The organism is Pseudomonas sp. NPDC089752, from assembly GCF_044748725.1.
In the GTDB taxonomy this organism is placed as follows: domain Bacteria; phylum Pseudomonadota; class Gammaproteobacteria; order Pseudomonadales; family Pseudomonadaceae; genus Aquipseudomonas.
Map to the genome: position 1 here is coordinate 1 of NZ_JBIVGP010000025.1, position 41,177 is coordinate 41,177.

35 protein-coding genes are annotated in these 41,177 nt (G+C 63.6%); 13 read left to right on the top strand and 22 right to left on the bottom strand.

The window, feature by feature from the left end; genetic code table 11:
* Positions 1–199: 199 nt before the first annotated feature.
* From ACIPZF_RS25320 to ACIPZF_RS25335, 4 genes are all read right to left on the bottom strand, one after another.
* Complete coding sequence (locus ACIPZF_RS25320) at positions 200–2,275, bottom strand: PAS domain-containing protein (protein ID WP_400804583.1); 2,076 nt, start codon at positions 2,273–2,275, stop codon at positions 200–202.
* A gap of 55 nt (positions 2,276–2,330) precedes the next feature.
* Positions 2,331–3,740 (bottom strand): GntR family transcriptional regulator MpaR, encoded by a 1,410-nt coding sequence (mapR, locus tag ACIPZF_RS25325; protein WP_400804586.1) that lies wholly within the window; start codon positions 3,738–3,740, stop codon positions 2,331–2,333.
* 39 nt (positions 3,741–3,779) lie between these two features.
* A complete protein-coding gene (gene ccoG / locus ACIPZF_RS25330) occupies positions 3,780–5,168 on the bottom strand; it encodes a cytochrome c oxidase accessory protein CcoG (RefSeq protein ID WP_400804666.1) in 1,389 nt (462 codons plus the stop codon).
* Between the two features lie 122 nt (positions 5,169–5,290).
* Positions 5,291–5,530, bottom strand: a complete 240-nt coding sequence (locus ACIPZF_RS25335; protein ID WP_400804589.1) for a DUF3203 family protein — start codon at positions 5,528–5,530, stop codon at positions 5,291–5,293.
* Positions 5,531–5,775: 245 nt separating this feature from the next.
* Here ACIPZF_RS25335 and ACIPZF_RS25340 point away from each other — a divergent pair, with 245 nt between their 5' ends.
* Positions 5,776–6,294, top strand: coding sequence for an MgtC/SapB family protein (locus tag ACIPZF_RS25340; protein ID WP_400804591.1), 519 nt, complete (start codon positions 5,776–5,778; stop codon positions 6,292–6,294).
* 534 nt (positions 6,295–6,828) lie between these two features.
* Here the strand turns inward: ACIPZF_RS25340 and ACIPZF_RS25345 are convergent.
* The 3 genes from ACIPZF_RS25345 to ACIPZF_RS25355 form a co-directional block, all read right to left on the bottom strand.
* Complete coding sequence (locus tag ACIPZF_RS25345) at positions 6,829–7,728, bottom strand: hydroxymethylglutaryl-CoA lyase (RefSeq protein ID WP_400804593.1); 900 nt, start codon at positions 7,726–7,728, stop codon at positions 6,829–6,831.
* A gap of 20 nt (positions 7,729–7,748) precedes the next feature.
* Positions 7,749–8,147 carry a MerR family DNA-binding transcriptional regulator gene (locus tag ACIPZF_RS25350; RefSeq protein WP_400804595.1) on the bottom strand — a complete coding sequence of 133 codons (399 nt, stop codon included), beginning with the start codon at positions 8,145–8,147 and terminating at the stop codon, positions 7,749–7,751.
* 80 nt (positions 8,148–8,227) lie between these two features.
* Positions 8,228–9,106, bottom strand: a complete 879-nt coding sequence (locus ACIPZF_RS25355; RefSeq protein WP_400804597.1) for a helix-turn-helix domain-containing protein — start codon at positions 9,104–9,106, stop codon at positions 8,228–8,230.
* A gap of 130 nt (positions 9,107–9,236) precedes the next feature.
* On the opposite strand from ACIPZF_RS25355, the gene pobA reads away from it, so the two are divergent.
* The 3 genes from pobA to ACIPZF_RS25370 all read left to right on the top strand — a co-directional run bounded on the left by pobA (position 9,237) and on the right by ACIPZF_RS25370 (position 13,392).
* Complete coding sequence (pobA, locus tag ACIPZF_RS25360; RefSeq protein WP_400804599.1) at positions 9,237–10,424, top strand: 4-hydroxybenzoate 3-monooxygenase; 1,188 nt, start codon at positions 9,237–9,239, stop codon at positions 10,422–10,424.
* A 253-nt stretch (positions 10,425–10,677) separates the two neighbouring features.
* Positions 10,678–12,465 (top strand): gamma-glutamyltransferase, encoded by a 1,788-nt coding sequence (gene ggt, locus ACIPZF_RS25365; RefSeq protein ID WP_400804601.1) that lies wholly within the window; start codon positions 10,678–10,680, stop codon positions 12,463–12,465.
* Between the two features lie 45 nt (positions 12,466–12,510).
* Positions 12,511–13,392, top strand: a complete 882-nt coding sequence (locus ACIPZF_RS25370; RefSeq protein WP_400804603.1) for a LysR substrate-binding domain-containing protein — start codon at positions 12,511–12,513, stop codon at positions 13,390–13,392.
* A gap of 104 nt (positions 13,393–13,496) precedes the next feature.
* Here ACIPZF_RS25370 and dctM read toward each other — a convergent pair whose 3' ends face one another.
* From dctM to ACIPZF_RS25410, 8 genes are all read right to left on the bottom strand, one after another.
* Entirely contained in the window at positions 13,497–14,780 is a 1,284-nt protein-coding gene (gene dctM / locus ACIPZF_RS25375) for a C4-dicarboxylate TRAP transporter large permease protein DctM (protein ID WP_400804606.1), read from the bottom strand.
* Complete coding sequence (locus ACIPZF_RS25380; protein WP_400804609.1) at positions 14,780–15,412, bottom strand: TRAP transporter small permease; 633 nt, start codon at positions 15,410–15,412, stop codon at positions 14,780–14,782. The genes dctM and ACIPZF_RS25380 overlap by 1 nt, the downstream gene beginning before the upstream one ends.
* Before the next feature lie 70 nt (positions 15,413–15,482).
* On the bottom strand, positions 15,483–16,481 hold the full coding sequence (locus ACIPZF_RS25385; RefSeq protein ID WP_400804612.1) for a DctP family TRAP transporter solute-binding subunit: 999 nt from the start codon (positions 16,479–16,481) through the stop codon (positions 15,483–15,485).
* 245 nt (positions 16,482–16,726) lie between these two features.
* Entirely contained in the window at positions 16,727–17,545 is an 819-nt protein-coding gene (locus ACIPZF_RS25390; protein ID WP_400804614.1) for an HpcH/HpaI aldolase/citrate lyase family protein, read from the bottom strand.
* Entirely contained in the window at positions 17,542–18,741 is a 1,200-nt protein-coding gene (locus tag ACIPZF_RS25395; RefSeq protein ID WP_400804617.1) for a CaiB/BaiF CoA transferase family protein, read from the bottom strand. The genes ACIPZF_RS25390 and ACIPZF_RS25395 overlap by 4 nt, the downstream gene beginning before the upstream one ends.
* Before the next feature lie 18 nt (positions 18,742–18,759).
* Positions 18,760–20,109: an MmgE/PrpD family protein gene (locus ACIPZF_RS25400; protein ID WP_400804620.1), complete on the bottom strand. Its 1,350-nt coding sequence runs from the start codon at positions 20,107–20,109 to the stop codon at positions 18,760–18,762.
* A gap of 10 nt (positions 20,110–20,119) precedes the next feature.
* Positions 20,120–21,283 (bottom strand): acyl-CoA dehydrogenase family protein, encoded by a 1,164-nt coding sequence (locus ACIPZF_RS25405; RefSeq protein ID WP_400804622.1) that lies wholly within the window; start codon positions 21,281–21,283, stop codon positions 20,120–20,122.
* A 21-nt stretch (positions 21,284–21,304) separates the two neighbouring features.
* Positions 21,305–22,132 carry a MaoC family dehydratase N-terminal domain-containing protein gene (locus tag ACIPZF_RS25410; RefSeq protein WP_400804624.1) on the bottom strand — a complete coding sequence of 276 codons (828 nt, stop codon included), beginning with the start codon at positions 22,130–22,132 and terminating at the stop codon, positions 21,305–21,307.
* A gap of 126 nt (positions 22,133–22,258) precedes the next feature.
* Between ACIPZF_RS25410 and ACIPZF_RS25415 the strand changes: the two genes are divergently transcribed.
* A complete protein-coding gene (locus ACIPZF_RS25415; RefSeq protein ID WP_400804626.1) occupies positions 22,259–23,146 on the top strand; it encodes a LysR family transcriptional regulator in 888 nt (295 codons plus the stop codon).
* On the opposite strand, the gene ACIPZF_RS25420 is transcribed toward ACIPZF_RS25415, so the two are convergent.
* Together ACIPZF_RS25420 and ACIPZF_RS25425 are read right to left on the bottom strand one after the other, a co-directional pair.
* The gene (locus ACIPZF_RS25420) at positions 23,143–23,862 is read right to left on the bottom strand and encodes a TorF family putative porin (protein WP_400804628.1); all 720 of its coding nucleotides are present in this window, start codon (positions 23,860–23,862) and stop codon (positions 23,143–23,145) included. The genes ACIPZF_RS25415 and ACIPZF_RS25420 overlap by 4 nt on opposite strands.
* 72 nt (positions 23,863–23,934) lie before the next feature.
* Complete coding sequence (locus tag ACIPZF_RS25425) at positions 23,935–24,186, bottom strand: hypothetical protein (protein WP_400804630.1); 252 nt, start codon at positions 24,184–24,186, stop codon at positions 23,935–23,937.
* A 180-nt stretch (positions 24,187–24,366) separates the two neighbouring features.
* Between ACIPZF_RS25425 and ACIPZF_RS25430 the strand changes: the two genes are divergently transcribed.
* Complete coding sequence (locus ACIPZF_RS25430; RefSeq protein WP_400804633.1) at positions 24,367–25,725, top strand: DUF3300 domain-containing protein; 1,359 nt, start codon at positions 24,367–24,369, stop codon at positions 25,723–25,725.
* Positions 25,722–26,609: a DUF2950 domain-containing protein gene (locus ACIPZF_RS25435; RefSeq protein ID WP_400804635.1), complete on the top strand. Its 888-nt coding sequence runs from the start codon at positions 25,722–25,724 to the stop codon at positions 26,607–26,609. Before ACIPZF_RS25430 ends, ACIPZF_RS25435 begins: the two co-directional genes overlap by 4 nt.
* Before the next feature lie 5 nt (positions 26,610–26,614).
* Here the strand turns inward: ACIPZF_RS25435 and ACIPZF_RS25440 are convergent, their stop codons facing one another.
* On the bottom strand, positions 26,615–27,469 hold the full coding sequence (locus ACIPZF_RS25440; RefSeq protein WP_400804638.1) for a LysR family transcriptional regulator: 855 nt from the start codon (positions 27,467–27,469) through the stop codon (positions 26,615–26,617).
* Between the two features lie 93 nt (positions 27,470–27,562).
* Here ACIPZF_RS25440 and ACIPZF_RS25445 point away from each other — a divergent pair, with 93 nt between their 5' ends.
* From ACIPZF_RS25445 to hemB, 3 genes are all read left to right on the top strand, one after another.
* Entirely contained in the window at positions 27,563–27,994 is a 432-nt protein-coding gene (locus ACIPZF_RS25445; protein WP_400804641.1) for a multidrug/biocide efflux PACE transporter, read from the top strand.
* Positions 27,995–28,081: 87 nt separating this feature from the next.
* Positions 28,082–28,975 carry a PA4780 family RIO1-like protein kinase gene (locus tag ACIPZF_RS25450; protein ID WP_400804644.1) on the top strand — a complete coding sequence of 298 codons (894 nt, stop codon included), beginning with the start codon at positions 28,082–28,084 and terminating at the stop codon, positions 28,973–28,975.
* A 221-nt stretch (positions 28,976–29,196) separates the two neighbouring features.
* Positions 29,197–30,171 (top strand): porphobilinogen synthase, encoded by a 975-nt coding sequence (gene hemB, locus ACIPZF_RS25455; RefSeq protein ID WP_400804646.1) that lies wholly within the window; start codon positions 29,197–29,199, stop codon positions 30,169–30,171.
* Between the two features lie 61 nt (positions 30,172–30,232).
* Here the strand turns inward: hemB and ACIPZF_RS25460 are convergent, their stop codons facing one another.
* Complete coding sequence (locus ACIPZF_RS25460; protein WP_400804648.1) at positions 30,233–31,567, bottom strand: MFS transporter; 1,335 nt, start codon at positions 31,565–31,567, stop codon at positions 30,233–30,235.
* A 251-nt stretch (positions 31,568–31,818) separates the two neighbouring features.
* Here ACIPZF_RS25460 and proP point away from each other — a divergent pair, with 251 nt between their 5' ends.
* From proP to ACIPZF_RS25475, 3 genes are all read left to right on the top strand, one after another.
* On the top strand, positions 31,819–33,321 hold the full coding sequence (gene proP, locus ACIPZF_RS25465; RefSeq protein WP_400804650.1) for a glycine betaine/L-proline transporter ProP: 1,503 nt from the start codon (positions 31,819–31,821) through the stop codon (positions 33,319–33,321).
* Between the two features lie 34 nt (positions 33,322–33,355).
* Positions 33,356–34,249: a transcriptional regulator GcvA gene (gene gcvA / locus ACIPZF_RS25470; RefSeq protein WP_400804653.1), complete on the top strand. Its 894-nt coding sequence runs from the start codon at positions 33,356–33,358 to the stop codon at positions 34,247–34,249.
* Between the two features lie 98 nt (positions 34,250–34,347).
* On the top strand, positions 34,348–35,052 hold the full coding sequence (locus tag ACIPZF_RS25475; RefSeq protein ID WP_400804656.1) for an SDR family oxidoreductase: 705 nt from the start codon (positions 34,348–34,350) through the stop codon (positions 35,050–35,052).
* Here ACIPZF_RS25475 and ACIPZF_RS25480 read toward each other — a convergent pair whose 3' ends face one another.
* The 3 genes from ACIPZF_RS25480 to treS form a co-directional block, all read right to left on the bottom strand.
* The gene (locus ACIPZF_RS25480) at positions 35,053–35,670 is read right to left on the bottom strand and encodes a riboflavin synthase subunit alpha (protein ID WP_400804659.1); all 618 of its coding nucleotides are present in this window, start codon (positions 35,668–35,670) and stop codon (positions 35,053–35,055) included.
* Between the two features lie 177 nt (positions 35,671–35,847).
* Positions 35,848–38,832 carry an autotransporter domain-containing protein gene (locus ACIPZF_RS25485; protein WP_400804662.1) on the bottom strand — a complete coding sequence of 995 codons (2,985 nt, stop codon included), beginning with the start codon at positions 38,830–38,832 and terminating at the stop codon, positions 35,848–35,850.
* Between the two features lie 99 nt (positions 38,833–38,931).
* Positions 38,932–40,998 carry a maltose alpha-D-glucosyltransferase gene (treS, locus tag ACIPZF_RS25490; RefSeq protein ID WP_400804664.1) on the bottom strand — a complete coding sequence of 689 codons (2,067 nt, stop codon included), beginning with the start codon at positions 40,996–40,998 and terminating at the stop codon, positions 38,932–38,934.
* Positions 40,999–41,177: the final 179 nt, after the last annotated feature.

Sequence of the window (41,177 nt, forward strand, 5' to 3'; positions counted from 1 at the left end):
CGCCCACGGCCCATCCATGGGCCGAGGCGCTTGACGGGCTCCTGCCCGTCACCTCCCTCCGCAAGACCTGCGCTCGGCCTCCTGAAGTCGCAATCTGCGTCGCCTGCACTACCGCGCACTTAGAAGCAAAGGCAAAAGCAAAGGCAAAAGCAAAAGCAAAAAGCAAAGGCGGAACGCTCGCGGGCCTGGATCGCTGCCCTCAGGGCAGCTCATCGGCAAGCAGTTGGCGTACGCGCTCGGCCAATGTGTCCAGATCGAACGGCTTGGTCAGTACGCTCGTCCCTTGTAGCAGCAGGCCGTCGCTCAACGCCGCGCTCTCGTCGTACCCTGTGATGAACAGCACCTTCAATTCGCAATAGACAAGCCTGCATAGCTCGGCCAGCTGGCGACCGTTGGGGCCATCGGGCAGGCCAATATCGGTGAGCAGCAGATCCGGACGCTCGCCTTGATGAAGATGAGCCAGGGCGGACGGGGCACTCTCGAACGCCTCGACCTGATAGCCCAGCTCGTCCAAAACTTCGCCGATGACCAGGCGCAGGGCTGCCTGATCCTCGACCAATAGAATGCGTTGGCCGCTTGTGCAGCAGCTGTCCATGAATGTCCGCTTGGGCTCGCGGACTGGCTCCCTGGGCTGTTGGTCATGACGCGGAAGGTAGAGTTGGACCCGCGTGCCCGCGCCGGGAGCGGAGAGCAAACGCAGTTGCCCGCCCGATTGGCGCACGAAGCCATACGTCATCGAAAGGCCGAGGCCGGTGCCTTGACCCAAGGGTTTGGTCGTGAAAAATGGATCGAACGCCCGCGCCGCCACCTCGGCGGTCATACCGCAGCCGTTATCGATCACGCTCAGGCTTACATAGTCCCCGGCGGGAAGCTCCAGAGGCTGCGCGAGCTCACTGTCGAGCACGATGTTCTCGCCCTGGATATCGATTTTGCCGCCGCCCGGCAGCGCATCGCGGGCATTGATGCACAGGTTGAGCAGGGCGCTTTCCAGTTGCGAAGGATCGATGAAGGTTGGCCATAGTTCGCTGCCGAAGTGGCTACGCAGCGTGATCGACGGGCCTATGCTACGGCGGATGAGGTCTTCCATGTCACTGACCAGCGTCGTGACCTGGGTGGCGAGCGGTTGCAAGGTTTGTTGGCGCGAAAAGGCCAGCAATCTGTGCACCAGCGATGACGCCCGCTTTGCAGAAGTGCTGGACAGCTCCAGCAATGGGTTCAGCTCCGCGTAACGCGCCTGGCCCAGGCGTTGGCGCATCAGTTCCTGAGCATTGAGGATGCTAGCCAGCAGGTTGTTGAAATCGTGGGCGATCCCGCCGCTGAGCTGGCCCACGGCTTCCATCTTCTGAGCCTGGCGCAGCGCTTGCTCGGCAAGGGCCAGGCGCTGCTGCTCGCGCACGCGGCCAGTGACGTCATAGGCGAACAGATAGGCGCCCTGGACGACTCCCTGCGGGTCACGCAGGGCGTTGAAGCGTAACTCGAAGTGTCGCCGATCAGCTGCCTGGCCGAACGCCTCGGTCGTGGTGAACTGTTCACCTGACAGTGCGCGTTGCCACATGGGCAGGATCTGGTGGTAGTCCTGGATGCTGGCGCCCATCAATGCGGGCATGTGATCGCCGACTTGCGGCGTGCACCCGTACAAGCTGTTGAAGTCCTGTTGTGCCTGGCGATTGATCGCCAACCAGCGCATGCCGAAATCGACTACATGTACGTTGGCCACGCTGTGGTCGATGAGTTCGGCAAACAGACGACGCTCGGCCAGCACTTCGTTGACGTGTCGTTCCAATTCTTCATTGAGTAGCTGCAGGGCACGCTCGGCGTTGCGTCGTTCAGTCACATCCTTGAACAACACCGCAACCTGGCGCCGCTGCGCTGGCTCCACACGAAACGTGGTAACCGACAGCACGTGGCCAGTAGCGACCAGTTCCTGCTCGAAGTGCAGCGGCTCGCCGGTGCGCAGCACCTCGCCGTAGCGCGCCACCCAGTCGTCGGCCTCGTCGGGGACCATTTCACGCAGCTTCTGCCCGACCACGTTGGGAATCCCGGCATGCTTGGCGTAGGCCGCGTTGGCGATGATGTGCACATAATCACTGAGCGGGCCGTGCGGGCCATCGAAGAACTCGATGACACAGAAGCCTTCGTCCATGGTGTCGAACAGAAAGCGGAACAACTTGTCATCCACCGCATGCTGATTCGCCAGCGTCGATTCAAGTTCAGCATTGCGCCGTTGCAGGACGTCGATCTGCTGGCGTAATTGATGCAATTCGCGGTGGGGCATGGGCGCGTCCGGCATGGCTCGGTAGCCAACTTTAGCCTGCGCGCCCCGCCGGCGGCTAGAACGATCGCACGATGCGCCCCAGCGTCTCCATGGCCCGCTCGGCATCAGCGTGCCAAGGGCTGCCGTAATTCAGGCGGATGCAGTTACCGAAGCGCCTGGTCGGTGAGAAGATCGGCCCCGGCGCGATGCTGATGCCCTGGGCCAAGGCCATGTGAAACAGCTTCAGCGCATCCATCTGCTCGGGCAGCTCCAGCCACAGGAAGTAGCCACCGGACGGCTGGCTGACCCGCGTCTGTGCCGGGAAATGCCTGGCGATTGCGGCGAGCATATTGGCCTGCTGGCCTTCCAGAGCGTAACGCAGCTTGCGCAGATGGCGGTCATAGCCGCCGTGCTGCAGGTAGTCGGCGATGGCAGCCTGGGCCGGCATCGATGCGCACAGCGAGGTCATCAGCTTGAGCCGTTCGATCTTCTGCGCAAAGCGCCCGGCCGCCACCCAGCCGATGCGATAGCCGGGTGCCAGGCTCTTGGCGAACGAGCCGCAGTGCATGACCAGGCCCTGGGTATCGAAGGCCTTGGCCGGCTTGGGCGCCTGCTGCGAGTAATACAGCTCGGCGTAGACATCATCCTCGATCAGCGGCACCTGGTGGCGCCGCAGCAGTTCCACCAGCGCCTGCTTCTTGGCCTCGGGCATGCTTGCGCCCACTGGGTTCTGGAAATTGGTCATGCACCACACGGCCTTGATCGGGTGCTTGTCCAGATTCTGCGCGAGCGCGGCCAAATCCATGCCTTCGCGCGGGTGCACGGGGATCTCCACGGCTTTGAGCTTGAGCCGCTCCAGCACTTGCAGGCAGGCGTAAAAGGCGGGCGCTTCGATCGCCACCAGGTCACCGGGTTCGGTGACCGCCTGCAGGCAGAGGTTCAGCGCCTCCAATGCGCCATTGGTGATCAGCAGTTCTTCCATGGGCAGCATCAGCCCGCCGACCATGTACCGCAGGGCGATCTGCCGACGCAGCTGCGGGTTGCCTGGCGACAGGTCGGTGACCACCATGCGTGGGTCCATCGCGCGGCTGGCGCTGGCCAGTGAGCGTGACAGGCGCTGCAGCGGGAACAGTTCGGGGCTGGGGAAGGCCGAGCCGAACGGTACGGTAGTCGGGTCCTTGATCGATTCGAGGATGGAGAACACCAGGGCGCTGACATCCACGTCAGTCGACTCGCTCAGCGGTTCCAGCGGTTGCGGTTCACTGAACTGACGCGGTGCATGGGCATTGACGAAGTAGCCTGAACGCGGCCGTGCGCGGATCAGCCCGCGGCGTTCGAGCAGGTAGTAGGCCTGGAACACTGTCGACGGGCTGACTCCGTGGGTCTGGCTCGCATAGCGTACCGAGGGCACGCGCTGGCCGGGGCCGAGCACCCCGGAGCGGATCAGTTCGGCAATGTCGTCGGCAAAGCGTTCGTAACGTTTCATGATGGCTCGGCAAGCAAGGTGAACGGTGAGTGTAAGGGATCAGCGGTTGACCGGCGCCACGAAGCGGCTGCGGGCCACACTGCGGATGGCCGGCTGATCGCTGTCCTGGATTTCGAAGGCCAGTTCCTGCGAGCTGCTGGTCGGGCGTTCGGCGAGCAGGGCGACCGACACCGGCAGCTCGCTCATCTCACCGGCGGGGATGATGAAATCGGCCTTGCCGTGCAGTGCGAAACCCTCGGCATCCAGTAGACGCAAATGGTAACGCTGGCTGTGCTCGGTCTTGTTGATGACTTTGAGCAGGTAGATGTTCTCGACCTGGCCCAGGGCGTTCTCGCGGAACAGGCCACGGTCCTTGATCACGTCCAGCGACACCATGGGGCGCAACTGCAGGGCGGCGACCAGGGCGCCGATCATCACCAGCAAGGCGACGGCATAGCCCAGCAGGCGCGGGCGCAGCCAGTGGGTGGTACCGCCTTGCAGGCTGTGTTCGGACTTGTAACCGATCAGCCCGCGCGGGTAGCCCATCTTGTCCATGACGTTGTCGCAGGCATCGATGCAGGCGGCGCAGCCGATGCAGGCCATCTGCAGGCCTTGGCGAATGTCGATGCCGGTCGGGCAGACCTGCACGCACAGGGTGCAGTCGATGCAGTCACCCAAACCCTGTGCGTGGGCGTCGCTGCCTTTCTTGCGCGGGCCGCGTGCTTCGCCGCGGCGCGGGTCGTAGGCCACGGCCAGGGTGTCCTTGTCGAACATCACGCTCTGGAAGCGCGCATATGGGCACATGTGCAGGCACACCGCTTCGCGCAGAAAGCCGGCGTTGATGTAGGTGGCGGCGGTGAAGAACACCACCCAGAACAGCGCCACGCCGCCCAGTTGCAGGCTTAACAGCTCCACGGCCAGCGGGCGGATGGGCGTGAAGTAGCCGACGAAGGTCAGCCCAGTGATAACGCCGATCGACAGCCAGAGGCTGTGCTTGAGCGAGCGACGCGCCAGCTTGCGCAGGCTCCAGGGCGCGGCGGCGAGTTTGATGCGTTGGTTGCGGTCGCCTTCGGTGACTTTCTCGCACCACATGAACAGCCAGGTCCACACGCTCTGTGGGCAACTGTAGCCACACCAGACACGGCCGGCGTACACGGTAATGGCGAACAGGCCGAAGGCGCAGATGATCAGCAGCGCAGACAGCAGGATGAAGTCCTGCGGCCAAAAGGTGGCGCCGAAGATATGGAATTTGCTGCTGGACAGGTCCCAAAGCACCGCCTGGCGTCCGTTCCAGTTCAGCCAGGCGGTGCCGAAGAACAGCACGAACAGCAGGCCGGCAAAGCCAATGCGCAGATTGCGGTAGAGGCCGGAGAAACTGCGGGTTTGAATACCGCTGGCGGCGGGCCGCCGTGGGGAGGCCAGTTCGATAAGGTCGATTCTGTCGGTCATGGCAACGGTGCTCATCAGGCCTTCGATCAGGCATGAGCACTATGGCCCTCAAGCTGTTTTCAGCACAGGCTCAGATTTGACGTGAAAAACCGTATCAGATAGCCGCCATTGTCCGCTGAGCCTCAAATTACCGAGCCTGGGACGCTTGCCTTCAGGTGCCTGCGGCTATCCACCGCACCTGCCACCGTCAAGGCGTCTGCTTCGGTTTCGGTGATTGGCACGCGCTGGCCGGCCAGCAGTGCCACGGACATGTGCAGCTGCTCATCGGTGATGATCTCGATGTCCGGGCCTTCGCCTTCAATGCGCAGGTCTTCACCGATGAGGGTGCAGCGGCGGGTGCTTTCTTCGATTTCGACGGGCATGGGGTGATCCTCCAAAGTGCGGTTACAGGTGTGACCGCTGGCGGTCCAACGTGATTCCATGATTCCGCTGGGCGGGCACTTTGCCTGATGTGCAAGGGTCAACCCTTAAAGGAGCCTCTGCCGGCCTCTTGGCGGGTCAAGCCCGCTCCCACAATGACAGCAGCAGTGCCGGAATCTGTGGGAGCGGGCTTGCCCCGCGAAGAGGCCAGCACAGACAACACACAACTGGCATTCGAGACCATCCGATGGACCTCATCTGGCAAACGCTTCAAGCAGAATTTGCCGACATCACCGACGCTCAGGAAGTCGTGCGCATCGTTCTGCGACTGTTGATGGCAGCGGTACTGGGCGCAGTGCTGGGTTTCGAGCGCGAGCACAAGGGCAAGTCCGCCGGTGTGCGCACGCACATGCTGGTTTCGATGGGCGCTGCGTTGTTCGTTCTGGCGCCAAGCATGGCGGGCGCCGATGAGCAGGCGTTGAGCCGGGTGATTCAGGGTATTGTAGCCGGCATCGGATTTCTCGGCGCTGGCACGATCCTCAAAGGTAACGGCCAGGACACCAGCCATGTCAAAGGGCTGACCACCGCCGCCGGCTTGTGGATGACGGCCGCAATTGGTACCGCTGCAGGCATGGGGCGCGAGGCCACGGCACTGATCAGCACGCTGCTGGCGTTGCTGGTGCTGGCGACGATGCCGTTGGTGGTGGATAAGGTCGAGGGGGAGAACGAGGAGAAACAGCAGGAGGAGGAGGGCAGGAAGCACTGAGGGGAGCCGAAGCTCCCCTCAAAGCGTTGTTGCCTGCTCTTTTCTTATTATTGAGACGGGCCTTTTGTTGTTTTTGTAGGCCTGCCTTGGTGTTGCGAGCGACCCCCATCCGGGGTCAAGGGCAAACGTATTTTTTTGAGCGCTGACGCTGCTTTCATCCAGAGGATCCGATGCTGACGGCCGCTACCTTGAGGTAGTTTTATTGTTCTGTGCCAGATCGCGGGGCGCACCCCTGAAAAGCCTGTCTACTCCAAAAAAATCTGCTTGCTGCGCCTCTGCCGTGTTGTTCTTGTTATGTCAGAGCCGTTATCTGTTGTTTTTATTGAGTGTCACGATTTTTGTTGTTCTTGTACCAAAGATATAGCAGGTGCCGTGCCAACTTTTACAAACCCTTTGAAATCAATGGTTTAGATAAATTGGCGAGAATCGGCACGCCGGATTTTCTGCCGATTTGTTTCCCTGTTACCCGATTTTTTGCTGAAAACTGTGGGGCGGTAACACACCACCCACACTCCTGTGACAACCGTGTGAACCTCAGTGCGCGCTGCGCGCTCGTGCCACACGCGAGCCGTTGGCCCTGCCGAGTACGTTGCTGATGCGCTGCCCTGCAGCGATCAGGCGGTCGAGGTCGATGCCGGTTTCAATCCCCAGCCCTTGCAGCAGGTACACCACATCCTCGCTGGCGATGTTGCCCGTGGCGCCTTTGGCATAGGGACAACCGCCCAGGCCGGCCACCGAGCTGTCGAACACACTGATGCCCTCGAGCAGGCTGGCGTACACATTGGCCAGCGCCTGTCCGTAGGTGTCGTGGAAGTGGCCGGCCAATTGCTGGCGAGGTACCACGGCCGAGACCACGTCGAACAACCGACGGGTATCCCCGGCCGTGCCGGTGCCGATGGTGTCGCCCAGCGAAACTTCGTAGCAGCCCATCTCATGCAGGGCCTTGGCCACCGGGGCGACCTGTTCGGCACTGACCTTGCCCTCGTAGGGGCAGCCCAGCACGCAGGAAACGTACCCGCGCACCCGCACACCGTGGCTGCGCGCCGCCTGCATGATCGGCTCGAAGCGCATGAGGCTGTCACTGATCGAGCAATTGATGTTGCGCTGGGAGAATGCCTCGGAGGCGGCGGCGAACACGGCCACTTCCTTTACCCCAGCGGCCAGGGCGTCCTCGAAGCCACGCAGGTTGGGTGCCAGGGCCGCGTAGGTCACGCCTGGGCGCTGCTGAATGCCGGCGAACACCTCGGCGGAGCCGGCCATCTGCGGCACCCACTTGGGCGAAACGAAACTGCCGACTTCGATGTAGGCCAGGCCGGCGTCGGTCAGGTCGTCGACCAGCCGCACCTTGTCGGCGACGCTGATGGGTTGCGCTTCGTTCTGCAGGCCGTCGCGGGGGCCGACTTCGACCAGGCGGACTTTTTCGGGCAATGGCATGGCGGGGTTCCTGTGGCGGGTCAACGGTTGTCGTTATGGTTCAAGGTCGCGGCCAGGGCTTGTTCGCAGCGTTCCTGGGCGGTGTCCAGTTCCAGTTGCATCTGGTGGATGTCGAGCATCTGCTGTTCGAGCTGGGCGCGACGCTCGGCGATCTTCGCCAGCATGCTGTTGAGCTGCTTGAGGTTGCCGCTGGTGGGGTCGTACAGCTCGATCAGTTCGCGGCATTCGGCCAGCGAGAAACCAATGCGCTTGCCACGCAGGATCAGCTTCAGGCTGACCTTGTCGCGTGCTGAATAGATACGTTCCAGGCCGCGGCGTTCGGGGCTGAGCAGGCCCTGTTCTTCGTAGAAGCGGATGGCGCGGGTGGTGATGTCCAGCTCGCGGGACAGGTCGGAAATGCTGTAGGTCTGGCTGCTCATGCTTGGGCTCGGCGTGGGGTATGGCGGTATCCTGAATGCAGGTTTACGTATACGTCAAGCAGGGCGGCGAAACCCGCGCATCAGTCAGGTTGTACCGAGCGCCGATAGCCATTGGCTGTCTGCCCGCTCAAGCGCTTGAAGAACCGCGCAAAATAAGTGGGGTCACTGAACCCCAGGCTATCGGACAATTGCCCGATGCTCATGCGCGTGTAGATCAGATTTCGCCTCGCCTCCAGCAACAATCGCTGATGCACCACCTGCAGCGCGGTCTGCCCGCTCAACGCCCGGCACAGTTGATTGAGTTGCAGGCTCGAAATGTTCAGTCGCGCGGCAAAATCTTCCACGGACAGGTGCTCACGGAAATGCGCTTCGACCAGGCGCAGGTATTGCCCGAGCAACTGGCGGTCACGTTCGTCGCGGTTGCGCGGCGCCTGGCCCAGTTGCTGGCGACGGCTGATCCACACCATCAGCGCGGTCACCAGGGCTTCGAGCAGGGTCGACCTTGCAGGCGCATGGCCCTGGTATTCCTGTTGCAGGGTCTCGATCAGCTGGCGCAGGCGCAGGCGGTCCTTGCCCAGCGAGTAGCACGCAGGGCGGGTCAATACACTCAGCGGTGCGCCCAGGCGCTGTTCCAGGCCAGCCACCAGCGCCGTGCCGAAGGTCAGCACATGGCCCTGGATATCGGCGCTGAAGCGAAAACCGTGCACGGTCAGCGGCGGCACTACCTGGATAGCTGCTTCGCTGATGGTGCTGTGTGCCCCCTCTATCTCTACCTCGGCCTGGCCACGTTGCACATACAGCAACTGAAACAGCTCGGCGTGCTGGTGCGGCTTGATCTCCCAATGGTGCAGGCGACTGCGCGTCGGAATCGACTCGCAGTGCAGCAGGTCGGTGCCGGGCCAGGCCTGGTTTTCGCCGTACAGCTGGAACAATGGGACGCCCGCAAGGGTGGATTTCATGCTGTCACGCCTGTTCGTTAATCGAACGATTTTTGTAAAAGTGCAGGTTTTGCATCGGATAGCACACCTATTTGGCCGCTGCAGCCCGTAAAAATGCAAGTGCAAACCCCATAAGCACGAGACAACAACAATGAAGACTCAGGTTGCAATCATCGGCGCAGGCCCGTCTGGCCTGCTGCTCGGTCAATTGCTGTACAAGGCTGGCATCGATACCGTCATTCTCGAACGCCAGACCCCGGAATACGTGCTCGGTCGCATCCGTGCCGGCGTGCTTGAGCAGGGTACCGTCGACCTGCTGCGCGAGGCCGGTGTCGCCGAACGCATGGACCGCGAAGGGCTGGTTCACGAAGGCGTCGAGCTGCTGGTCGGTGGCCGCCGCCAGCGCCTGGACCTCAAGGGCCTGACCGGCGGCAAGACCGTGATGGTCTACGGCCAGACCGAAGTCACCCGTGACCTGATGCAGGCGCGCGAGGCCAGCGGGGCACCGATCATCTACGCCGCCAGCCATGTTCAGCCTCACGAACTCAAGGGTGAACGGCCGTACGTCACGTTCGAGAAAGATGGGCAGAGCCACCGCCTGGACTGCGACTACATCGCCGGTTGCGACGGTTTTCACGGCGTCTCCCGGCAGAGCATTCCCGAAGGCGTGCTCAAGCATTACGAGCGCGTCTATCCCTTTGGCTGGCTTGGGCTGTTGTCCGACACCCCGCCGGTCAATCATGAACTGATCTATGCGCACCATGAACGGGGCTTCGTGCTGTGCAGCCAGCGGTCGCAGACGCGCAGCCGGTACTACCTGCAAGTGCCGCTGACGGAGCGGGTTGAGGACTGGTCCGACGCGCGTTTCTGGGACGAGCTCAAAGCCCGTCTGCCTGAGGACGTGGCGGCGCGGCTGATCACCGGCCCGGCGCTGGAGAAGAGCATCGCGCCCCTGCGCAGCCAGGTGGTCGAGCCAATGCAGTATGGCAACCTGTTCCTGGTCGGCGATGCCGCGCATATCGTTCCGCCCACGGGGGCCAAGGGCCTCAATCTGGCGGCTTCGGACGTCAATTACCTGTACCGGATTCTGCTCAAGGTCTATCGCGAAGGGCGTACCGATCTGCTGCAGCAGTATTCACCGCTGGCACTGCGCCGGGTCTGGAAAGGCGAGCGGTTCAGCTGGTTCATGACCCAATTGCTGCATGATTTTGGTGAGCATAAGGATGGGTGGGATCAGAAGATGCAGGAGGCGGATCGGGAGTATTTCCTGTCGTCCGAGGCGGGGTTGGTGAACATTGCCGAGAATTATGTGGGGTTGCCGTTTGAGGAGGTGGCTTAGGCTGCCAACGCGCTCGCCGATCGGTTTGTAGTGTTCTTGAGATCGAGCGCCGCCCGCGCGGCGCATCGCGGATGAATCCGCTCCTACGGTTTACCTTTGGCCAGTTTTGTCAGTGACATCTTCACTGCCAGCCTTGATGCTTGGCCGGAGGTAAACCGTAGGAGCGGATTCATCCGCGATGCGCCGCGCGGGCGGCGCTCGATCTTGAAAGCGCCGAAAACCTCACGGCATGCACTTCGAAAGGACCCAACCCATGCATTTCCCAACACACCTGATTGGCGCCCTGTGCCTTGCCGCCGCTCAATGCGCCCATGCAGACCTAATCCTGCCAGCCCCACCCGAACTCCAATCCGGCTACCGCACCGCCCTGCAACCGGTGCACGCCACCCAGCACATGGCCGCCGCCGCCAACCCCCTGGCCAGCGAGGCCGGCCGAGCAATGCTGCGCGCCGGCGGCAGTGCCATCGACGCGGCCATCGCCATGCAGATGGTCCTCACCCTGGTCGAACCGCAATCCAGCGGCATCGGTGGCGGGGCATTCATCCTCTACTGGGACGGTAAGCGCGTGCAGGCATTCGACGGCCGCGAAACCGCACCGGCAACCGTCACTCAAACGCTGTTCCTGCGAGCGGACGGCACCCCGATGCCGTTCCGGGACGCGCAGATCGGCGGCCGTTCGGTAGGCGTGCCCGGCGTGCTGCGGGCGCTGAAGCTGGCACACGACCAGCATGGCAAGCTGCCCTGGCGCGACCTGTTCACTCCCGCCATCACCTTGGCACGCAATGGCTTCCCGGTTTCCCAACGCCTCAATACCCTGGTGGCGGGCGATCCTTTCATTGCACGTTCACCGGCCATGGCCCGCTATTTTCTGGATCAACAGGGCCGGCCCCTGGCAGTAGGAACGCTGCTGCGCAACCCCGACCTCGCGCAGACCTTCGAGCGGATTGCCGGTGAAGGCGTCGATGCGTTCTACACCGGCGAGATCGCCGAAGCGATCGTTGCCAACGTGCGCACCCATGCCAATCCCGGCCACCTTTCCCTGAACGACATGCGCCAGTACCAGGCCAAGGAACGCACGCCCGTGTGCGGTCCCTACAAAGCCTGGCAGATCTGCGGCATGCCGCCGCCGTCCTCGGGCGGGGTGGCCGTGCTGCAGACGCTGGGCATCCTCGACGCACTGCACCGCGCCAACCCGCAACGCGATCTGGCAAGCCTGCCCCCTCGCGCCACGTCGTCGGTGGCAGGCCTTGAACCTGCCCCACTGGCCGTCCACCTGATCGCCGAGGCTGAGCGGCTGGCCTACGCCGACCGTGCCCAGTACCTGGCCGACAGTGATTATGTGCCGGTCCCGCTCAAGGCCTTGACCAGCCCTGCGTACCTTGCTGGGCGCGCCGCACAGATCGGTGACTTCAGCATGAAATATGCGCGCCCAGGTAAACCCGAAGGCGCGGACCTGGCCATGGCGCCGGACCGCTCGCCGTTGCGTATTTCCACCTCGCACCTCAGCGCCGTCGACGACAGCGGCCAGGCGCTAGCCATGACCACGTCGGTGGAGGCCGCGTTCGGCTCGCACCTGATGGTCAAAGGCTTTCTGTTGAACAACCACCTGACCGACTTCTCCTTCATCCCGCAGGAAAACGGCAAGCCAGTGGCCAACCGTGTCGAGCCCGGCAAGCGTCCACTGTCCGCCATGGCGCCGACCTTGGTGTTTGCCCGCGACTCCGGCGAGCTGGTGGCCAGTCTCGGATCACCCGGCGGCTCGCAGATCATCGGCTACGTGAACAAGGCATTGATCGGCCTGCTGGACTGGCATCTCGACCCGCAGCAGGCCAGCAACCTGCCGAATTTCGGCAGCCGCAATGCTGGCACCGAAGTGGAGGCCGGCCTGACCAGCCCCGCGCTGATCCGCCAACTGGCAACTTGGGGCCACGAGGTCACGCCCATGGTCATGACCAGCGGCATGCAGATCATCCAACGCACCGCCGAAGGTTGGTCGGGTGGCGCCGATCCGCGTCGTGAAGGCGTGGCGCTCGGCGATTAGCCGTGGTAGAAGTCAGGGCTTGCCATTCAGAAGTCGAATACAGAGATGTCCATCAGCGTTAAATCGAATAGAGCCCTGTTCGACCTCGACCTGCTGCGCGCGATTGTCGTCGTGGCCGATTGCGGCAGCTTCACCACCGCCGCCGCACGCTTGCACTCGACCCAGTCGACCATCAGCCAGAAAGTCCGCCGCCTCGAAGACATGGTCGGCCACCGCCTGCTGGTGCGCGGCAACCGTGACGTGCTGCCGACCGATGCCGGGCAGACGTTGCTTGGCTATGCCCGGCACATGCTGGCGTTGAACGACCAGATGCTCGAAGCGCTGGCAGGCGCCATGGTCGGTGTCACCGTGCGCCTGGGTGTGCCCGAGGACTTCGTCGGTGGGCGCACCACCAACGCGCTGTCGGCGTTCAGCCGGCTGCATCCTCAGGTCAAGCTGGAAGTCACCAGCGGCCTGTGCCGCGACCTCAGCCAGGCCTACGACAATGGTGAACTCGACCTAGTGCTGCTCAAGCAGCGGCGCAACAGCCGCGAGGGGGTGGCCTGCTGGCCCGAACGCCTGCAATGGATCGACAGCGCGCGCATGCCGTCCTTCGAGCTCGACCCAATCCCGCTGGTAACCTTCCCGCCGCGTGGTCTGTACCGCGAAGACATGATCAGCGCCATCGAAGGCATGGGCCGGCGCTGGCGGATCAGCTTCACCAGCTCCAGCCTCAGCGGCATTCAGGCGGCAGTGGCCGACGGCATGGGCATCAGCCTGTTGCCGCCACGGGCGGCAACCGCTGAGCATCGGGTGATGGGGGAGACGCAGGGGTTGCCGGAGGTGGACAGCTACGAGATCGTCATCGTCCATCGGCCTACGGCGGATGTGATGGTCAAGGCGTTGGCCGAGGTGATGACCGAACTGCTCGCCGGTGGCGGAATATGAGCGTGCAAAATGATACCTGTGGGAGCGGCTTCAGCCGCGAACGCCGGCGAAGCCGGTGCCATCCACCGCGTCGCTTGCTTCGCGGCTAAAGCCGCTCCCACGGCCTATGGCATCCCCAACCACGCCGGCAGCGCCAGCGAAATGAACGGCACATAGGTCACCAGCACCAGGAACAGCAGCAGGATCGACAGCCACGGCAGCGCCGCGCGGATCGTCTGCCCCAGGGTCAAGCCAGTCACCGCCGAGGTCACGAACAGGTTCAGCCCCACCGGTGGGTGGACCAGGCCGATCTCCATGTTTACCACCATCACGATCCCCAGGTGAATCGGGTCGATGCCCAGCTTCATCGCGATCGGGAAGAAGATCGGCGCCAGGATCAGGATGATCGCCGACGGCTCCATGAAGCTGCCGGCCACCAGCAGCACCACGTTGACCATGATCAGGAAACCGATCGGCGTCAGCCCCTCGGACAACACCCATTGGGTGATCTGCTGAGGGATCTGTTCGGTGGTCAGCACATGGGCGAAGAGCATGGCGTTGGCGATGATGAACAGCAGCATGATGGTCAGCCGGCCCGACTCCAGCAGCACTTTCGGGCAATCGCGCAGGCGCATGTCCTTGTACACGAACAGCGCGATGAAGGCCGAGTACACCGCGGCAACCGCTGCCGCTTCGGTCGGGGTGAACATGCCGCTGTAGATGCCGCCGAGGATGATCACCAGCAGCAACAGCCCCCAGAACGCGCGCCGGGCGGTGCTCAGCCATTCGCTGAAGCTGGCGCGGGGTTGCGCTGGCAGTTTCTTGATCCTGGCGACGATGTAGATCGTCACCATCAGGCTGACGCCAAGCAGGATGCCGGGTATCACGCCGGCCATGAACAGCTTGCCCACCGAGGTTTCGGTGGCCGCCGAATACACCACCATGACGATCGACGGCGGGATCAGGATGCCGAGGGTGCCGGCGTTGCAGATGATCCCGGCGCCGAACTCGCGTGGGTAGCCGGAGCGCACCATGCCGGCGACGGCAATCGAACCCACCGCCGCGACCGTGGCCGGTGACGAGCCCGACAGCGCGGCGAACAGCATGCACGCCAGCACGGCGGCAATCGCCAGGCCGCCGCGGATATGCCCGACGCAGGCGTTGGCGAAGTCGATCAGCCGCTGGGCCACGCCACCGGTGGTCATGAACGCGCCCGACAGCAGGAAGAACGGGATGGCCAGGAAGGTATAGCTGTCGGAGGTCTCGAACAGCTTGATCGCGAGCGAGCTCAGTGAGTCCTGGCTGAACATCAGGATCGACAGCGCCCCCGACAGCCCCAGGGCAATGGCGATTGGCACGCCGAGGAACATCAACACGAACAGCAACAAGAACAGGCAGATAACCGTCATCAGTGATGCTCCTCGCCAGGGTTGGCCAGCTTGCTGGCTTCGCCGGCCTCGTCGGCCAGGCCCAGGCCGTATTGGCGATGGGCGAACAGGCGATAGAGGATTTCCAGGTAGCGGACGATGACCAGGGCGAAACCGAACGGCACGATCAGCGCGATATGGCCGACCTTGATGCCATAGCGGTCGAGGTCTTCGGCACCGATACCGGCGACCAACACCGCGCTCACCCATTTGATGCTGGCGACCAGGAACAGCCCGGCATAGGCCAGGCAGCAAGCGCAGGCGATCATCGCCAGCACCCGCTGCACCGGCTTGCGGGTACGCCGCACCAGCACGTCGACCCCCAGGTGGCCTGCGGTGCGCACGCCGTAGGCGATACCGAAGAATATCAGCCAGCCGAACATGGCCTTGGTCAGGGCGATGCTCCAGGTCATGTCCTGGGCGTAGCCCATCAGGTGGTCGCCGACAGCGAGCAGCAGGTCGCTGGCGAAGGCCCAGTGGTCACTGAGGGTGTAGAACAGCGTGTAGAGGTTGTTCAGTGCCACGTAGAGGAAAGTCACCAGGGTCATGGCCGCCAGGAGAAAGGCGATCATGCCTTCCTCGAAGTGCTCCCAGACACGCCTGAGCGATTGCATAGGGTTTCTCCAGACAAACAGAGGGCGGGCCACCCAGGCAATGGGTGGCCAGGGCAGGGCGCAACGGCGGTCAGGAAGCCTTGTTGGCGGCGTCGGCGGCGTCGATCAGGTCGGCGCCGATCTGATCGGAGAACTTTTCCCACACCGGCCGCATCGCCTCACGCCACTGTTGGCGTTGCTCGGCGGTCAGCGGGTCGATCTCGCTGGTCTTGGCCTCGAGAATCTTCTGCCGCGAGGTCTGGTTGAGTGCCTCTGCCTGCTTGTTCACCTCGACGGTGACCTGGTCGATCAGCGTCTGCAGTTCGCCACGGACGTCCTCAGGCAGGCCGTTCCAGAACTTGGCGTTGGTGATCACCATGTAGTCGATCAGGCCATGGTTGGTCTCGGTGAAGAACGGCTGCACTTCGTTTACCTTCTGGCTTTCGTAGTTCGACCAGGTGTTCTCGGTGCCGTTGACCGTGCCGGTCTGCAGGCCCTGGTAAACCTCGGCGAAGCTCATCTTGCGCGGGTTGGCGCGGATCGCCTTGAACTGTTCTTCGAGCACGCTTGAGGCCTGCACGCGGAACTTCAGGCCACGGGCATCCTTGGGCAGGATCACCTTCTTGTTCGCCGAAAGCTGTTTGAGGCCGTTGTGCCAATAGGCCAGGCCACGGATGCCTTTGTCCTCCATCGAAGTCAACAGCGCCTTGCCTTGCGGGCCTTGCTGGAAGCGGTCGACAGCGGCCAGGTCATCGAACAGGAACGGTAGGTCGAAGATCTGCACCTGCTTGTTGTAGTGCTCGAACTTGGCCAGCGACGGCGCCAGCATCTGCACGTCGCCGAGCAGCAAGGCTTCCATCTCCTTGCCATCGCCGAACAGCGACGAGTTGGGGTAGACCTCGACTTTGACCTTGTCCTTGAGCTGCGGGTCGGCGGCGACGAGCTTCTGCAGCATCAGCGCACCCTGGCCTTTGGGGGTGCTGTCGGCCACCACGTGGGCGAATTTGATGATGATCGGGTCGGCGGCCTGGGCCAGGCCGGCCATGGAGACTGCGGCGGCGCAGAACAGCGACTGGGTCAGTTTCAACATCGATGTCACCTCTGATTTATTGTTGTAGGAGGATTGAACGTAAAGATGGACCAGGGCCTGCGTTTAGAGAATTAGCATTTGTGTAAGGCAGCGTTCGGCTTGGCCGAACGCTTGGTTGTGACTTTTCCGGCCTCTTCGCGGGGCAAGCCCGCTCCCACAGGTACCGCGCCAAGCTGAAGACAGTGAAAATCTTGTGGGAGCGGCGGTCCGGCGATCCGGCTTGCCCCGCGAAGAGGCCGGTAATATCAATCGAGCTTTCCGGCTAAGAGTCGCTGTGCCCGTAGCAACACCGGAGCATCGACCATCTGCCCATCCAGCTGGAACGCTCCGGCGCCTTGGGCCGCCTCGCTCGCTGCCACTACTCGTCGAGCCCAAGCCAGTTCCTCCTCCCTAGGCGCCAGCGCCGCGTGAATCACCGCCACCTGCCGGGGATGGATGCACAGCGCCCCGCCATAGCCGAGGTCATAGGCATGGCGCATCGCTCGCTGCAGGCCCTCGGCGTCGGCGATGGCAGGAAACACCCCATCGAGCGGCGCCAGCAGGCCAGCGCCGCGCGAGTGCAGCTGCACAGCCATGCGGGCCTGATCCAGGAACTGCCGTGCTGCGGCACTCTCGGTGTTCAGATGCAGGTCCAGCGCCAGGTCCAGGCTGCCGAACGACAACCGTTGGACGCCCTCGCCATGGGCGATCTGCTCCAGTGCCAACAGCCCCTTGGCGCTTTCGATGATGGGCCAGACTGGTTTGCCAGCGTGGCGGGCAATGGCGACCTGAGCGGCATTTTCCACCTTGGGCAGCAGCACGCCAGCGACGCCGGGTTGCTGTGCACAGAAGGCCAGATCGGCGGCATGCTCCAGGTGTTCCGGCGCATTCACCCGGACCCACACCGAAGCCTGCGGCGTCGCATGCAGAAAAGCAGCTAGATTGTCGCGAGCCTGGCGCTTGAGCGGTTCCTCCACGGCATCCTCGAAATCGACGATCACCGCGTCGGCCCCCGCCGCCAGCGCCTTGGCGAAGCGTTCGGGGCGGCTACCGGGCACGAACAGGGCGGAACGGACGACGTTCATACCACGCCACCGGCAGCCAGGCCGGCCTGTTGCGCTGCCGTAAAACCCAGCTCGCCGAGAATGCCCTGGGTATGCTGCCCCAAGGCCGGTACGGCATCCATGCGTGGGGTGAAGGCAGCGTTGCGCCCCGGTGGCAGCAGCGACGGCAACTTGCCGGCCGGGCTGTCCACTTCGCGCCAGCAGTCGCGGGCCTGCAACTGCGGGTGCTGCCACACGGCGTGCATGTCGTTGACCCGAGCATTGGCGATCTGCGCCTGTTCAAGGCGTGCCACCACCTCGTCCAGCGACAGGCCGGCGAAGCCATCGATGATGATTTGGCGCAGCACTTCGCGGTTTGCCGAGCGCTTGAAGTTGGCACTGAAGCGGTCATCGCTGGCCAGCGCTGGGTCGAGCAGTACCTTCTCGCAAAACAGCGCCCATTCCCGTTCGTTCTGCAGGCCGAGCATGATCGTGCCGCCACCGCCGGTAGGAAATGGCCCGTACGGGTAGATGGTCGAGTGCGCAGCGCCGGCACGCGGCGGTGGCGGCGCACCGTCGTAGGCGTAGTACATCGGATAGCCCATCCACTCCACCAGGCTTTCCAGCATCGACACATCGATGCGGCTGCCGACACCGGTTTTGTCGCGCAGCATCAGCGCCGACAGCACGCCGGTGTAGGCGTACATGCCGGCGGCGATGTCGGCGATCGAGCAGCCGGCCTTGGCCATGTCGTTTTCGCCGGGGCCGCCGGTCACCGATAGAAAGCCGCCTTCGCTCTGGATCAGCAGGTCGTAGGCTTTCTTCTTTTCATAGGGGCCACCTTCGCCGTAGCCGGAAATGTCGCACACGATCAGCCGCGGGAAACGCGCGTGCAGGGCCTCGAACGACAGCCCCATGCGCGCCGCCGCACCCGGTGCGAGGTTCTGCACCAGCACATCGGCCTTGGCCAGCAGGGCGTCGAGAATGCCGTCGGCGGCCTTTTGCTTGAGGTCGAGGGTGAGGCTTTCCTTGGAGCGGTTGGTCCACACGAAGTGCGAGGCCAGGCCGTCGACGCGCTGGTCGTAGCCCCGGGCGAAATCACCGCTGCCAGGGCGTTCGACCTTGATCACGCGGGCGCCCAGGTCGGCCAGCTGGCGGGTGCAGAAGGGCGCTGCGATGGCGTGCTCCAGGCTGATCACGGTGATGCCGTCCAGCGGGCGGGGCGTTGCTTGAGTCATAGGGTCACCTGTTCGGGTTCAGTGCAGATCGGCCAGCGAGCGGGTGTCGCGCAGCTGCCAGATGCGAGCGATCAGCGCCTGCCCCTGGGCCGGGCTGCGTGCGCCGGAATAGGCCAGCAGGCGCTGGAATTTGGCTTCCAGCTCAGGGCGCGACAGGGTATTGCCCGGGTCGCCCTTAGGCTCGTCGATGGCGGCGCGGAAGGTGCGGCCGTCGTTGCTAGTGACTTCTACTCGGCCCAGCCAACGTGCCGGATAGGCCGCATCCACTTCGGCGTGGAGCTGCATCTCGACCTTGTCACGAAAACGCGCGACCTGCGGATCGGTCAGCGCCAGGTCACGGAATTCCAGGAGCTGCGCACTGCCATGCACCGCGATCAGGCCAAGTACGGTGCCCATGGAAAACTTGGCCTGGTGCACGGTGGCCGGCGTGGTGACCCGGCCCAGCACGTCGATGGCGCCCTGGTGCACGCGGGTGACCACCTTGGCGATCTGCTCATGCCTTAGACCTTCACGTTGCATCAGCTGCAGCAGCGCGTCGGCGGCGGGGTGGGTGTGGCGGCACGAGGCGTGGAACTTGAACGAGGTTTCCACCAGCGCCCACCGCGTGCCCAGGCGGTCGCTCAGGCGCGTCGGGTCTGCGTCGCTGGACATGCCAGCGGCCAGACCTTGTTCGCCTTCGAGAATGTTGCGTGCCCCGGTCAGGCCATCGGCGGTGAGGTAAGCGGCCAGCAGGCCGTCGGCGGCCGCCTTGGCGGTGTGCAGCTGCTTGGAGTCGGCGGCATCGCGCAAGAACTCCCAGAGCCCGGCGGCCTGGGTGCCGGCGCTGCCGAGCAGGTTGATGAACTGCGCCTGGTCGAAGCCCAGCAGCTTGCCCACACCCACCGCCGCCGCCAGCGTGCCGACGGTGGCGGTGGTGTGGAAGATGCGGTAGTGCGAACGGCCGAGGAACTCACCGATGCGAATCCCCGCTTCATAGCCGGCCACCGCTGCCAGCAGCAGATCCTGGCCACTGTTGTCGAGGTCCTGGGCGGCTGCCAGCACGGCTGAAAACACCACGGTGGCTGGGTGCAGCACCGAGCTGTTGTGCAGGTCGTCCTGCTCGACCAGGTGCGAGGCCGCGCCATTGACCAGGGCGGCGAAATAGGGCGATGAAGTGCGCCCGCTGGTCAGCACTCGCGCGGTGCCTTGGGCGGGCCCCATTCGTTCGGCGTAGCGCTCGAACAGCGGAATCGGGTGCGCGCCCTGGCTGGCCAGCGCCGAGCCCAGCCAGTCGAGAAACAGGTCTTCGGTACGGTCCAGCACGTGACCGGGTATGTGCGCGTAGCGCAGGTCGGCGAGGAAGCCGGCGAGGGCTTGGGTATGCTGCATGCTCGGGCCCTCAGAAGCTGCGTGGCAGTTCGAGCAGGTGCTCGGCCACGTAGGACAGGATCAGGTTGGTGGAGATCGGCGCCACCTGGTACAGGCGGGTTTCGCGGAACTTGCGCTCGACGTCGTATTCGCAGGCAAAGCCGAAACCGCCGTGGGTCTGCAGGCAAGCGTTGGCCGCCTCCCACGATGCCTTCGCCGCCAGGTACTTGGCCATGTTGGCGCTGGCCCCGGCGTTCTGCCCGCTGTCGTATTCGGCGCAGGCGCGCCAGCGCATCAGGTCGGCGGCTTCGATTTCGATATGCGCCTCGGCGATGGGGAACTGCACACCCTGGTTCTGCCCGATCGGCCGGCCGAACACCACGCGGTCACGGGCATAGGCGCTGGCCTTTTCGATGAACCAGCGGCCATCGCCGATGCACTCGGCGGCGATCAGCGTGCGCTCGGCATTGAGGCCGTCGAGGATGTAGCGGAAGCCTTTGCCTTCTTCGCCAATCAGGCTGCTGGCGGGCAATTCGAGGTTGTCGAAGAACAGCTCGTTAGTCTCGTGGTTGACCATGTTGGCGATCGGCTGCACGGTCAGGCCATTGCCGATGGCCTCGCGCAGGTCGACCAGGAAGATCGACATGCCCTCGGACTTTTTCTTCACCTCGGCCAGTGGCGTGGTGCGGGCCAGGAGGATCATCAGGTCGGAGTGCTGGATCCGCGAGATCCACACCTTCTGCCCATTGATCACGTATTTGTCGCCCTGGCGCACGGCGGTAGTCTTGATCCTGGTGGTGTCGGTGCCGGTGGTGGGCTCGGTCACGCCCATCGACTGCAGGCGCAGCTCGCCGCTGGCGAGTTTGGGCAGGTAATGGCGCTTCTGTTCTTCGCTGCCATGGCGCAGCAGGGTGAACATGTTGTACATCTGCCCGTGCACGGTGCCGGAGTTGCCGCCGCAGGCGTTCACCTCTTCGAGGATCACCGAGGCTTCGGCCAGGCCCAGGCCGGAGCCGCCGAATTGCTCCGGGATCATCGCCGACAGCCAGCCGGCGTCGGTCATGGCTTTGACGAAGGCTTCGGGGAAGCCTTTTTCTTCGTCGATCTTGCGCCAGTAGCTGGCGTCGAATGCGGCGCACAAAGCGCGCACGCCGTCGCGGATGGCATTGAGGTCATCGCTGTCGTACGTATGCATACGGTGTTCCCTGTCCAGGTATCAGTCGAAAAGCACGTCGGCGCTCTGCGCCACGCCATCGGCATTGCCGGCCCACAGCTGCGCCTGACCTGGCTCGCTGATGTGGCCGGCCAGTTCGAAGGGCGTGGGGACGGTCAGTGGCCGTACGCCACGGTAGGCGAAGTGGCGCACGCGCCTGCCGGGGTTGGCGCGGATGAAGGCGCGCAGGTTGAGGGTGGCGATCAGCGGGCCGTGTACGACCAAACCGGGATAGCCCTCGGTTTCGGTAACGTAGGGGTGGTCGTAGTGGATACGGTGGCCGTTGAACGTCACGGCGGAGTAACGGAACAGCAAGGTCGGGGAGGGCGTGATGGTCTCGCTCCAGTCGGCTGCAGCGGTTGGCGCGGCGCTGTTCAGTTTGGGGGGATTAGGTTCGCGGTAGACGATGTCCTGCTCTTCACGCACGCACAGCTCGCCGTGTTGCGAGTACTCGTGGCGCACCGTGACGAACAGCAACGCCCCGCTGCGGCCAAGTTTTTCCTCGATGTGTACGATGGTCGAAAGACGATGTGCCTCGGCACCGACTTTGAGCGGAGCGATGAATTCAACCCGGCCCCCGGCCCACATGCGGTTGCGGTTGTCGGCGGGTGGCAGGAAGCTGCCACGTGCCGGGTGGCCGTCGCTGCCCAATTGCGTTTCGGCGACTGGCTCCTGGAAAAAGCACCACATCCACAAGGGCGGCAGCGGTTGTCCGACGGCGGGTGCGGTTTCGCCAAAAGTGGCGGCGATACGCTTGATCAGGTTGCGGCTGAGCTCGTCGACGGCTTCTTCCGTGCGGCCGATCCAGGCGCTGTAGTCCGTAGCAGTCATAACCATGGGCCTCTGCATTTGTTGTTATGGCCAGATCATGCGAGGCAGTGGGCATTCTGTGAATTTGCATTTTCGTAATCCGGCGTTCATGTATGCTGAACGCCCGCGCCCAGCAAGGACACCCCGATGCATTTCGATCTGGCAGACCTGAGGCTTTTCATTCATATCGGTGAATCACCCAGCCTCACCCAGGGGGCGCGCCGTGCATTTCTTTCTCCGGCTGCCGCCAGCGCGCGGATCAAGGCGCTGGAAGCGCAGCTCGACACCCGCTTGCTGTACCGCGACAGCCGCGGCGTAGAGCTGACCCCGGCCGGGCAGAAGCTGCTGATGCATGCCCGGCTGATCATGCGCCAGGTGGACTACCTGAAAGCCGAATTCACCCAGTTCGGTACTGATTCGGCGGGGCATATCCGCATCTTCGCCAACACCACCGCCGTTACCGAATTCCTCCCCGAAGTGCTGGCAGGCTTTCTCGCCAAGCGCCCAGGGGTGACGGTCGACCTGCAGGAGCGCCTGTCCAGGGATATCGTGCGCGGCGTGCTCGATGGCAGCAGCGACATGGGCATCATCGCCGGGCCGGTGGAGGCCAGCGGTTTGCAGGTGATGCACTTCAGCACCGACCGGCTGGTGCTGATCGTGCCGGCAGGGCACGAATTGGCGACCTGCAAGCAGGTGTCGTTGAAGCAGACCCTGGCGTTCCAGCATATCGGCCTGCACGACGGCAGCACGCTGCTGAGTTTTCTGCGCGACCATGTCGAACGCATGGGCCTGAACCTCTCGCTGCGCATTCAGCTGTCGAGTTTCGAGGCCATTTGCCGGCTGGTGGAGGCGGGCGTGGGGATTGGCATCATCCCCGAGTCGGCGGCGCTGCGGCATAGCCAGACCATGGGGCTGGTCACCATTACCCTGGATGAACCGTGGGCGGTGCGTGAGCGCAGTATTCTGGTGCGCGAACTGGATGCGTTGCCGGGTACCGTGCGGGCCTTGATTGCAACGCTGATGCCTGAAACCTAGAAGAAGCTGCGCTGGGCCTTGAACGTCAGCATGCTCTCGCAGTAAGTGTTGATGCCCGCGTAAGCGTCGCAGCCGCCACCGGTGAGGTTCGAGTTGCTGTAGATGAGGTTCAGGTCGATGCCCAGCCAGGGCCGCGACAGCTCCAGCGACCAGTCCGAGAACGCATTCACCTGGCTGCCGTCGACCAGCGTGAAAGGCGTGCCCAGCCAATGGTGGGCAAGCTTTACAGTCAGATCGATATCGAACACGGGTAACTGGCCAAAGTCGGCGAACAGGGTGCCGGTGCGGTTGGCCGGGTTGTCGCGCCAGGCGCCGCCAAAGCGGCTGCCCAGAATCGACAGGCCGCCAAAGAGGGCATAGCTGTCCGGCCCGGCGATATTCGGTTGGCTGTAGTGGATCAGGCCGACTTCATAACCCAGGGTGCTGTCGAAATGGTGCTTGTAGCCCAGATAGCTGTCCAGGCGCAGGGTAGAGTCAGGCGTCACGCCCATGCTCGGCGCATACTGGCCGAGGTACCAGCCGCTGGGGTGGCTGAGGTCGAGGCCGCCGTGGAAGGCACCGGTGGCGCTCGGCGAAATCAGCCCTTGGGCCATGCTGCGTGAAGGCGTGGTGCCGAGCTTGAAGTCGAAATCGCCCAGTTGGCGCTGGATCAGTTGCGCCTGCGGCGCCGAACTGAACAGCAGGGCCGCACTCAGCAACAGAAGGGGCCTGGTCATGGTCACCGTCCTGGAAGGCTTGCTCTTGAGCGGCACAGGATACAGCAAAGGCGCTGGAGAATCTCGATCAGGTCAGCCCTTGACCCCAGGCTGCGCTTCGACCACTTCAGTCACCACCTGCGGGCTGGCCGCACGCAGGATCACGCGCTTGCGCAGCTCGTATTCGTCCAGTGAAAGGGCTTGGCGCTGAATGGATTCGAGTTGCAGTTGGCGGGTTTCTTCGGCGGTGTAGGGGCGCAGTTCGGGGTGGCTGGCGCAACCACTGAGCACCGCGAGGACGGTGACGGTGAGGGCAGCGAGCAGCAGGCGGGCCGTGGTGTGCATGGGGAAGCTCCAGGATTCGGTGGCGAATGTGGCGAGTCGATGGAGCAAGGTTATTGGGCGCGCGGGATCAGTAGAAATTGTCGTTCTCGATAGTGACTATCGATATCGCCAGCAGCCGTGTGCAAACCGCAGCCTTTGCTAGGCTTAAGTCCCACGCGGCTTCACTCCGAGGGAACTGTGATGCGCATGCCATTGCTCTGCGTCGTGTCGGCGGTGCTCTGCCTGAGCGGTACAGCGAGCCTCGCACAGGCTGAAACGTCTCCTGCGCCTCCCCAACCTGCCCAGGCGGCACCGGCGAAACAGGCCGTGTTCAACCAGGAACAGCTCGATCAGATGCTTGCTCCCATCGCGCTGTATCCCGATGCGCTGCTGGCGCAGGTGCTGATGGCCACGACCTACCCCGGCGAGGTGGGCGAAGCGGTGGCCTGGTCGAAAGCCAACCCGAAGGCCCAGGGCGATGATGCCGTCAAGCAAGTGGCCAAGCAGCCGTGGGACCCGAGCGTCCAGGCGCTGGTGGCCTTCCCGCAGGTGCTGGTGGTGCTGGGCCAGGACCCGGTCTGGGTGCAGCGCCTGGGGGATGCGTTCCTGGCTCAGCCCGACGATGTGATGGGCGCGGTGCAGCGGCTACGCCAGCAGGCGAAGGCTGCCGGCAATCTGCAAAGCAACCAGTACCAGAACGTCACGGTGCAGGCTGCCCCCGCAGCGCCTGCCAGCACTGCTGCCGCACCCGCCAGCACCATCATCATCCAACCGGCCGACCCGCAGGTGGTCTACGTGCCCACCTATAACCCCACCACCAGCTACGGCACCTGGGCCTACCCCGCATCGCCGCCGGTGTATTACCCGCCGTCGCCGCTGTATTACGCCGGCTCCGCACTGGTGGCGGGGCTGGCCTTCGGCACGGGGGTGGCGATCGTCAATTCGCTGTGGGGCGATTGCGACTGGGGGCACAACGACATCGATATCGACGTCAACCGCTACAACAACATCAACGTCAACAACCGCATCGGCAACAACCAGAACACCTGGCAGCACAACGCCGTGCACCGAGATGGTGTGCCTTATCGCGATAACCGCAGCCGCCAGCAGTTTGGCCGCCAACTCGACGGTGCCAGCCAGCGTGCCGCCTTCCGGGGCGACGACGCCCAGCGCGCCCAGGCCCGAGACCGCGCCCGTGCATCGATGGACCGGGCCGGTATCGAACGGCCCGCTACCAGCAACCGCCAGGCCCGTGACCAGGTGCGCGAGGCCCAGGCCAACCGTCCGCACCTCGCCGATCGCCAGCCGCAGGGCAGGGGCGGTCGCGACGGCCAGCAAGCCCGCCAGACCCTGCAGAGCAGGCAGAACACCCATGCTGGCAGGGCGCGCAACAATGCCTTCGAGGGCGTCCGTTCTCCATCGCGCAGCATGGCCCAGATCGACCGCGGCAGGACCAGCCAGATGCTTGCCCAGCGGCCCCATTCAGCGCGTGCTGCGGGGCATGCCATTTCCAGGCCCAGTGCGCCGATGCGCCGGGGTGGGGGAGGAGGCCGGCGATGAACATCAAGACGATGCTTGGGCTGATTGCCCTGGCCAGTGCAGGTTCGAGCCTGGCTGCGCAGCAGGCATTTCCGACACCGGAAAAAGCCGTCGAAGCCTTTGTCCTGGCGCTGGGCACCGAGCATGCCGACCAGGCACGCCTGGCCCAGTTGCTCGGCGATGACTGGCGCACCTATATCCCCCGTGAAGGCGTGCAGCGCAGCGATGTGGATGCCTTCCTGCAGCAATACCGCCAGCAGCACCAGATTCAAAAGCAAAGTGACGACAAAGCCGTTCTGGCCGTGGGCAGCGAGCACTGGACCCTCCCCATTCCGCTGTCGCACAGCGCCAGCGGCTGGCGCTTCGACCTCAAGGCTGGCAGCGCCGAGATCCGCGCACGGCGCATCGGTCGCGATGAGCTTTCGGCCGTGCAATCGCTGCTCGCCTATCACGATGCGCAGATGGACTACGCCTCGAAGGACCGCAACGGCAACGGTGCGCTGGAGTATGCCCAGCAGGTATTCAGCTCGCCCGGCAAGCACGATGGGCTGTATTGGGAAGAGGATGAGAGCGGCGAGGTCAGCCCCCTGGGCCCGCTGTTCGGCCAGGATGTGGTGGGGGACGACTGGTATGGCTATCACTTCCGCATCCTTGATGGCCAGGGTCCGTCAGCCCCGGGCGGCGCCTACAGTTACCTGATCGGCACGCAGATGAGCCGTGGCTTCGCGATGGTCGCCTGGCCGGCCAAGTACGATGACACCGGGGTGATGAGCTTCATGGTCAGCCACGATGGCCAGGTGTTCGAGAAGGACCTGGGGCCGCAGGGTGACAAGCTGGTCAAGGCCATGCAGCGCTTCGACCCGGATGACAGCTGGCAGATCGTCGCTGTCGATGGCAACGACTGAAGCCGCTAGCGCACCAGCAACTGTTGCACCAGCCATTGCCCGGCCGGCCCCAGTGCGCGCTGGCGTGACCACACCACGTCCATGGCGACCCGCCGTGGGTAGCCTGCCACCGGCAATTCCACCAGGCCGCTGCCGAAGCGCGACACCAGCGCCCTGGGCAGCTCGGCCCAGCCAAACCCGCGCACGGCGAACTCCAGCAAGGTCAGGTAGTCCGGCGCGGACCAGGCCTGGCCGCGCCCATGATGCAGGCTCGGAGCATAGGTTCTGATGTACAGCTGACGCTCGTTCTCCAGGTGTTGGGGCTGCAGTGCCGGTTGCTTTGCCAGCGGGTGATCAGTGCTGACGTATACGGCGAATTCCGCCTGTTCCGCCAAGCGCGCCACGGCCACGTCGGCCGGGTACTGCGGCTGGGCGGCGAGGATGCCGATGTGCGCCATGTCCTGCTGGATCATGTCGATCACGTCGGCGTCCTCGGCCGGCCCGCAGCGCAGTTCGGTGTGCGGATAGCTTTCGGCGAAACGGCTGATCACCTCGCCCTGGAAGGTCACGCTGTAACTGTCGGACATCACCACCGACACCAGTGGTTCGACCTGCTCGGCCAGGCGCACCGCCAGAGCATCGAGCCGGGCGCTGGCATCGAGGATCGCCTCGACGTGGCTCAGCACCTGACGACCGGCCGCATTGAGTGTGGGGTGGCGGCCCGCACGGTCGAACAGCGGGCAGCCCACGTCCGCTTCAAAATTGGCAATAGCGATGCTGATGGTCGATTGGCTTTTGCGCAGTTTTCGCGCTGCAGCCGAGAACGAGCCGAGCGCCGCGGCTTCGACAAAGGCGACGAGGGCTTCGGGCGAGTAGCGCATAGGTATTGATAAAACCGATAGGAGCTATGTCGCGAGTATCAGTTCCATCAAAGAAAATGTGAAGCACGAGTTGATCACACGATGGAACCTGTCATGAAAAAAGTCGCTTTCTCCGAACGTCTGCTGCATGCCGTCGGCTACGAGTTCTTTGCCGTATTGCTGTGTGCCCCGCTGTTGTCCTGGATCATGGGCAAGTCACTGGCCACGGCGGGTAGCCTGGCAGTTACCTTGTCGCTGATCGCCATGGGCTGGAACATGTTCTACAACATGCTGGTCGACCGCTATGTGGCAACTCCACGTATCCAGTGGAAGGCTTCGGCACGCTTCATTCATGGCCTGGGTTTCGAAGCTGGCCTGGTGGTGTGGTGCCTGCCGGTGGCGGCCTGGATGCTGGACATCTCGCTGTGGCAGGCGCTGATGGTCGAGTTGGGCTTCTTCGTGATCATCCTGCCTTACACGGTGGTCTACAACTGGGCGTTCGACCGGGCCCGGCACCTGATTACGCAGCGCCGGGCCACCGCCTGAGCAGACAAACGAGCAAGACGCAGCCGCCTGTGAGAGGATGTCCGCCATCCCAGCCATAAGGCCAGACAGGACCCCGAAACAAGCCTGATGAAGACGCCAAAACGAATCGAACCGCTGATTGAAGACGGACTGGTCGACGAAGTGCTGCGGCCCTTGATGAGCGGCAAGGAAGCCGCCGTTTACGTGGTGCGTTGCGGCGCCCAGGTACGTTGCGCCAAGGTCTACAAAGAGGCCAACAAGCGCAGTTTCCGCCAGGCCGCCGAATACCAGGAAGGCCGCAAGGTGCGCAACAGCCGCCAGGCCCGGGCGATGGCCAAGGGCAGCAAATACGGCCGCAAAGAGGCCGAAGACGCCTGGCAGAACGCCGAAGTGGCGGCGCTGTTCCGCCTGGCCAGTGCCGGTGTACGGGTGCCCAAGCCGTACGACTTCCAGGATGGCGTGCTGTTGATGGAGCTGGTGACCGACGCCGACGGCGATGCAGCACCGCGCCTGAACGACGTGCACCTGGAGGCCGAAGAGGCGCGCGAGTACCACGCTTTCGTCATTCGCCAGATCGTCTTGATGCTGTGTGCCGGGCTGGTGCATGGCGACCTGTCCGAATTCAACGTGCTGCTGGGCCCTGACGGCCCGGTAATCATCGACCTGCCACAGGCGGTGGATGCCGCCGGCAACAACCATGCGTTCAGCATGCTGCAGCGCGATGTGGCGAACATGGCGCATTATTTCGGGCGCTTTGCCCCGGAGCTGAAGCACACCCGCTATGCCCAGGAAATGTGGGCGCTGTACGAAGCGGGCGAGTTGAAGGCGGACAGCCCGCTGACGGGTGAATTCGAGGATGACGAGCACGTCGCCGATGTGGGCGGGGTGATGCGCGAGATCGACGCTGCGCGGCTGGACGATGCCCGTCGCCGCGCGGCGCGGGCCGAAGCCGAGCATGGGCCGGTCAAGGGTGAAGAGCCTCCGCCGCCTTGGTTGCAGTGATTTAGCGCCAGCACTGGCCTCTTCGCGGGGCAAGCCCGCTCCCACAATGAACAGTGTTGGCAGGACCATTGTGGGAGCGGGCTTGCCCCGCGAAAGGGCCGGCACAGCCAATGCAAAAGCCAACTATTGCCCTGAGTGCAAGGCACAATCTCACCCCCCGGTCTTTCCCCCGAAGCCCAACAGGCATAAGGTATACGCCGTCCATATTCCCTGGAGCTGTCATGTCCAACCGTTTTCCTTCCGTTCGCCCCCGCCGTCTGCGCCAAAACGAATCCCTGCGCACGATCTTCCAGGAGACCGAATTCCGCCTCGAAGACCTGATCCTGCCGATCTTCGTCGAGGAAGGCATCGACGACTTCGTGCCAATCAGCAGCATGCCGGGGGTCAATCGTATCCCCGAGAAACTGCTGGCCCAGGAAATCGAGCGCTACGCCCGCGCCGGCATCAAGTCGGTGATGACCTTCGGCGTTTCGCACAACCTGGATGCCACCGGCAGCGACACCTGGAACGAGAACGGCCTGGTCGCGCGCATGGCCCGCATCTGCAAGGACAGCGTGCCGGAAATGGTGGTGATGTCCGACACCTGCTTCTGTGAATACACCAGCCACGGCCACTGCGGCGTGCTGCACGACCATGGCGTGGACAACGACGCTACCCTGGCCAACCTGGGCAAACAGGCGGTGATTGCCGCAGCCGCCGGTGCCGACTTCATCGCGCCTTCGGCGGCGATGGACGGCCAGGTCCAGGCCATCCGCAGCGCACTGGACGGCGCCGGTTTCCACGACACCGCGATCATGGCGTACTCCACCAAGTTCGCATCGTCGCTTTATGGCCCGTTCCGTGAAGCCGGGGGCACCGTGCTCAAGGGCGACCGCAAGAGCTACCAGATGAACCCGATGAACCGCCGCGAAGCCGTGCGCGAGTCGCTGCTCGACGAGCAGGAAGGCGCTGACGTGCTGATGGTCAAGCCGGCTGGCGCCTACCTCGACGTGATCGCCGACATCCGCGCAGCGTCGCGCTTGCCGCTGGCGGCGTATCAGGTCAGTGGCGAGTACGCGATGATCAAGTTCGGCGGCTTGGCCGGCGCCATTGACGAAGGCCGTGTGGTACGTGAAAGCATCGGCGCGATCAAGCGGGCCGGTGCCGATCTGATCCTGAGCTACTTCGCCATGGACCTGGCACGCGACGGTATCTGATAAAAAGCCATCCCAAAAAACCGCTGCGTCTGCAGCGGTTTTTTTTGCCCCAAAGCCAGCGCTACAGCGCCGCCGCTTCCTGCAGGCTCATCGACTTGGTCTCCGGCGCCAGTAACAGGGATACCGCCAGCCCCAGCATGGTAATCGCCGTTGCCGCGAACATCGTGTTGGCAATGCCGAACTGCTCCAGCGACATGGGTACCAGCCAGGTGCCGATGGCCGAGCTGAACGCCGCCAGCGAAGCGCCCATGCCGACCGCGAAAGCGCGGATTTCAGTGGGGAACAGCTCGTTGGGGTAGACGAACTCCAGCACCTGCGCACCGCCGATGAACAGCGCGTAGGCGCCGAACAGCGACAGCACCACCCAGCCCTGGGCATCCGGGAACAGCCCCAATCCCAGCAGCGCCAACCCTGACCACAGAAAGCTGTGAATGATGAGGGTGCGCCGGCCCAGGTAGTTGATCAGCCAGGTGGCAACGCAGCAGCCGAGCACCAGGATCAGGGTGATGCCCATCGAGCCATAGGCCGCCAGGTTGCCAGTCAGCTTGAGAGCCTGGAACAGCTTGGGCACGAAGGCATATACGGCGAATAGCGGAATCACCGCGCAGGCCCAGAACATCACCACGAACAGAATGCGCTTGCCGTAGCCTGCACGCAGCGCGTCGATAAATGACATCGTCTGACCCGAGCTTCCATCATCGCTGATGTTGCGCAGCGAGAAGTCGGGGCCGTACACCTCGCGAATCACCTGCTCGGCTTCCGTGCGGCGGCCTTTGCTCAGCAACCAGCGTGGTGACTCCGGCGTCCCCAGCCGGGCCAGCAACATCAGCCCGGCGATGATCGCCGGGCTGGCCATGACCGTGCGCCAGTTCTCAGGCCCGGCATCGGCCAGCATGAAGTTACCGGCGATGTAAGCCAGTGCGGCGCCGACGAACCACAGCACGGTCAGCAGCGAGAGCCGCGAACCTCGGGATTTCTGCGGGATGAACTCGGTCAGCAGGGAGCCGGCGGCGGTATATTCAATGCCCACTGCCAGCCCGCACAACAGGCGCAACAGCGACAGGGCCAGTGGGTCCTGAACCATGAGCATGGCCAGCGAAGCCAGCAAGACGATCGCAGGGGCGACGAAAAACAGCTTCTGCCGGCCCATGCGGTCGGTCAGCCAGCCACCGAAGAAGCCGCCGGCGAACACGCCGAGCAGGGCCATGGCGGCGACCATGCCTTGCCAGAAGCCGCTCAGTTGCAGGGCAGTGGACATCGGGATGGTCGCCACGCCGATGATGCTGAAGATGTAGCCGACCATCACCCAGCCTAAGCCGGTGCGCAGGGTGAGCAGCTGGTGGAAACTGTTGATTTCAACGTCATCGATCATGACGGGTTGCGGAGTGGAACGCATGATTCTCTCTTGACAGGTAGTTGAGGCAACGCCGATTCAGACTTCCATGCCTGCGCCGAACTGGCCTCAGGTGCGGCATTTTGTCATTGTTCGTGCTATGTATACAAACTGTCTACTATTGGTTTTCCCGGTCATTCATAAAAAATCGGTAAGCGCTGAATTATTTAGTGTCCCGTTGTATCTGATGCCTTAGAGCCACCAGTTAGCCCCACGCTGGCCAGTGGCGAACCGTCAAGTGAAGGGACACAGGCATGAAATCTCGCAAGAAAAGCGTCAAGCCGATCGGCTTGAAAGACATCACCATCGTCGACGACGCCAAGATGCGTAAGGCGATCACCGCCGCCGCGCTGGGTAATGCCATGGAATGGTTCGACTTCGGCGTGTATGGCTTCGTCGCCTACGCCCTGGGCAAGGTGTTTTTCCCCAACGCCGACCCCAGCGTGCAGATGATCGCGGCTTTGGCCACCTTCTCGGTGCCGTTCCTGATTCGTCCATTGGGCGGCCTGTTCTTCGGTGCCCTGGGCGACAAGTTCGGGCGACAGAAAATTCTCGCGGCGACCATCGTGATCATGTCGCTGAGCACCTTCGCCATCGGCCTGATACCGTCCTACGCGTCCATCGGCATCTGGGCGCCGATCCTGCTGTTGCTGGCGAAGATGGCCCAGGGCTTCTCGGTGGGGGGCGAATACACCGGCGCTTCGATTTTCGTCGCCGAGTATGCGCCGGACCGCAAGCGCGGCTTCCTTGGCAGCTGGCTGGACTTCGGCTCGATCGCCGGCTTTGTGCTCGGCGCGGGGGTGGTGGTGCTGATTTCCACCATTCTGGGGGAAGAAAAGTTCCTCGAATGGGGCTGGCGCCTGCCGTTCTTCCTGGCCTTGCCGCTGGGTATCATCGGCCTGTACCTGCGCCATGCACTGGAGGAAACCCCGGCGTTCCAGCAGCATGTCGAGAAGCTTGAGCAGGGCGACCGTGAAGGCCTGGCTTCCGGGCCAAAGGTGTCGTTCAAGGAGGTGGCAACCCAGCACTGGCGCAGCCTGGTGACCTGTATCGGCGTGGTAATCGCCACCAACGTCACCTACTACATGCTGCTCACCTACATGCCCAGCTACCTGTCGCACAACCTGCACTACAGCGAAGACCACGGCGTGCTGATCATCATCGCGATCATGGTCGGCATGCTGTTCGTGCAGCCGATCATCGGCCTGCTCAGCGACAAATGGGGCCGCCGCCCCTTCATCATCATCGGCAGCGTCGGCCTGTTCGTGCTGGCCATCCCGGCGTTCATGCTGATCAACAGCGGTGTGCTCGGGGTGATTTTCGCCGGCTTGCTGATCATCGCCGTAATGCTCAATTTCTTCATCGGCGTGATGGCGTCGACGCTGCCGGCGATGTTCCCCACGCACATCCGCTATAGCGCCCTGGCCAGCGCCTTCAACATCTCGGTGTTGATCGCCGGCCTGACCCCGACCCTGGCCGCCTGGCTGGTGGAGAGCACCGGTGACCTGTACATGCCGGCCTACTACCTGATGGTGATTGCCGCCGTGGGCCTGATCACCGGCCTGACCATGAAGGAAACCGCCAACAAGCCGCTGCGCGGCGCCGCGCCAGCCGCCTCGGACATCGAGGAAGCTCGCGAGCTGCTGCAGGAGCACCACGACAACATCGAGCAGAAGATCGAGGACATCGACGAGCAGATCGCGGAGCTTGAGGCCAAGCGCAAGCTGCTGGTGCAGCAGCACCCGCGTATCGAGTAAGGTACAAGGCCTGATCAATCAGTAGATTATCTATATGGCCGAGGGTTTTTCCGCGTTGCCGCCGCTCAATGGGCTGCGGGTATTCGAGGTGGTGGCGCGGCACCTCAACTTTCGCCTGGCGGCCGACGAACTGGGGGTTACCCAGGCGGCTGTGGCACAGCAGATTCGCGGGCTTGAAGCGAACCTTGGGATCAAGCTGTTCGAGCGGCTGCCGCGGGGTTTGGCCCTGACCGGTGCCGGCCTGCGCTACAGCAGCGATATCCGCAGCGCCTTCGCCTTGATCGGCAGCGCTACCCAGGCGTTGCGGCCCGATGGTGCGCAACTGACGATCAGTGTGACCCCGACCTTTGCAGCGAAGTGGCTGATTCCCAGGCTTTCGTCCTTTGCCGAAGAGCACCCTGGCATCGACCTGCAGGTGCTCGCCACCGAGCGACTCTCGCAGTTTCGCCCGGAAGGCGTGGACATCGCCGTGCGCTATGGGCGGCCACCGTTTGGCCCGGCACTGCACACCGAAATGTTCCTGCAGCAGCGCATCGTTGCGGTAGCCAGCCCATCGCTACTGCAGGTTCAAGGGGTACCGAGGAATCTGCAGGAACTGCAGCGTTATACCTTGCTGCATGACGCTCACAACTTCTGGCCCGATTTCATCAGCGAAGTCTTCCAGCAACCACTGCAGGCGTCGGCGCGTAACGTACGCTTCAATCAGACCGCGTTGGCAATCGACGCTGCGATCGCCGGCCAGGGGCTGGCGCTGGCCAGTTACCACTTCGTGCAGAGCGACATCGCGGCGGGCCGCCTGGCCCTGGCGTTTGACCATGCACTGAGCCTGGACCAAGCGTTTTATCTGGTATGGCCGCGCAATGCCTATCAGCCGCCGGCGTTGGCGACAGTGCGCGCATGGTTACTGCAGCAGGCGCAGAGCCAGTAGATTATCTATTGGGAGTAAAAAGCTTTGCTGCCTCTCTGCCAGGCGCAGCGCGCTGCTAGTCTGGCTGCATCACTCATGCAGGAAAACCAGGAGGCTTCATGTCCATCGAAAAGGTAGCAATCGTGATCGCAGGTGGCAGCGGCATGGGCGCAGCGGCAGCGCGGCGCCTGGCTGCCGATGGTTTCAAGGTCGGTATTCTGTCGTCGTCCGGCAAGGGCGAGGCCCTGGCCGAGGAACTGGGTGGCATTGGCGTGACCGGCAGCAACCAGTCCATCGACGATATCCAGCGCCTGGTCGATGCCGTCGTTGCCAAGTGGGGTCGCATCGACGTGCTGGTCAACAGTGCAGGGCACGGCCCACGTGCGCCGATCCTGGAAATCAGCGACGAGGACTGGCACCAGGGCATGGAAACCTACCTGCTCAACGTGATCCGCCCGACCCGCCTGGTGACGCCGATCATGCAGCGGCAAAAGAGTGGGGTGGTGATCAACATTTCCACCGCCTGGGCGTTCGAGCCAAGCGCGATGTTCCCCACCTCGGCGGTGTTCCGTGCGGGGCTGGCAGCGTTCAGCAAGATCTTCGCCGACCAGTATGCCGGCGACAACATTCGCATCAACAACGTCCTGCCGGGCTGGATCGACAGCCTGCCGGCCACTGACGAGCGCCGCGACAGCGTGCCGCTCAAACGCTATGGCAAAAGCGAGGAAATCGCCGCGACCGTGGCCTTCCTGGCCAGCGATGGCGCGGCGTACATCACTGGGCAGAACATCAAGGTCGACGGCGGCCTGACCCGCAGCGTCTGATTAGAGCCGGGCGAGGGTGCCTTTGAGGGTGCGTTCCACCACATCGACCAGCACCATGGTCTGGTGATCGACCTCGATGTTGAGCAGCTCGCCGGCCTTGTAGCGGGCGAAGGTAGTCTGGCGCAGGGTTTCGGGGATCAGGTTGATGGTGATCAGCGTGTCGTCCACGTCGGCGACGGTCAGGCTGCAGCCGTTGACGCCGAGGAAGCCGCGCGGGAAGACATACTTGGCCCATTCCGGCGGCATGCGGAACTGGATGTAAGCACCGGTCTCCTTGATCGACAGCTCGACGATCTCGGCGGTAGTGGCGACATGGCCGGCCATGAGGTGGCCGCCGATTTCGGCATTCATCTTCGCCGAACGCTCGATGTTGACGTCCTGGCCAGCCTTGAAGCAGCGCAGGTTGGTGCGTTCGAGGGTGGCGGTCATGGCGTCGAACTTGACCTGGGTGCCATCAATCTCGGTGACCGACAGGCAAGTGCCCTCGACACTGACGCTTGCACCGATCTTCAGCTCGTCTAGCAATTCCGGTGTGAGGTCGATGGTGAACTGGTTGTGGCCCGGGTAGGTGGTCACAGCAAGGAGGGGGCGGACGGCCTGGACGATGCCGGTGTACATGGAGAGGCTCCTGGGCATGGAAAACGATGCCCGGAAGCTATGCCTCTGCAGACCTAAATGCAAGGTGGGTGTGCCGGCCTCTTCGCGGGGCCAGCCCGCTCCCACAAGTCAGGCGCTGCACCTCACCCTGTGGGAGCGGGCTTGCCCCGCGAAGAGGCCCGCACTGACAACCAATCCTCAGAACCTCAACTGCCACTGCCCGACTACGGCATGGTTCCGGCTATTACTCCCCAGCTCACCGCTATACCCCAAACCAATGGTCTGCCGCGCACTCACCCCCAGGTCCAATCCAGCTTCGACCAGCAAGCTATCCCGGTCGATTGCACTCCCTTCGACACTGAACGCATCCCCACCCGCCAGAAACGCCTGGCGCGTGCGGGTATCGATGTTGCCATAGGTATGCCGCCAACCCAGGCTAGCCCGCGGGGTCAAGCTCATGCCGTTGTCCAGTTGACCAAGGTGCGCCACGCGCAGGCCCAAGGTGCTGCTGACGTTGTCCTGGGTATCGGAGTCCACCGCCAGCGCCGCATCGCCGCCTTTCTCCCGGTAGCTGTCGCGGTGATAGCGCTGATACCCCAGGCTGGCGAACGGTTCGGCGCTCAGGCGGCCACTGCCCATGGCATAGCCTAATTCGACGAAGGCCTGCTGGCTGTCGGCGTCATAGTCACCCTTCAGGCGTTCATCGAAGCCGCTGAAAGCCACCTCGCGCTTGCTGTCACCGTCATGGCGGCTGTAAGCAGCGCCCATGCGCAGGGCCAGCGGGCCGTTCTGGTGTTGGGCGTAGACGCCGGCATGCCAGCTACGCACAGTGCCGTCCAGACCGGTGCTGTCCAGGCGCGTGCGGGAATAGCCACCGAGTACACCCAGGCGCCAGTTGCCGGCCAGCGCCCAGTCGATGCCCAGTACGCCGCCGCCGGTACGTTGCTCCAGCGCACTGGCACCGTGGCTGCCATCGACCTTGCCGTAGCTGCCGAGGGCTTGAGCCCAGACCCGCCCTTGGGCGTTCGGGTCGTTGAGGTTGCGTGCCTCGTGCGGCACGCCGGTGGCGGCCAGGGCAGGGCCGTCGCCCTCATTCAGGCCCACCAGCAACCCAGCCGTGCTGCCCATCGACTGCATGGCGCCGAGCATGCTGCTGCCCACCTGAGTGGTGCCGGCAAGCGTGGCGGCTGCCAGGTTGGCGGTGTTGCTGCCTGCCAGTTGTTCAATGGCGTTGCCAGCGCTGGCGGCGCTGCTGCCGAGCACGGCGTTGTACAACGTGCTGCCCTGGCCGAGGCTTCCCAGGCTGCGCGCCGCTGTTGAGCCATTGGCAGTTTGTGCATAGTGTTCGAAGGCGATGTCGTTGCGGCTGTAGGCCAGGCCTACCGAGTTGCTGGTGTAGCTCAGGGTCGGGGTGAGGAAGGCGTAATCGCTGGTTACTTGGCCGAACGTGCCATTGATCGCGCCGGCGTTCAGGACCGTGTATTGGCTCAGCCACGGATACTGGCCCGGGGTTGGCTGGACGCGCAGGGTAGCGCCGGCCAGATTGGCCGTGCCGCTGACGCTGATCGGTGCGCTGCTGCCATCGGCGTTCACGCCGTACACCAGGGTCGCGCCCTGGCCAAAGCTCAAGTCGCCATTGACCTTGGCCACACCCAGGCCGGTATTGGTCTGTAGAGTGCCGTCGACCTGCAGGCCGCCGACCGAACCACCCCCGGCATAGGTCGCGCCCTGTTCGACCTGCATCAGGCCGAGGATGCTGCCTTGGTTGATCAGCGTCGCGCCGCTGGCAACCACGCCGCCCTGGCTGAAATCGTCGACGCTGGTAAGCGTCCAGCTACCGCCGCTCACATTCAGCGTTTCGAAGTTGCGGCTGTTGCCGAAGCTGCCCGTGCCGTTGAGGGTCACGCTGTCGATGCCGTCGCCGCCATCGACCAGGCCGTCGAATACCCCGCCGGTTTCCACCACCAGGCTGTCATTGCCCGCGCCCATGCTCAAGGCCAGGCCATTGCCGCCGCTGATGGTGCCGCTGTTGATCACACTATCGTCGTACTCGCCGATCAGCTTGATGCCGAAGCCGCCTTCGCCTTCGATGCGGCCAGCGTTGCTGATCTGGGTTGCCGCCACGCCGGCACCCTCGGCGCCGTCGTCGACCAGGATGCCGTTGTCGACGCTGCGGATGACCCCGCTGGCGGTGTTGACGATAGTGCCACCGCCCATGGCGATGCCTTCGCTGCCATTGGGCCGGCCACCGCTGTCGACGCCTTTGGCGCCCAGGCCTTGAATGGTGCCGGCGTTGTAGATATGGCCGATCAGGTCGATGTCGACACCATCGCCATCGCCGTTGAGTTTGCCGTCTGCAATGGCACCCGTGATGGTGCCGTAGTTGTATACCGTGCCGCTGCCATCGGAGCCGAAGCCCGAGCCGTTGCGGCCAGTGACGCTGGCGCCTTCGTAGTTGTAGAGGGTGGCGTCGGTTTTCAGGTCGACACCATGGCGGTCGGCGCTGATGGCGCCGTAGTTGTGCACGGTGACGCCGGTCGAGGTGCCGATCTTGATGCCGTCGTACTTCTGGTCGAGGCCGTCCTTGTCCTGCGGCGCGGTGTCGGTGTAGATCAGCCCGTAGTTGGTCACGGTGGCGTTGGAGCCAGTCTTGATCGCGTCGTTGCCCACCGCATGGATCACGCCGCTGGCCTGGTTGATCAAGGTGGTGGTGAAGGCCGGGTTGTCGAGGGTTTCCAGGTCGATGGCCTGGCCTTCGACAGTCGACTCGATGGTGCCGGCGTTGACGATTTTCAGGCTGCCACCCGCCGTCGGGTTGGCCTGGAAACGCAGGCCATCGTTGGTGCCTTGGATCCGCGCGCTGGCTTGGTTGGTGATGAGGTAATGGCTGAGGTCTTCACCTTCGTCCTTGGTATCGATGCCGCGGCCGTCGGTGGAACGGATGATGCCGGCGTTATCGACGCTGACAGTGGCACCGCTGGTGTGCTTGGGCAGGATCACGCCATCATCGTCGCTGGCCACGATGCTGCCACTGGAGGTCACCTTCAGGGTGTCCGACTTTTTCAGTTCCAGCGTGTCGGTGGTGGCGCTGTCGATCAGGTAATCCTTGGCCAGAGCGGCAGGGGCGAAAGCGGCACAGGCCAGTGTGATGCACAGGGCCAGGCGGTTGGGCGTGAAAGGCATTGGGCGACCAGGGTTCTTGTTCAGGGGCGCCCAATATGGCCATTGGATATTACGGTTTTATGGAGTCAGCACCGGCCTCTTCGCGGGGCAAGCACTGTCTCAGACATGCCCGCTACTGTTCACGATCCTCAAGCACAACGCCTCAAAAGGGTCCAGATTCACCGTCAGCCGCCCATCCTCGGTCAAGTCACCTTCGACCGTCTCGTTGATCATGTCCACCACCGTCCCCGGCGTGAACCCCGTCAGCACAAGCTCCTCGGCAATCACATCCTGGCCAAAATTCAGCGCGCTGATCTGGATACCGCGCCCAGCCGGCAGTTCATGCACCATCACCAACAACCCTGGGCTGCTGACTTCCGGCACCAGCACCTGACGGCTGCTGGCGATGCCGTAGGCCTGGCGCACGGCGAGCAGTTTCTTCACCTTGCTGGCAAATGAATCGGCATGCTCCAGTTGGCTGTCGAGGCTGCCGTACAGCGAGCGGGCGCGAGGCATGCCGCGCACCGAAGCCTCGGCCTGCGGGTCGAGCCCGGCCAGGTCGTAGCCGCCCCGGTGGATCCAGCGGGTATCGCCATCGACCATCTTTTCGGCCACTGCCTCGGCCGCCAGGGGCAGGGCACCGACCAGGTCCCAGCCCGACAGCGCGACGACCCCCGGTTGCATGGCGTTGTACATCACCAGCAACAGGTGGACCTTCTGGATCAGCTCGATATCGGCCGGGCCGATCTGCTCCAGGTCGCGAATGCCCAGCGCTGCGGTGATCAGGCTGGCGGTGGTGCAGGAGATGCCGTTGGTGACGAAGCGCAAGTTGTAAGGCGCATGCTCACCCGACAGGCGCTCGTAGATTTCCTCGCGGATATGCTCGCGCAGGATATTGCCAGGCAGGGTCTGGCCCTTGAACAGGTACATGTCATGGGCGTGCAAGGTCCAGAAGTGCACCAGTTCGACGGTCAGTTCATCGTGGTTTTGCAGGGCGTGGATCAACGACGCGGGGTCGATGCCAAATCCATGCATTTCCTTGAGCATCAGACGCAGAAACTCGGTGTCGCCGGTCAGCAGCGCATGTTGATAAGCCGGGCGGGTAATGAAGTCGTAGGACAGGTCGGCGCCACCCTTGGACATCTGCGCGATATCGTCCAGGGTGAGGTTCAGCTCCTGGAAACTGAAACCGCCAGCCTTGCGGATCATCCCGCCGATCAGCTGGTTGCCAACGATCGACAGTGGGTGGCTTTCCGACCAGGCGGGGCCGTCGGCGCGGGTCTCGACGCCGAGAAAGCCGTTGGCATCAAGGCGCAAGCCGCGCGCGCCAAGGCAGTCCAGCGCGTGCAGGGCGTCGCCGATGATCATTTGCTGGGCGGTAAAGCTGGGGTCGAGCCAGTTGAGTGAGGGCTGACCTTCCTTGAAATAGTGCAGGTAGACCCAACGCCGCGTCTTGCCGTCGACGCCAGTGATGGGCGGCGTCACGCTCCAATCGGTTTCTTTCACCCCGGGCTCGAAGAAGATCACCCGTTGCAGCTGGCCGACGATGTAGTGGCGCGCCTTGAGCTCGTCGCACAGCGCCGGCAGCAGGTTGACCGCATCGCGACCTGGCGGCACGTCCGGCAGCAACGGCCAGTCCTCCTCGCGGATTTCGACCATGTGGTAGAGCCCGGGGTAGGCGCCATGGCCCAGCTCGGCCAGACGAAAATCGGCGCCTTTGCCGGTGTGCGAGGGGATCAGGTCGTCGATGGTCACGGCGTTGTGGGCGGCGGCCATGCGGCTCATCTGCACCAGTTCCTGCTCGTTGCCGTAGAGCGGGTCGATGTCGAAACTGATGCGGTCGAAGTTGCCGTCGACGCTGGGCGTGAAGTCGCGGCCGCGTACGCCGCCGGACTGCTTGATCGGGCCGGTGTGGATGCCCTGCACGCCAACGTCCGACAGGCGCTTCCACAAGGTTTCATGGCCCAGAGCGCCCAGCACCGAGCAGCCTTCGGGGGCGATGATCGCGTCAGGGTAGACGGTCAGCCACACCGAGGCGATGTCGGTGGCGCGGCGCGGTTGCGCTTCGGCGTAGGGGTTGAGCCACAGGCGTGACTGGCCGGAATACAGGCGGGCCCGTTCCTGCGAGGCCTTGAGCATGGAACGGTCTTCGAGCCATTTGACGTATGACGGGTCTGGTTGAGTCATTTCGCGTCCTCTCTGCGTGGCGGCACCGGCTCAAGGTATGACGATAGTCGACGCTGAACGTTCGACTGAGGTGGGTGAGGACCTTGTGGGAGCAACTGTCTTCCACAAAACTTAAAAAGCTGCGCGGATTGAGCTGTGGGAGCAACTGTCTTCCACAAAACTTAAAAAGCTGCGCGGAT

Bases quoted from the DNA above. Each gene is read 5' to 3' on its own strand.
- ACIPZF_RS25370 (WP_400804603.1), top strand. From the start codon at position 12,511: ATGTCCATCAGCGTTAAATCGAATAGAGCCCTGTTCGACCTCGACCTG.
- ACIPZF_RS25420 (WP_400804628.1), bottom strand. From the start codon at position 23,862: ATGACCAGGCCCCTTCTGTTGCTGAGTGCGGCCCTGCTGTTCAGTTCG.
- ACIPZF_RS25405 (WP_400804622.1), bottom strand. From the start codon at position 21,283: ATGCATACGTACGACAGCGATGACCTCAATGCCATCCGCGACGGCGTG.
- ACIPZF_RS25385 (WP_400804612.1), bottom strand. From the start codon at position 16,481: ATGTTGAAACTGACCCAGTCGCTGTTCTGCGCCGCCGCAGTCTCCATG.
- ACIPZF_RS25485 (WP_400804662.1), bottom strand. From the start codon at position 38,832: ATGCCTTTCACGCCCAACCGCCTGGCCCTGTGCATCACACTGGCCTGT.
- ACIPZF_RS25425 (WP_400804630.1), bottom strand. From the start codon at position 24,186: ATGCACACCACGGCCCGCCTGCTGCTCGCTGCCCTCACCGTCACCGTC.
- ACIPZF_RS25400 (WP_400804620.1), bottom strand. From the start codon at position 20,109: ATGCAGCATACCCAAGCCCTCGCCGGCTTCCTCGCCGACCTGCGCTAC.
- ACIPZF_RS25350 (WP_400804595.1), bottom strand. From the start codon at position 8,147: ATGAGCAGCCAGACCTACAGCATTTCCGACCTGTCCCGCGAGCTGGAC.
- ACIPZF_RS25340 (WP_400804591.1), top strand. From the start codon at position 5,776: ATGGACCTCATCTGGCAAACGCTTCAAGCAGAATTTGCCGACATCACC.
- ACIPZF_RS25480 (WP_400804659.1), bottom strand. From the start codon at position 35,670: ATGTACACCGGCATCGTCCAGGCCGTCCGCCCCCTCCTTGCTGTGACC.
- ccoG (WP_400804666.1), bottom strand. From the start codon at position 5,168: ATGACCGACAGAATCGACCTTATCGAACTGGCCTCCCCACGGCGGCCC.
- ACIPZF_RS25460 (WP_400804648.1), bottom strand. From the start codon at position 31,567: ATGCGTTCCACTCCGCAACCCGTCATGATCGATGACGTTGAAATCAAC.
- ACIPZF_RS25345 (WP_400804593.1), bottom strand. From the start codon at position 7,728: ATGCCATTGCCCGAAAAAGTCCGCCTGGTCGAAGTCGGCCCCCGCGAC.
- ACIPZF_RS25410 (WP_400804624.1), bottom strand. From the start codon at position 22,132: ATGACTGCTACGGACTACAGCGCCTGGATCGGCCGCACGGAAGAAGCC.
- ACIPZF_RS25390 (WP_400804614.1), bottom strand. From the start codon at position 17,545: ATGAACGTCGTCCGTTCCGCCCTGTTCGTGCCCGGTAGCCGCCCCGAA.
- ACIPZF_RS25435 (WP_400804635.1), top strand. From the start codon at position 25,722: ATGAACATCAAGACGATGCTTGGGCTGATTGCCCTGGCCAGTGCAGGT.
- ACIPZF_RS25355 (WP_400804597.1), bottom strand. From the start codon at position 9,106: ATGAAATCCACCCTTGCGGGCGTCCCATTGTTCCAGCTGTACGGCGAA.
- ACIPZF_RS25320 (WP_400804583.1), bottom strand. From the start codon at position 2,275: ATGCCCCACCGCGAATTGCATCAATTACGCCAGCAGATCGACGTCCTG.
- ACIPZF_RS25335 (WP_400804589.1), bottom strand. From the start codon at position 5,530: ATGCCCGTCGAAATCGAAGAAAGCACCCGCCGCTGCACCCTCATCGGT.
- mapR (WP_400804586.1), bottom strand. From the start codon at position 3,740: ATGAAACGTTACGAACGCTTTGCCGACGACATTGCCGAACTGATCCGC.
- ACIPZF_RS25475 (WP_400804656.1), top strand. From the start codon at position 34,348: ATGTCCATCGAAAAGGTAGCAATCGTGATCGCAGGTGGCAGCGGCATG.
- pobA (WP_400804599.1), top strand. From the start codon at position 9,237: ATGAAGACTCAGGTTGCAATCATCGGCGCAGGCCCGTCTGGCCTGCTG.
- ACIPZF_RS25415 (WP_400804626.1), top strand. From the start codon at position 22,259: ATGCATTTCGATCTGGCAGACCTGAGGCTTTTCATTCATATCGGTGAA.
- dctM (WP_400804606.1), bottom strand. From the start codon at position 14,780: ATGACGGTTATCTGCCTGTTCTTGTTGCTGTTCGTGTTGATGTTCCTC.
- ACIPZF_RS25445 (WP_400804641.1), top strand. From the start codon at position 27,563: ATGAAAAAAGTCGCTTTCTCCGAACGTCTGCTGCATGCCGTCGGCTAC.
- ACIPZF_RS25440 (WP_400804638.1), bottom strand. From the start codon at position 27,469: ATGCGCTACTCGCCCGAAGCCCTCGTCGCCTTTGTCGAAGCCGCGGCG.
- ACIPZF_RS25430 (WP_400804633.1), top strand. From the start codon at position 24,367: ATGCGCATGCCATTGCTCTGCGTCGTGTCGGCGGTGCTCTGCCTGAGC.
- gcvA (WP_400804653.1), top strand. From the start codon at position 33,356: ATGGCCGAGGGTTTTTCCGCGTTGCCGCCGCTCAATGGGCTGCGGGTA.
- ACIPZF_RS25380 (WP_400804609.1), bottom strand. From the start codon at position 15,412: ATGCAATCGCTCAGGCGTGTCTGGGAGCACTTCGAGGAAGGCATGATC.
- ACIPZF_RS25395 (WP_400804617.1), bottom strand. From the start codon at position 18,741: ATGACTCAAGCAACGCCCCGCCCGCTGGACGGCATCACCGTGATCAGC.
- ACIPZF_RS25450 (WP_400804644.1), top strand. From the start codon at position 28,082: ATGAAGACGCCAAAACGAATCGAACCGCTGATTGAAGACGGACTGGTC.
- treS (WP_400804664.1), bottom strand. From the start codon at position 40,998: ATGACTCAACCAGACCCGTCATACGTCAAATGGCTCGAAGACCGTTCC.
- proP (WP_400804650.1), top strand. From the start codon at position 31,819: ATGAAATCTCGCAAGAAAAGCGTCAAGCCGATCGGCTTGAAAGACATC.
- ggt (WP_400804601.1), top strand. From the start codon at position 10,678: ATGCATTTCCCAACACACCTGATTGGCGCCCTGTGCCTTGCCGCCGCT.
- hemB (WP_400804646.1), top strand. From the start codon at position 29,197: ATGTCCAACCGTTTTCCTTCCGTTCGCCCCCGCCGTCTGCGCCAAAAC.